The 56,859-nt window shown below is 66.5% G+C and carries 54 protein-coding genes, 1 tRNA gene and 1 pseudogene (2 of these 56 running past the window's edge); 28 read left to right on the top strand and 28 right to left on the bottom strand.

All coding sequences use genetic code 11. The annotated features are described in order from the left end of the window. The 3 genes from MOM01_RS02980 to MOM01_RS02970 form a co-directional block, all read left to right on the top strand. Positions 1-151: the 3' portion of a VOC family protein gene (locus tag MOM01_RS02980; protein ID WP_241383888.1), read on the top strand. The gene continues 236 nt to the left of window position 1, outside the view; the window shows 151 of its 387 coding nt (coding positions 237-387); its start codon lies beyond the left edge, outside the window; it ends in the stop codon at positions 149-151. Between the two features lie 775 nt (positions 152-926). Next, on the top strand, positions 927-1,844 hold the full coding sequence (locus MOM01_RS02975; protein ID WP_241383887.1) for an RNA polymerase sigma-70 factor: 918 nt from the start codon (positions 927-929) through the stop codon (positions 1,842-1,844). A 101-nt stretch (positions 1,845-1,945) separates the two neighbouring features. Beyond that, positions 1,946-3,127 (top strand): NAD(P)/FAD-dependent oxidoreductase, encoded by a 1,182-nt coding sequence (locus MOM01_RS02970; RefSeq protein ID WP_241383886.1) that lies wholly within the window; start codon positions 1,946-1,948, stop codon positions 3,125-3,127. A gap of 1 nt (position 3,128) precedes the next feature. Here MOM01_RS02970 and MOM01_RS02965 read toward each other — a convergent pair whose 3' ends face one another. The 13 genes from MOM01_RS02965 to MOM01_RS02905 all read right to left on the bottom strand — a co-directional run bounded on the left by MOM01_RS02965 (position 3,129) and on the right by MOM01_RS02905 (position 18,230). Next, entirely contained in the window at positions 3,129-3,917 is a 789-nt protein-coding gene (locus tag MOM01_RS02965; RefSeq protein WP_241383885.1) for a hypothetical protein, read from the bottom strand. Between the two features lie 150 nt (positions 3,918-4,067). Then, on the bottom strand, positions 4,068-4,934 hold the full coding sequence (locus MOM01_RS02960; RefSeq protein WP_241383884.1) for an alpha/beta hydrolase: 867 nt from the start codon (positions 4,932-4,934) through the stop codon (positions 4,068-4,070). A gap of 34 nt (positions 4,935-4,968) precedes the next feature. Further along, a complete protein-coding gene (locus tag MOM01_RS02955; RefSeq protein WP_241384042.1) occupies positions 4,969-5,901 on the bottom strand; it encodes an NAD-dependent epimerase/dehydratase family protein in 933 nt (310 codons plus the stop codon). A gap of 5 nt (positions 5,902-5,906) precedes the next feature. Beyond that, positions 5,907-6,701, bottom strand: a complete 795-nt coding sequence (locus tag MOM01_RS02950) for a hypothetical protein (RefSeq protein WP_241383883.1) — start codon at positions 6,699-6,701, stop codon at positions 5,907-5,909. 95 nt (positions 6,702-6,796) lie between these two features. Next, positions 6,797-8,641: a flavin-containing monooxygenase gene (locus MOM01_RS02945; protein WP_241383882.1), complete on the bottom strand. Its 1,845-nt coding sequence runs from the start codon at positions 8,639-8,641 to the stop codon at positions 6,797-6,799. A 114-nt stretch (positions 8,642-8,755) separates the two neighbouring features. Continuing rightward, complete coding sequence (locus MOM01_RS02940) at positions 8,756-9,223, bottom strand: VOC family protein (protein ID WP_241383881.1); 468 nt, start codon at positions 9,221-9,223, stop codon at positions 8,756-8,758. 28 nt (positions 9,224-9,251) lie between these two features. Further along, a complete protein-coding gene (locus MOM01_RS02935; protein WP_241383880.1) occupies positions 9,252-10,145 on the bottom strand; it encodes a cyclase family protein in 894 nt (297 codons plus the stop codon). A gap of 488 nt (positions 10,146-10,633) precedes the next feature. Next, complete coding sequence (locus tag MOM01_RS02930; RefSeq protein WP_241383879.1) at positions 10,634-12,532, bottom strand: flavin-containing monooxygenase; 1,899 nt, start codon at positions 12,530-12,532, stop codon at positions 10,634-10,636. 37 nt (positions 12,533-12,569) lie between these two features. Beyond that, positions 12,570-14,144 carry a class I adenylate-forming enzyme family protein gene (locus MOM01_RS02925; RefSeq protein ID WP_241383878.1) on the bottom strand — a complete coding sequence of 525 codons (1,575 nt, stop codon included), beginning with the start codon at positions 14,142-14,144 and terminating at the stop codon, positions 12,570-12,572. Next, entirely contained in the window at positions 14,141-14,950 is an 810-nt protein-coding gene (locus tag MOM01_RS02920; RefSeq protein WP_241383877.1) for an enoyl-CoA hydratase, read from the bottom strand. Before MOM01_RS02920 ends, MOM01_RS02925 begins: the two co-directional genes overlap by 4 nt. Next, positions 14,947-16,029, bottom strand: a complete 1,083-nt coding sequence (locus MOM01_RS02915; protein ID WP_241383876.1) for an acyl-CoA dehydrogenase family protein — start codon at positions 16,027-16,029, stop codon at positions 14,947-14,949. Before MOM01_RS02915 ends, MOM01_RS02920 begins: the two co-directional genes overlap by 4 nt. Positions 16,030-16,038: 9 nt before the next feature. Continuing rightward, the gene (locus MOM01_RS02910) at positions 16,039-17,196 is read right to left on the bottom strand and encodes an acyl-CoA dehydrogenase family protein (RefSeq protein ID WP_241383875.1); all 1,158 of its coding nucleotides are present in this window, start codon (positions 17,194-17,196) and stop codon (positions 16,039-16,041) included. Beyond that, entirely contained in the window at positions 17,193-18,230 is a 1,038-nt protein-coding gene (locus MOM01_RS02905) for a Rieske 2Fe-2S domain-containing protein (RefSeq protein WP_241383874.1), read from the bottom strand. Before MOM01_RS02905 ends, MOM01_RS02910 begins: the two co-directional genes overlap by 4 nt. Before the next feature lie 433 nt (positions 18,231-18,663). Here MOM01_RS02905 and MOM01_RS02900 point away from each other — a divergent pair, with 433 nt between their 5' ends. Then, positions 18,664-19,734, top strand: coding sequence for a Zn-dependent alcohol dehydrogenase (locus MOM01_RS02900; RefSeq protein ID WP_241383873.1), 1,071 nt, complete (start codon positions 18,664-18,666; stop codon positions 19,732-19,734). Between the two features lie 78 nt (positions 19,735-19,812). On the opposite strand, the gene MOM01_RS02895 is transcribed toward MOM01_RS02900, so the two are convergent. Next, on the bottom strand, positions 19,813-20,847 hold the full coding sequence (locus MOM01_RS02895; RefSeq protein WP_241383872.1) for a TetR/AcrR family transcriptional regulator: 1,035 nt from the start codon (positions 20,845-20,847) through the stop codon (positions 19,813-19,815). 455 nt (positions 20,848-21,302) lie between these two features. Here MOM01_RS02895 and MOM01_RS02890 point away from each other — a divergent pair, with 455 nt between their 5' ends. The 11 genes from MOM01_RS02890 to MOM01_RS02840 all read left to right on the top strand — a co-directional run bounded on the left by MOM01_RS02890 (position 21,303) and on the right by MOM01_RS02840 (position 32,497). Further along, the gene (locus tag MOM01_RS02890) at positions 21,303-22,679 is read left to right on the top strand and encodes an MFS transporter (RefSeq protein WP_241383871.1); all 1,377 of its coding nucleotides are present in this window, start codon (positions 21,303-21,305) and stop codon (positions 22,677-22,679) included. 1 nt (position 22,680) lies between these two features. After that, positions 22,681-23,481 (top strand): SDR family NAD(P)-dependent oxidoreductase, encoded by an 801-nt coding sequence (locus MOM01_RS02885; RefSeq protein WP_241383870.1) that lies wholly within the window; start codon positions 22,681-22,683, stop codon positions 23,479-23,481. Positions 23,482-23,640: 159 nt separating this feature from the next. Continuing rightward, positions 23,641-24,582, top strand: a complete 942-nt coding sequence (locus MOM01_RS02880) for an alpha/beta hydrolase (protein WP_241383869.1) — start codon at positions 23,641-23,643, stop codon at positions 24,580-24,582. Positions 24,583-24,610: 28 nt separating this feature from the next. After that, entirely contained in the window at positions 24,611-25,336 is a 726-nt protein-coding gene (locus MOM01_RS02875; RefSeq protein ID WP_241383868.1) for an SDR family NAD(P)-dependent oxidoreductase, read from the top strand. A 69-nt stretch (positions 25,337-25,405) separates the two neighbouring features. Then, positions 25,406-27,055: a flavin-containing monooxygenase gene (locus MOM01_RS02870; protein ID WP_241383867.1), complete on the top strand. Its 1,650-nt coding sequence runs from the start codon at positions 25,406-25,408 to the stop codon at positions 27,053-27,055. 71 nt (positions 27,056-27,126) lie between these two features. Then, the gene (locus tag MOM01_RS02865) at positions 27,127-28,170 is read left to right on the top strand and encodes a ferredoxin--NADP reductase (protein ID WP_241383866.1); all 1,044 of its coding nucleotides are present in this window, start codon (positions 27,127-27,129) and stop codon (positions 28,168-28,170) included. Positions 28,171-28,361: 191 nt separating this feature from the next. Continuing rightward, positions 28,362-29,465 carry an alkene reductase gene (locus MOM01_RS02860; RefSeq protein ID WP_241383865.1) on the top strand — a complete coding sequence of 368 codons (1,104 nt, stop codon included), beginning with the start codon at positions 28,362-28,364 and terminating at the stop codon, positions 29,463-29,465. Between the two features lie 52 nt (positions 29,466-29,517). Next, a complete protein-coding gene (locus MOM01_RS02855) occupies positions 29,518-30,327 on the top strand; it encodes a MaoC/PaaZ C-terminal domain-containing protein (protein ID WP_241383864.1) in 810 nt (269 codons plus the stop codon). Positions 30,328-30,364: 37 nt separating this feature from the next. Further along, positions 30,365-31,180 (top strand): mycofactocin-coupled SDR family oxidoreductase, encoded by an 816-nt coding sequence (locus tag MOM01_RS02850; protein ID WP_241383863.1) that lies wholly within the window; start codon positions 30,365-30,367, stop codon positions 31,178-31,180. A 14-nt stretch (positions 31,181-31,194) separates the two neighbouring features. Next, positions 31,195-31,704 (top strand): SRPBCC domain-containing protein, encoded by a 510-nt coding sequence (locus MOM01_RS02845; protein WP_241383862.1) that lies wholly within the window; start codon positions 31,195-31,197, stop codon positions 31,702-31,704. Positions 31,705-31,747: 43 nt separating this feature from the next. Next, complete coding sequence (locus tag MOM01_RS02840) at positions 31,748-32,497, top strand: SDR family NAD(P)-dependent oxidoreductase (protein ID WP_241383861.1); 750 nt, start codon at positions 31,748-31,750, stop codon at positions 32,495-32,497. A 75-nt stretch (positions 32,498-32,572) separates the two neighbouring features. Here the strand turns inward: MOM01_RS02840 and eutC are convergent, their stop codons facing one another. From eutC to MOM01_RS02825, 3 genes are all read right to left on the bottom strand, one after another. After that, positions 32,573-33,319 carry an ethanolamine ammonia-lyase subunit EutC gene (gene eutC / locus MOM01_RS02835; protein WP_241383860.1) on the bottom strand — a complete coding sequence of 249 codons (747 nt, stop codon included), beginning with the start codon at positions 33,317-33,319 and terminating at the stop codon, positions 32,573-32,575. After that, positions 33,316-34,728: an ethanolamine ammonia-lyase subunit EutB gene (locus MOM01_RS02830; protein ID WP_241383859.1), complete on the bottom strand. Its 1,413-nt coding sequence runs from the start codon at positions 34,726-34,728 to the stop codon at positions 33,316-33,318. The genes eutC and MOM01_RS02830 overlap by 4 nt, the downstream gene beginning before the upstream one ends. Positions 34,729-34,838: 110 nt before the next feature. Beyond that, positions 34,839-35,708, bottom strand: coding sequence for an SGNH/GDSL hydrolase family protein (locus MOM01_RS02825; protein ID WP_241383858.1), 870 nt, complete (start codon positions 35,706-35,708; stop codon positions 34,839-34,841). Positions 35,709-35,863: 155 nt separating this feature from the next. On the opposite strand from MOM01_RS02825, the gene MOM01_RS02820 reads away from it, so the two are divergent. After that, entirely contained in the window at positions 35,864-37,201 is a 1,338-nt protein-coding gene (locus MOM01_RS02820) for a serine/threonine-protein kinase (RefSeq protein WP_241383857.1), read from the top strand. Between the two features lie 2 nt (positions 37,202-37,203). Here MOM01_RS02820 and MOM01_RS02815 read toward each other — a convergent pair whose 3' ends face one another. The 3 genes from MOM01_RS02815 to MOM01_RS02805 form a co-directional block, all read right to left on the bottom strand. Next, positions 37,204-37,416 carry a DUF4287 domain-containing protein gene (locus MOM01_RS02815; RefSeq protein ID WP_241383856.1) on the bottom strand — a complete coding sequence of 71 codons (213 nt, stop codon included), beginning with the start codon at positions 37,414-37,416 and terminating at the stop codon, positions 37,204-37,206. A gap of 122 nt (positions 37,417-37,538) precedes the next feature. Then, positions 37,539-38,297: a beta-ketoacyl-ACP reductase gene (locus MOM01_RS02810; protein ID WP_241383855.1), complete on the bottom strand. Its 759-nt coding sequence runs from the start codon at positions 38,295-38,297 to the stop codon at positions 37,539-37,541. Between the two features lie 30 nt (positions 38,298-38,327). Then, the gene (locus MOM01_RS02805) at positions 38,328-39,089 is read right to left on the bottom strand and encodes an SDR family NAD(P)-dependent oxidoreductase (protein ID WP_241383854.1); all 762 of its coding nucleotides are present in this window, start codon (positions 39,087-39,089) and stop codon (positions 38,328-38,330) included. Positions 39,090-39,414: 325 nt separating this feature from the next. On the opposite strand from MOM01_RS02805, the gene MOM01_RS02800 reads away from it, so the two are divergent. The 6 genes from MOM01_RS02800 to MOM01_RS02775 all read left to right on the top strand — a co-directional run bounded on the left by MOM01_RS02800 (position 39,415) and on the right by MOM01_RS02775 (position 44,030). Beyond that, complete coding sequence (locus tag MOM01_RS02800) at positions 39,415-40,713, top strand: PPE domain-containing protein (protein ID WP_241383853.1); 1,299 nt, start codon at positions 39,415-39,417, stop codon at positions 40,711-40,713. Beyond that, positions 40,710-41,459, top strand: a complete 750-nt coding sequence (locus MOM01_RS02795; protein ID WP_241383852.1) for an ESX secretion-associated protein EspG — start codon at positions 40,710-40,712, stop codon at positions 41,457-41,459. Before MOM01_RS02800 ends, MOM01_RS02795 begins: the two co-directional genes overlap by 4 nt. Positions 41,460-41,508: 49 nt before the next feature. Next, a complete protein-coding gene (locus MOM01_RS02790) occupies positions 41,509-41,982 on the top strand; it encodes a DUF309 domain-containing protein (protein ID WP_241383851.1) in 474 nt (157 codons plus the stop codon). Continuing rightward, on the top strand, positions 41,982-42,602 hold the full coding sequence (locus MOM01_RS02785) for an LON peptidase substrate-binding domain-containing protein (RefSeq protein ID WP_241383850.1): 621 nt from the start codon (positions 41,982-41,984) through the stop codon (positions 42,600-42,602). The genes MOM01_RS02790 and MOM01_RS02785 overlap by 1 nt, the downstream gene beginning before the upstream one ends. Positions 42,603-42,717: 115 nt before the next feature. After that, on the top strand, positions 42,718-43,200 hold the full coding sequence (locus MOM01_RS02780; protein ID WP_241383849.1) for a nuclear transport factor 2 family protein: 483 nt from the start codon (positions 42,718-42,720) through the stop codon (positions 43,198-43,200). Next, entirely contained in the window at positions 43,200-44,030 is an 831-nt protein-coding gene (locus MOM01_RS02775) for an SDR family NAD(P)-dependent oxidoreductase (RefSeq protein ID WP_241383848.1), read from the top strand. The genes MOM01_RS02780 and MOM01_RS02775 overlap by 1 nt, the downstream gene beginning before the upstream one ends. A 30-nt stretch (positions 44,031-44,060) precedes the next feature. Here the strand turns inward: MOM01_RS02775 and MOM01_RS02770 are convergent, their stop codons facing one another. Genes MOM01_RS02770 through MOM01_RS02760 form a run of 3 tightly spaced genes read right to left on the bottom strand, consistent with a single transcriptional unit; the run spans position 44,061 to position 46,941 of the window. Further along, positions 44,061-44,681, bottom strand: coding sequence for a LutC/YkgG family protein (locus MOM01_RS02770; protein WP_241383847.1), 621 nt, complete (start codon positions 44,679-44,681; stop codon positions 44,061-44,063). Next, entirely contained in the window at positions 44,678-46,186 is a 1,509-nt protein-coding gene (locus tag MOM01_RS02765) for a LutB/LldF family L-lactate oxidation iron-sulfur protein (RefSeq protein WP_241383846.1), read from the bottom strand. The genes MOM01_RS02770 and MOM01_RS02765 overlap by 4 nt, the downstream gene beginning before the upstream one ends. Beyond that, positions 46,183-46,941, bottom strand: coding sequence for a (Fe-S)-binding protein (locus MOM01_RS02760; RefSeq protein ID WP_241383845.1), 759 nt, complete (start codon positions 46,939-46,941; stop codon positions 46,183-46,185). The genes MOM01_RS02765 and MOM01_RS02760 overlap by 4 nt, the downstream gene beginning before the upstream one ends. Before the next feature lie 99 nt (positions 46,942-47,040). Here MOM01_RS02760 and MOM01_RS02755 point away from each other — a divergent pair. After that, positions 47,041-47,117 (top strand) — tRNA-Met (locus tag MOM01_RS02755). Positions 47,118-47,247: 130 nt separating this feature from the next. Next, entirely contained in the window at positions 47,248-48,381 is a 1,134-nt protein-coding gene (locus MOM01_RS02750; protein WP_241383844.1) for an AI-2E family transporter, read from the top strand. A gap of 69 nt (positions 48,382-48,450) precedes the next feature. Here MOM01_RS02750 and MOM01_RS02745 read toward each other — a convergent pair whose 3' ends face one another. Both MOM01_RS02745 and MOM01_RS02740 read right to left on the bottom strand, forming a co-directional pair. Beyond that, positions 48,451-49,098, bottom strand: coding sequence for a CoA transferase subunit B (locus tag MOM01_RS02745; RefSeq protein WP_241383843.1), 648 nt, complete (start codon positions 49,096-49,098; stop codon positions 48,451-48,453). After that, on the bottom strand, positions 49,095-49,841 hold the full coding sequence (locus MOM01_RS02740; RefSeq protein ID WP_241383842.1) for a CoA transferase subunit A: 747 nt from the start codon (positions 49,839-49,841) through the stop codon (positions 49,095-49,097). Before MOM01_RS02740 ends, MOM01_RS02745 begins: the two co-directional genes overlap by 4 nt. 104 nt (positions 49,842-49,945) lie before the next feature. Between MOM01_RS02740 and pcaD the strand changes: the two are divergent. The 4 genes and pseudogenes from pcaD to MOM01_RS02720 all read left to right on the top strand — a co-directional run. Continuing rightward, positions 49,946-50,704: pseudogene (gene pcaD, locus MOM01_RS02735) on the top strand (3-oxoadipate enol-lactonase); the annotation flags it as partial. A gap of 35 nt (positions 50,705-50,739) precedes the next feature. Then, positions 50,740-51,528 carry an IclR family transcriptional regulator domain-containing protein gene (locus MOM01_RS02730; protein WP_241383841.1) on the top strand — a complete coding sequence of 263 codons (789 nt, stop codon included), beginning with the start codon at positions 50,740-50,742 and terminating at the stop codon, positions 51,526-51,528. A gap of 24 nt (positions 51,529-51,552) precedes the next feature. Beyond that, positions 51,553-52,764, top strand: a complete 1,212-nt coding sequence (locus tag MOM01_RS02725) for an acetyl-CoA C-acetyltransferase (protein WP_241383840.1) — start codon at positions 51,553-51,555, stop codon at positions 52,762-52,764. A 66-nt stretch (positions 52,765-52,830) separates the two neighbouring features. Further along, positions 52,831-53,265 (top strand): DoxX family protein, encoded by a 435-nt coding sequence (locus tag MOM01_RS02720; RefSeq protein ID WP_241383839.1) that lies wholly within the window; start codon positions 52,831-52,833, stop codon positions 53,263-53,265. A gap of 34 nt (positions 53,266-53,299) precedes the next feature. Here MOM01_RS02720 and MOM01_RS02715 read toward each other — a convergent pair whose 3' ends face one another. The 3 genes from MOM01_RS02715 to MOM01_RS02705 all read right to left on the bottom strand — a co-directional run. Further along, complete coding sequence (locus MOM01_RS02715) at positions 53,300-54,334, bottom strand: NADP-dependent oxidoreductase (RefSeq protein ID WP_241383838.1); 1,035 nt, start codon at positions 54,332-54,334, stop codon at positions 53,300-53,302. A 57-nt stretch (positions 54,335-54,391) separates the two neighbouring features. Continuing rightward, on the bottom strand, positions 54,392-54,556 hold the full coding sequence (locus tag MOM01_RS02710) for a hypothetical protein (RefSeq protein ID WP_241383837.1): 165 nt from the start codon (positions 54,554-54,556) through the stop codon (positions 54,392-54,394). A gap of 171 nt (positions 54,557-54,727) precedes the next feature. Next, positions 54,728-56,859: the 3' portion of a glycosyl hydrolase 2 galactose-binding domain-containing protein gene (locus MOM01_RS02705; RefSeq protein ID WP_241383836.1), read on the bottom strand. The gene runs 367 nt beyond the window's last position; the window shows 2,132 of its 2,499 coding nt (coding positions 368-2,499); the start codon falls outside the window, past its right edge; it ends in the stop codon at positions 54,728-54,730.

The raw sequence follows: 56,859 nt of genomic DNA, 5'->3' as shown, positions 1-56,859 counted from the left end.
CGTTCCTACCGCCGATATCGACGCCGTACGAGAACTGTGGCGCCGGGAAGGCCTTCCGGTCACTCTCGAACCAGAAGACGTCGGCTGGGCGCACATCTTCTACGGTCTCGATCCCGACGGTTACGAGATCATGTTCGAGCAGTTCCACTGACGGAGCCGGCCCATCCGCAGGGAACTGCACGATGCGGTTGACGGCTTCGCACACACGTGCGACCATCCCTGCACCGACCTGAATACGGGTCGACCCCGGCAGGTGCGCCAACACCGGACCGGGGTCTGGGCACACGACAGAAGGAACCTGTCATGCACCGTAGGGTGGAGTCTATCCACACGCCTTCGAGAGGCGTATTCCAGCAACGAGCCGCGAGCGCATTCGTCCGCGCCGGCCGCCGCACACCCGCTCCCCCGGGTTCACACCCGACGTCCTGACTTTCCAGCCCTCCGATCCACCGTGATCGGAGGGCTCGAGGTGTTTCGCCTGCATCGTCGCGCACGAGGGCCGTTCCGGTAGCCGAGGCGCGTCGACGCAGCTCGTCGCTCGTCTCCCACAGTCCGACGTCAGCGCACCGACGCTGCGAGCCGGGGCCGTTCCCTGTCTCGAAACCGACTGGGCACCAGTATCCCTCGTCTCCACAGCTGGTGGTGGAGCACCCGATCGTGCGGGTCGACACGAACGGCCGGGTCCAGTGCGAGCCGCACGTCCTCCGCGACGTGGGGCTATCCGTGCTGGCCGAGACGGTCTATCGGGGTATGGCGACCGGGCAGCCTTGAGGAAGGGGACGACGACTCAGGGACCCGAAGGGTCTCCGATCGGTCGAGCGCAGTCGCCCGCAGGGCGTCCTCTTTCCGGGACCGCACTTGTCGTCGTTGCACGAACCCCACGTGGAGTGCTGTGATCGAAGCACGGGTCTACGGGAGGGGCCGACGTGACCGGCGTCGAAGAGTTCGAAAACCTGCGTCCACTGTTGTTCGCCATCGCCTACCGCATCCTCGGGAGCGTGACCGAGGCCGAGGACGCCGTGCAAGACACCTGGGTGCGATACGAAACATCCGGCGTCGAACCGAATTCGGCCCGAGCATTCCTGTCCACCGTCGTCACCCGGGTATCGATCAACATGCTCGAATCGGCGCGGGCGCGGCGCGAACGATATGTAGGCGAGTGGCTGCCGGAACCGATACTCGAAGAGCCGTACAACGACCCGGCGCGCTCGGCCGAACTGCGGGAATCGATCTCGACGGCAGCCCTCGTGCTACTCGAACGTCTCAGTCCGCTCGAACGAGCCGTCTTCGTGTTGCGCGAAGCATTCGGATTCGGCTTCTCGGAGATCGCCGAGATCGTCGACCGCTCCGACGCAGCGTGCCGACAACTCGCCGTGCGGGCACGACGGCACGTCGATCAGGGTTCGGCGCGGTTCGACACCGATCCGCAGGCACACGAACAGCTCACCGCTCGTTTCCTCACGGCGTTCCAGGACGGCGACGTCGACGCCCTGCGCGACCTGTTGGCCGCCGATGTGCAGCTCGTCGCCGACAGCGGTGGCAAGGCACCCGCCGTCCGCAAGGTCGTGGTCGGCGGCGAAAAGGTCATGCGGTTGCTGGCCTCGTTCGTCTCACCCATGGTCCAGCTCGGCATGGTGCTCGAACCCCACGAGATCAACAGGCTCCCCGGCCTCATCGTGCGGGACGCCGACAGCGCGATCGTGCAGGTCATGACGTTCGACGTGACGGACGGGAAGATCGGCGCGGTCCGGGTGCTGATCAACCCGGACAAGCTCGCCCACCTGGGACAAGTGGCCGATGTGCGCGTGCTCGCCCAGAAACTCCGCGACCTGCAACGACCCTGAATCCTCCCGATTGTTCGGCACGGCATGTCACACACGACGTGGCTGTCCGGTCCTGAATGACGAGGGCTCCCGACAGAGCCACCGAACGGATCGGAGAAGACATGTCCACAACACGCCCCCGTGTCGTCGTCATCGGCGGCGGATACGCCGGAACGGTCGCGGCCAACCGCATGAGCAGGAAGGCTGCGGTCACCGTCGTCAATCCCCGGCCGCACTTCGTCCAGCGAACCCGACTGCACCAGTTCGCACTCGGCAACCACCATGCGTCCGGCGACTACCGCACACTTCTGGCGAAAGGAGTCGACCTTCTGGTAGATACCGCGACCCGCATCGAACCCGGCACGTGCACCGTCCATCTCGCTTCCGGCGGAACAGTCGACTACGACTACCTCGTCTACGCCGTCGGAAGTACCGCCACGAGACGGTCCACCGCCCCCGGCGTCGAGGAATTCGCCTTCCCGGTGGCCGAATTCGAGCATGCCGAGCGACTGAAGTTCGCACTGGCCGGCCTCGACCACGACTCCGTGGTCACGGTGGTCGGCTCCGGGCTCACCGGGCTCGAAACGGCCGGCGAGCTGGCTGAACCGGGGCATCGAGTGCGTCTCGTGTGCAGCGGTGTCATCGGCCCGATGCTGTCCGAGAAAGCGCGTGCCGCAACCTACGAGCGGCTCGAGGACCTACAGGTCGAGGTCATCGAGAACGCGCGCGTCACTCGGGTCGGGCCCGACGGCTTCACTCTGGACGACAACACCGCCCTCGAGAGTGCGATCACCGTCTGGACCGCCGGATTCGGCGTTCCCGAACTCGCCCGGTCGAGTGGGCTCAGCACGGACGCACTCGGCCGTCTTCTCACCGACGAAACGCTGACCAGCATCGACACCGACCGTGTGATCGCCGCCGGCGATTGCGCGGCACCGTCGGGAGAGCCGGTGCGGATGGCATGCCAGTCCGCACTCCCGATGGGACTCGCGGCAGCCGACACTGTCCTCAGCCGTATCGCCGGTGAGGAACCCGCAAACCTCGATTTCGGGTTCAACGGCGTCGGTGTGAGCCTGGGGAGACGCGTGGGCGTTGTCCAGTTCCACGAGCGGGACGACACCCCGAAGGAACAGGCCTATTCCGGCCGAATCGCCTCGACGATCAAGGATCTCGGACTGAAAGCCGCGATGGCAGGCCTTCGGGTCGAGGCCCTGAGACCGGGAGCTGTCGGTTTCCCCCGAGGCGGCAGGCATCCGTCGAACACCGGGGCCCGCCCGGACAACACCGAACGGAGCGTCCGATGACCTAGCACCCGCTGAATTCGTCCTCTTTCAGCACGGACAGCACTGGGCCGCCTTCGCCGATCACCGTTCCCACCGAGGGAGTCTGGTCGACGACGACCCAGTTGCGGTCCCACACCTGGGCGCGTTCCTGACCCGTCGCGTCCACGCTTGTCGAGAAGAACACTCCCGCAGCCTGGATCGCGTCCTGCGCGGCTTGAAGATCCATGCACACGACGTTCGGCATGACAGTCGTCCGCGCACTGGCGGATACTTGCGGCGAAGGAACCGTCGTCGTTGCTGCAACGGTTTCCGGAGATGCAGTGCGCGCTGTCGCCGCCGCCGAGGTCGTGTAGGGAGCGGACGACGTCGTCGTGGCGGAACGAGATGTGGACTGCGGGGTGGTCGTCGCGTTGTCCTTCGACGGAGAGTCGAGCCCATCCGAGATGTCGCTGATGATGCCGATGAAGACGATGATCGCAGCGATGCCTGCCGCGACAACGACCCCGCGACGAATCTGGGGCGCCTTCGGCGGCTCGGGCGGTGGCGCCATCGCGGCATGCACATCGCCGATGAGGAAGGCACGGTGTCCGGCCTCCGCGCGAGCAGCGATAGCGGCCTGTTCGGCCTTCACCCGCTTGTGCCGGTCGCGTAGCGGCTTGCCTATCGCGAGGTATCCCAGGCCGGCGGTGAACGCCAACTGGACGAGCGCGTCCGCGAAGTTGCCGTTGAGCGTCTCCACGATCGCCAGCCACAGTGTGATGGCGGCGAACATCCCCGCTACGACCCGCAGATAGGGAACGACGAACTTCATGCTGCTCCTTCAACCCTTAAACCAGGCGTGCCGCGGACGACGGGCGTACCGCGCTTCTCAACCTGGGATCGGAGCGTCCGGCTTCGTCGTTACGATTTCACAGCAGTCACCGCCGCCAGTGCCTGTACGACCATCGGCAGGCTGAGCCGTTCACCGATGAGGCCGTCGAGTGCCCGATCGGACGAACCGTACGCACGATTCGATCGACGCCACGGAATCATCGTGGTCAGGACGGATCAACGGCCACGTGTGTCCCTGTTCTGCAACCACTTCCAGCGTGCAGGTAACGTTCGCCTTCGCAAGCGATTCGGCCAGCCCGAGCGCATCACCGACCAGCGCTTCGTTCCCGCCCACCTGGATCAGCGTGGGCGGGAATCCCGCGTGGTCGGCCAGCAACGGCGAGGCCAGCGGGTCACGTGCAGGGGCACCCTGCAGGTAGTCGTCCCGCGCCGACTCCGCGGTAGCCAGCGGAAAGAAGACGTCGGGCGCGGTCGCATAGAAAGGCGACGAGCAGTGCAGGTCGAGCCACGGCGACAGCAACATCAACCCGTCCGGGCCACGCACCTCGCTCCTGGATACAGCGGCGACCACCGCAGTGGCGAGACCGGCACCCGCCGAATCACCGGCGACGACGACCGGCCCCTCCGCCGTGGACGCGAGTTCCTCGTAGACCGCGACCGCGTCGCGCAGTCCGGCCGGGAACGGGTTCTCCGGCGCGAGCCGATAGCGCGGCAGCACGACAGCGGCCTCGGCGCCGGCCGCGATTTTCGCCGCGTAGGCGTTGTATGCCTCCGGGCTGCCCATCCGGTATCCACCCCCGTGCAGATAGAGGATGGTCGCCCGGTCACCGGCCCGGACGGTGCGGCACGGCACACCCGCGAATTCCGCATCACCTGCCGTGACCCCCAGCGCGGGGTCGATCTCGGTCGCGGCGAACATCGCGCGGCGTTCCAGCAGTTCCGGGCTCGCCGGCGTACCGGTCCGCTCGGCGGGCAGCGCGTCGTGCACTGTCGGCATGTCTTCTCCCATACGGTGTTCTACGAAAGGATGCTCACGAGCGGGCGGTCTCGACGAGCTTGTCCGGATGACGAGCGGCGATCGTCCGGCGGATGCCTTCACGCCAATCCACCGTGCACGGCCCGGTAATGGAGGCACGCAGCGTGGTGTCCGCGATGGATCCGCGCAGTGTTCCCTCGATGGGAGACACGTCGACGACGGACTCGACCCCCATCAACTCACCGGCGTAGGCCGCCCACTCCTGCACGCTCACCGGTTCGTCGCCACCCCAGTTGACGATGAGAGCAGGTGTGGAGGCCGCCTCGAGCAGGGCACCGACCTGAGTGTTGATGTCGTCCTCGAAGATCGGGCTGTACATACACGGATCCCAACGGGTGGTGATCGGCCGGCCGTCGGCGATAGCGTCGACATGCATGGCCGGGAGTCCCCCGTTGGGGCCGTACGACGCGTTCATCCGAGCGATCGTCACCGGCACACCGAAGGCGCGGGCAGCGAACCGCGCGGTGGCCTCCTGGCTGATCTTCGACATCGAGTAGGTCGGGGTGTGGGTGCTGTTGCACTCCCCCAGCGGCGACTGTTCGGTGAACACGTACATGGGGTCGTCCTGCGGGCGGTAGACCGAATGGGTCGACATCACGAGGGCACCCTTGGCGGATCGGCAGTGCTGCAGAAGGAGTCCCGTACCTTCCGCGTTGGCGCGGATCGCAGCGTCGTAATCCCATCCCGCAGCCAGACTCGCAGCCAGATGTACTACGTACGTGAAATCCTCCGGGACGCCGGTGAAGTCGCCCTCACCGAGATCGCACGTCACCGGGGTGATCCCCGCTTCGCTCACCCGCTGCCGGTCGTCGGCCCGGCTGTACCGAGCGAGGCCCCACACTTCGTTCTCGGCCGCCAATGTCCTCGCGATCGGGAAGGCGATCTGACCGGTCACCCCGGTCACCAGGATTTTCTCACCGCTCAACACGGATCTCACCACAATTCGTCGGTGTACTTGTCCGTACCGACCACTGTCGGGATGAACGGCGAAGCGAAGGTGACCTTGCCCGCACCCGACTTCTCGATGTCCGTTGCGTAATCGACGATGTGCTGCCAGCTCGCGGTCGGCTCGTCTTCGAGAAACAGCATCTGAAGGATGCGGTCGGCGGTTCCGCCGTCGTTGCCCATCTTCATCGGCACATTGTGGTCGGCGGGCCACGGCTTCATTCGCCAGCTGCTGATCAGATCGACGGCACCTTTGCCGACGAGGATCTTGGCCGGTCCGTTGTCGATCATGTCGAGGGCGGCGGTGCGGTCCACGCCCTCTGCTGGTTCGATCATCACGGTGACAAGGCCGCCGTAATGGTGATCGTGTGCGAGTTCGAGGGGGACGCCGTCCTCCTGCGCAGATACGGTCGAGTCCGGCAGGTACTGGCCGGTGTGGACGTGCTCACGCTCGGCGAAGCCGCGGCCGGCGGCGTACAGTTCGCCGACCTGCTTCTGCGCCCAAGCGTCTGCGATTTCCGCGTCGGGCTCGTGTACCCAGTAGATCGCGAGGTACGAACCATTCTCGGTCTTGGTCGCGACCGGTCCGGTCTCCGGGAAGCGCAGGTCCTTCAGCCTCTTCGTGGCGACCCAGCGGCTGCCGGTGAACCAGCCCGGACCGACCATGCAGCCCGAGTAACGGTGATCGCGTTCGTACCAGCGGTTGTAATCGACCTCGTGACCGCGCGCCGGATCCACGAGGGTGAACAGCGAATAACCGAGCTTGACGGGGGTCAACGCCATCTCTATCTCCTTGTTTCGAGCACGGACTCGCGGGCAGCCGCTGCCATCGGCTACCCGCGGTCCACGGAAAATTTCTGCGGACGACGTCCGGTGGCTCAGCGAGTCACGGCGATGCCGTCGAACTTGTCGTCCTCACGCCACTTGCGGAGCAGGTCGAAGTACTCGTAACCGGGCCCGTACAGACCGCCTGCGAGAGTGCTGCGCTTGTCGTCGACGCGGCCCTCGTTGTTGTAGTGGCCCGGGGTGCACGAGAGGTTCCATTCCCGTCGCATCTCCGCGTGCTCGGCGATGGTCGCGTTCCAGCCGGCCTCGGCCTCGGTGGTCGGTTCGATGGCCCGGATGTCTTCGTTCAGGCACTTACCGACCATGTAGACCATGTGCCGGGCCTGATTGTCGATGAGGTTCGAGATGTTGGAGACCTGCGTCGACTGAACGAATCCCAGGAAGAACAGATTCGGGAAGTCCTTGCTGAGGAAGCCGTGGTAGGTGCTGGCGCCTTCGGCGAACTTCTTCGACAGCCGGTTGCCGTTGCGGCCCAGCACGTCGTAACCCGCCTTGTCGGTCCAGGTGCGTCCCTGCTGGAAGCCCGTCGCGTAGATGATGAGGTCGACCTCGTACTCCCGATCGCCGACCACGATGCCGTTCTCGGTGATCCGGTCGATCGGCGTGGTGGAGGTGTCGACGATGTCGACGGAGTCCTTGTTGAATACCGGCAGGAAGTCGTCACTGAAGCCCGGCCGCTTGCACATGGTGCGGTAGTAGGTCTTCAACTTCTCGGCCTTGGCGGGGTCCTTGACGATGGTGTCGACACGGTCGCGCAGCATTTCGTTCCACTCGTAGTCCGAGCGCTCCATCGCGTCCATGTACTGCTCGAGGGTCGGCTCCGCGCCACCGGCCTCGTAAATCGCGCGCATCTGATACTTGGCGAACTTGATCCAGCCGTCGTCGACGTCGCAGTCGGTGGTGGCGCGGTCCATCGCACACTTGTCGAAGGAAGCACGACGTTCCTTCTGCCATCCCTCCGGCAAGGACTCGAACCATTCGATGTCGGTCGGAGCGTTCTCGCGGGGCGCGATCTGGCTGGGTGTGCGCTGGAAGACGACCAGCGACTTCGCGTGCTCGGCGAGGTGCGGAATGGCCTGGATACCGGTGGCACCGGTTCCGATGATGGCCACCCGCTTGTCGTGCAGCCCGGTCAGATTTCCGGTGCTGTCTCCACCCGTGTAGTCGTAGTCCCACCGGCTCGTGTGGAAGCTGTGCCCGGTGAACTTCTCGATCCCGGGGATGCCGGGCAGCTGGGGCCGGCTGAACAGACCGCTCTGGGTGGAAACGAAGCGGGCACGGAACACATCACCGGCGTCGGTACGCACCGTCCACCGCGCGGTGTCCTCGTCCCATTCCATCTCGGTGACCCGGGTCTGGAACAGGGCGTGCTCGTACAGGCCGAACTGCGTGCAGAGGGACTGCGTATAGGCGAAGATCTCGCTGCCGCGGGTGTATCGCTCGGTGGGGATGTAGCCGGTCTCTTCGAGGTACGGCAGGTAGATGTACGACTCGATGTCGCAGCGCACACCGGGGTAGCGGTTCCAGTACCAGGTTCCTCCGAAATCGGCTGCGACGTCGAGGATCTTGAAGTTTGTGACACCGATTTTCTTCAGCTCGATGCCGGTGCTGATGCCCATGAAGCCGGCGCCGATGACGAGCATGTCGAGATCGGCGGTCTCCGGGGGTGCGGTGCGGGGGCCGTCCGCGTGCGGGTCGGCGTCGAACCCGGCGAACTTGCCTTCGAAGTCGATGGCCTGGAAGGTGTCGGCACCGGTGTTCGGCAGACGTTTGTCGCGCTCTTCGGCGTACTTCTTCCGGAACCATTCGAGGTCGTCGACCTTGCGCTGGGGTTCCCAGAGGTGTGGATCGCGTGCGGGGGTCTCGGGGGCGGTCATGAAAGTCCTTTGGTCGTCACTGCGTCGGAATGCGATTCGGCAACGGCGGGGTTCGTCGTCGTGACGCATTCAGCGATGTATCGGGGGGAAGGCCGTGATCCGGCGCAGGTTCGGTCACCAGGGGGTGCCGGCAGGGATGTGCATGAGTTCGACGCGGTTGCCGTCGGGGTCGGCCACGAACACGAACTGTGGAGCGGTCGGATCGCCCGCACCAGCGCGGGTCTCAGGCACCAGCACGCCGCCGTATTCGCACAACGCCTCGGCCGCGGAGTCGATGTCGTCGGCGAAGAACGACAGGTGGGTCATGCCCACATGGTTACGGCGGGTTGGAGGAGTCCCGATCACGCCGGGTTGCCGGTAGGACAGCAGCTCGATGCGCAGGCCGTCCTTCTCCAGGAAGGTCGAGGTGAGGCTGCACGGCGCATCCACCTCGGGGATCTGCTCGTCGATGTCGTATTCCATGATCTTGACGAAACCCAGTCCGTTGCAGTAGAAGCGAAGACTCTTGGCCAGATCGGAGACGCACATCCCGACGTGGGAGGTACGGTACGTATGCACAACCGCTTCGGTGTTCTCGGTCATCCGGGATCCTTGTGGTGTGAGAGTGCGGTCAACCGACGGCGACGGGGGTGACCGGGCTCGCCGTGGCGCCGGTGATCTTCAGCGCGCCGATGGTCAGCAGGAACTCGTAGCACCTGTCGGCGGCGAGCTCTGCGAGGTTCATGTTCTCGACCAGGTAGATGCCGTGCTCGACGAGCAGGATGATGTGTCCGCCGAGGTAGACGTTCCGGTCGAAGGGGATGGGTTCGATCGCAGCGTTGTCGGAACCGACCAGCGCCACGTCCTTCTCCGCGAGGAAGGCGGCCGCTTCGAGGCCGATGCCCGGCTGCGGCATCATGTCGCCCTGCTCGGCCAGGTAGTCCTCGAGCCATCCCGTGCGGATGAGCACCAGGTCGCCCGTCTGCAGTTCGACGCCCTGGTCGTCCAGAGCTTTCTGCAGGTCGGCGACGGTGATGACGTAACCCGGCTCGAGCAGGTCGACGCCCTTCGAGGCGGCGACGTCGATGAGGACGCCGCGGCCGGCGATGCCGCCGACCTTGTCGATGCTGCACTTGGCTGCGCCCGAGTACGGGGTGACCTGGTCGGCGGGGTAGCCGTTGTAGATCTTGTTGTCGGCGTACACGTGACACAGTGCGTCCATGTGCGTGGAGGTGTGCGACGGCATGACGAGCTGATCCTCGTTGGCGCCGACGCCGGGGGCGCCGCCGTTGGCGCGGGCCATCGCCTCGTCCTGGTGATTGGTCAGAGTGAGTCGCTGTGGGATGCCTCGGTATTCGAGGTTCGGCACACCGGATCGCTGTATCGGAATGCTGAGGCTGTAGGTCTTGCCCGTCTTGGGCAGGCGGAGAGCGGCGAGGACCCGCTCCGGCGTGAGGAGATTGAGCGCACCCAGCTCATCCGCTTCACCCCAGCGGCCCCAGTTCGACTTACGCGTGCTCAACATCGACTCCTCAACGTGGTGTCCTCGATAGCGAGGTTTCGGGGGTGGTTGTCGGTCGGTTCGGGACGTGTCGGGCGACGAGCGCGAATCGAATCCGTGAACGACGACACCTACCCCGCGACTTGTGACCGGACTCACTGTAGCCACCGGCCACGTATGCGTCAACACCTCTGCCGAATTTCGGTCCCTTCCGACTCCGCCCGGAGGGGGCGATCACCCCGCAGGACGGATTCCACCAAACTTCGGTGGAGAGCGGGCATTCAAGGCCCACCGGTGTCACCGGACGGACATTTGCCGCTGACGATTCCGCATCGACGTAGGCATCCGGGAATACTCGGCGACGGCCTCCTACAGCCCGGCGTCAACCCGGGAGCGGCTCGAGGATCTCCTCCGAATCCTGCGCCGACCTCCGACACGCGTCCGTCGACCGGGGTGTCGGCATGCACGCACAGGTGCGTGATACCGACCTCCGCCAGTTCGTCGGGGATCTCCTACGGCACGTCCGTGAAGTCGTAGTGCGACTCGTCCGGACTCTCACACAACTCGTAGTACTTCTCGCCGTTCCACGGTGCGTTCATCTGCAGCCGGCCGAACTCGTTGACGTAGTAGTTCTTCTCCATCGCCGAATTCGGCATCAGGTAGATGAGCTTCTTCGCCTCGTCGTGCAACTGCTCGTTGTACTCGACGAAGGCGTCCTTGCGGATGACCATCGACGCCCGGCCCTTCTCGAGCATCCCCACGATGCACTCGGCGATGTAACCGGTCCAGACCTCGAACCACACCGGCAGGCCCGCACCGCTGGCCACCGGCTGCGAATTGGGGCCGTACAGCATGAACATGTTCGGGAATCCGGGCACGGTCATACCGAGATGCGCCTGCGCGCCCTGCGCCGACCAGACATCTTCGAGAGTCACACCACCGAGACCGTAGTACTGCGTCGGCCAGATGTACTTCTCGGTCTGAAAGCCGACCGCGGCGATGACCAGTTCCGTCTCGCGGGTCTCGCCGTCGGCCGTGACGATAGCGGTGTCGGTCATCCGCTCGATCGGAGTCGTGACGAGTTCGACGTTGTTCCTGGTCAGCGAGGCATACCAATTGTTGTCGACCACCGGACGCCGCGTCATCGGCGGGTAGTCCGGGACCAGCTTGTCGATGAGGTCCTGCCGGCCGTCGACCTGGGCCGAGATGTAGCCGACCAGCATCTCGCGCAGCATGTCGTTGCGCTTGCTGATCTGTCCGCCGTTCGCAATCCATTCCGCGTCCGGGATCAGCACGTTGCGCAGGTCGATGGTGGCCAGGCCGGCGACGTACTTGTTCCAGTTCCAATAGAACGGCATCTTCTGGATCAGCCACTGCAGCTCGTCGGAGATCGGCACGCCGTAATTGGTGCGCGGTGTGATCCACTGCGGCGTGCGCTGATACACCGTCACCGAATCGGCCTTCTCGGCGATCTTCGACAGCAGCTGCACGCCCGTCGAGCCGTTGCCGATCACGGCAACCTTCTTGCCGGCGTACTCGACGTCCTCGCTCCACCGGGCGGTGTGCACGACCTGGCCGACGAAGTCGGAGACCCCCTCCACCGAGAGTTCACGCGGTGTCGCGAAGACACCGCTGGCGGCGACCACCACGTTCGCTTCGACCGCCGTGTCGGAGCCCTCGCTGTGCACGGTCAGTGTCCAGCGCTGCGTCGCCTCGTCGAAACGGGCCTCCGTGACGTCGCACCCGAACCGGATGTGCTCGTACACACCGTACTTACGTGCCACGTGATCGATGTACGCGCGCACGTCGGATTGACGGGCGAAGTACTCGGTCCACGGGTACTTCTTCTCGAAGGCGTACTCGTAGGTGAAGCTCACCGTGTCGACTCGGACGTCGGGATAGGTGTTGATGCTCCACACCCCGCCGACCTCGGCGCGGCGCTCGTAGATCGTGAACGGAACGCCGAGGTGAGCCAGCTGTACACCCATGGCGACACCGGCGAAGCCGGCACCGACGATCGCGACGTGATAACCCTCCGGAATCACCTTCTCTCCGTGCCATTCTGCCTGATATGGCATGTCGGAGAAGGCGGGGAGCTTGTGCCGCATGATCAGATCGTCGGGCCCGAGTGTGCGGGCTTCCGCCATCTCGAGCAACTCGACGATCTCGTCCCGGGACGGGACCGGCAGCATCGACTCGTCCGGTTCGGTGAGCAGGTATTCGACGGCTTTCGCCCGGATGAGCGCAGTGTCCTCGTCGGAGAACACGATCGCGTCCGTCGTCGGACCGAAGACGCGTTCGGGGGTGATCGCCGCGATCTCCGCGTCGCGGGTCGCCTGGTACAGCGCCATCCGCAACGCATTGGTGTCGGCGCACTCGACGGCGCGCTCTATGAAGCTACGTCCTGGCATGGGAACTTCCAATTCTCGGATTCGGGGCGGGGCCGAGTCAGTCGACGGCCGCGCCGGACAGGGCCCGCTGGTCGATGACGGACTGCCGGAGATGCTGCTTGCGGATCTTCATCGTCGGAGTCTTCGGCATCTCCGAGACGATCACGACATCCTCGGGGAACTTCGCCGGCGAGATACCGGCCTCCCGGCAGTACGAGCGGACCTCGTCGACACCGAGATCGGCTGCACCGTCGTGCAGTTGGAGCACCGCACAGATGCGCTCACCCGACCGGTCGTCGGGCAGGCCGATGACCGCGACATCCGCGACCGCGGAGTGCGCCACGAGCACCTCTTCGATCTCGGTGGGGCTGATCGATTCTCCCTTGCGGATGATCAGGTCCTTCTCCCGACCGACGAGGACCAGGTGACCCTCCTCCTCGAGCTTTCCGGTGTCGCCGGTGAACATCCAGCCGTCGGCATCGAAGGGACGGATGATCTCGCCGTCGGCGCGGTACTCCTTGAACAGCATCGGGCCCCGCAGCCACACTCGACCCACCTCGCCGGTGGGCAGCACGTCGTCCTCCTCGGTACGGATCTGCACCTCGCAGCCCAGAACGGGGCGTCCGGAGGTGGTGGCCAGTTGCTCGATGCTGTCGCTCATCCGGGCCGAGGTGATCATCGGGCACTCGGTCATCCCGTAGGCGTGCAGGATCGGGATGCCCACCTCGGCGAGCACGTCCCGAAACAACTTCTCCGGCATGGGCGCTCCGCCACCGGCCAGCATGCGCAGGGTAGGAACCACCCGCGTGCCCGGATCCTTCCGCTGTTCCTCGAGCAGCAGGGCGTAGTGCGGGGTCGAACCACCGGTGATGGTCACGCCCGCACGACGCATCAGATCCACCGCGGCGCCCGGCTCGTAGACCTCCATGACGGCCAGCGTCATACCGGTGGCCAGCGACGCGATCAGCAGGTCGGGACCACCGATGTGCGCGTACGGGAAAAAGATGGTGCCGACGTCCTCCGCGGTCGCACCGATCGCGTCGGCGAGGGAGACGCCGCCGGCGATGAGCGTGCCGTCGGTATGGCAGACACCCTTCGGTGCCGATGTCGTTCCGGAAGTGGTGTAGATCCAGCGCACCTCGTCGCGACCGACCGGCGCGGCAGGAAGGGTGGCCGGATCGTCGTCGGGCAACTCGGAGGAGACGGTCAACAGGTTCAGACGGGACCCGCTCGCCGCACGCAACTCTTCGGCCATCGCGCCGTGGTCGAAACCGCGGAACTGCCCAGGAGTGATCAGCCATTCCGATTCGCACTGGGCGAGCATCGCCCCGACCTCACGTGCCCGGTAGAGCGGGATGATCGGGTTCTGGATCACGCCGAGACGCGACAGCGCCAGGCTGAGTACGACGGTTTCGATGCGGGTGGGCAACTGCCAGCTCACCGTCGAGCCGGGTTCGATCCCGCGGGCCAGGAGTCCGGCCGCGACACGCTCGGCCACGGAGACGACTTCGGCGAAGGTCATGCGGCGATCGTGCTCGTCGATGAGGGCGACGGCGTCACCTGTGGTCTCCGCCCGCAGGGCCAGCAGATCCCACAGGGAGACTGCGTCGTTCGGCGCGATGTCCGAGATCACGACTTCTCCTCCTTCGTGTTCGCTCCCGACGGAAGCGGACCGGGCGTCAAGAGCGGATATCCGGTGCGCAGCAAGGCGTTCGCGTGCCCGTGCCAGTGGATGTCGAAGGCCGACTGCAAGGCGGCCTGCTGACCCATGATGTCGAGAGTCTGGTTGACGGCACGCTTGGCGGTGGCCAGTCCCCACGGATCCATCTGCGCGATCTCATGCGCGAGGCCCATGGTCTGCGTGTCGAGCTCATCGAGCGGGACCACGCGGTTCACCATGCCCGCGGTCAACGCCTCGGGCGCGGTGAACCTGCGGGCCGTGAACAGCATCTCCTTGGCACGGCGAGCTCCGAGTTCCCAGGTGTGCGCGTGGTATTCGACACCACCGACACCGAACTTCACGACAGGGTCGCTGAAGTAGGTGTTGTCGGCCGCGACGATCAGATCGCACGGCCAGATGACGTTGAGAGCACCGGCGACGCACGCGCCCTGGACCGCTGCGATCGAGGGCTTCGGCACGTCGCGCCACTTGCGGGAGAAGCCGAGGTAGTGCTCGGTCTCCCAGCCGTAGGCACTCTCGAGGGTCGTCTTGCCCTCCTTGAAGTATCCCGGGGCCACGGTCTTCAGGTCGTGGCCCGCGGAGAAGTTGTCACCGTTGGCGCGCACCACGATCACCTTGACCGCGTCGTCGCGGGCGGCCTGCTGCCATCGGGCATCGAGGTCCTGCAACAGGGATGCGTCCTGGGCGTTGTGCTGGTCCGGACGGTTCAGGCTGATGACGGCGACGGCGTCGTCGACGCGGTAGTCGATGTAGCTCATCGGCCGGTCCCGGTGTAGATGCGGTCGAGGGCCGCGACGATGTCGACGTCGTTGCGTGCGGCCGAACCGAAGTCGAACTGCCAGCGCTTGGCGGCATCGGTGAACAGATGCACATTCGACTCGATCATGTACCCGATGCCCGCGTGGACCTCGTGCGCCGAGTGGACGATCTCCTGCGCGGCCTTCGCCGCCTGCTTGCGCATCAGACCGATGTGGGGCTGCGGATCGAGGACGGCGTCGAGGGCGGCGGCGGCCGAGCGTGCGTGCACCGAGGTGAAGTGCGCAGCGATCGCGAGGTCGGTGCACAAGTACTGAACTGCCTGGAAGCGGCCGATCGGGCCGCCGAACTGGTGCCGCTGCTGCGCGTACAGCACGGTGATGTCGAGTAGTTTCAATCCGGCACCGTAGAGCTGCGCCGCGCGCAGCACCGCTCCGCGCTGCTCCGCGACCTCGACAGCCCGGTCGGCGTCGGCGCCGCGGGCCAGCACGGCACCGTCGGCCACCGGTACCTTGTCGAAGGTCACCGCGAACATCGGGTACCCGCCCATGTTCGGCATCGCGTCGACAGCGGTTGCGGATTTCGACTCCACCACTACCACAACGCTTTCCCCGCCGGGTGCGTACACGAGGAAGCTGTCTGCGCCGTCGGCGTGGTCCACGGCCAGCGCAACGCCGTCGAGCACACCGTTCTCGTACGTCACCGCCGAGCCCCACTCGGGGGACGGGAACACCGGGATCACCACGGTCTCACCGTTGCCGATGCGCTTGGCGAGGCTCGTCGCCTCGTCGGTGCCGATCACCAGCGCAGCGTCACGGGACATCGTCAGCTCGAGCAGCGGAGTGGCGGCCAGCGCCCGTCCCGCCTCGACGAAGATGCCGGCGATCGTCGCGAGCGACGCGCTGTCGGCGTCGGCGCCGGTCGGATCACCGAGTTGCAGCCAGCCGAGTTCGGCGAACTGTGCGACCTGATCCGCGAACGGAACAGTGTTGGATCGGTCTTCCAGCGGCGAGTACCGCGCGAACACCGACTTGCTCACATCTGCGAGGGCAGCGAAGTCCTCGCCCCATGCCAATTCCATCTTCAGCTCCTATCGGGGCAGGCCGAGGCCCCGCGTCGCGAGCACCATCCGCTTGAGTTGGGACGTTCCTCCGGCGTGGTTGGCGAAGGACTGCCGGTACCACGCTTCGGGCTTTCCGTTGAGGGGTGCGTACGACGATCCCGACCGCAGTTGGCTGGTCGGGCCGAGCACCCGGTCGTAGATCTGAGCGAACAACGGCTCGTATTCCTTCGCCGCGACCTGCTGGACGCCACCGCCCCAGGGGGTCTGCCGACCGTGGGCGTTGTCGCCGATGATCTCGTAGGCGAGCAGGCGCTGGGTCTGCACGATGCCGGCGAGTTCGGCCAGATCGGCCTTCACGTGCGGGTCCTCGAGCTTGCCCGGGATCGCCTTGCAGTACTCGATCAAGTCGCGCAGCCTGGCTTCCTGCATCGCGTAGATCGGCTCGACCGTCCCCGACGCGTAGAAGGCGCGCATGATGTACTGCCAGCCCTTGCCCTCCTCACCGATGAGGGCACTCGCCGGCACTCGGACATGGTCGAGGAAGGTGCTGGACTGGACGCCGCCGCCGTAGTTGCGCATCGGGTGCAGGGTGACGCCGGGGCTGTTCAGGTCGACGACGAAGATGCTGACGCCGGCGCTCAGGCTCGCCTCGGGGTCGGTTCGGGCGGCCACGTACAGCACGTCCGACATCGGCCCCCAGGAGGTGAATGCCTTCTCGCCGGTGATGACCCATTCGTCGCCGTCCTTGACGGCCTTCGTGCGCAGGGAACCGAGGTCGGAGCCGGCTCCGGGTTCGGTCAGGCCCTCGGCCCAAAGGGTGCGCATGTTCGCGATGTCGGGCAGCAACCGCTTCTTCTGTTCCTCGGTGCCGCCCACCAGGATGGTGCCCGCGGCGAGGAAGATGCCGACGGAGTTGATCAGCGGCGCGTCGGCCGCGTACAGCTCTTCGAGCAGGATCTGGTTGGAGATCGGGGACAGTCCCTTGCCGCCGTACTCCTTCGGCCAGGTCAAGCCGATCCATCCCTTGGCGGCGATCTTCTTGCTGAATTCGACGGCGATCGCCCACTGTTCGGGTGCGTCGTCGAATTCGGGATTGAAAGCATGCTCTTTCGGCAACTCGGCGTCGAGGAACTCGCGGATCTCGGCGCGCCAGGCCTCGTGTTCTGCTGTCAGTGTCGGTCTCATGAGCCGTTGTCCACCTGGAATTCGTCGGTGCCTGCGGTCTGCTCGGCGGCGCCGTGGCCGAGGTGGCCTTCGGGGTAGAAGCGGCGAGCCCACTGGCGGATGTCGCGGAAGCCTGCGGCCTCGGCGGTCGCCAGGCCCGGCGGTTCGGTGTAGCGCTGGTGTTCCCAGATCGCGATGTCGGCCTCGAGCTGGCCGATGGCATTGCGCTGTCGCTTCGCCACTCGCGCGTCGTCCTGGCCGTCCTCCTTGCTCGCCCACGCGGAGAAGCGCACGATCGAGCGCTCGTCGTCGACGGGGGTCACCGCGGTCAACGAGCAGATGGCGCCGACGCCGTCGGCGTACGAGAAGCCCAGTCCCAGACCGAGGAGCGATGCCCTGGTCCGGCCCTCGACGAGTTCGAATGCCCCGTCCGCGCCGCGACGCTTGAAGTTCAGCGCCAGTTCGGTCTTGAAGTCGTACTCACCGAACTCGCGGTGGACGACGGTCGGGATCTCGTCGGCGCGGTGGACGTACTTGAAGTGCGCGAAGTCGACGCCGTTCTCTGCGGCGTACTGCGGGTGGATCGGCAACTCGGCCGATTCGAAGCGGCCGGCCTCCCCCGGCTCGTGGTAGTCGCTCGCCGAACCGCAGTTCGGAAAGAGGTCGAAGATGCTGGGCACGTCGTACAGGGGGTCTCGTCCCTCGACGTCGTGCCAGATGTACATGATTCCGTCGCGTTCGGCGGTGGACCAGGTACCGATCCTGCGAACCCGGTTCGTGGCCTTCTGGTACGGAATGCAGGTGTTGCGACCTTCCGGGCTCCACTGCCAGCCGTGGAAGGGACATTGGATGTCGTCGCCGGCCACCGTGCCACCGTGGCCCATGTGGGCGCCGAGGTGCTCGCAGTATGCGTTCAGAACCACCAGGCGACCGCTCTGGGTGCGGTAGGCGACGAGATCCTGACCGAAGTAACGCAGCGGCTTCACATCGCCGATCTCGAGGTCGGCGGACCAACCGATCTGGAACCACCCCGTCGGCTTCATCGATAACGCCATGGGCGACACTTCATCCTCCTGAACTGTTGCAACAGAGGCACTTTCGGCACCTGCGCAGAAGACTTTCCACGACGAGGGCTTTCACGGATCGCACTCGACAGGCATGCGCGGGCACGCCCGTTCGCCGGTCTCCGGCAGAGCATCCTCCGCTCGGTAGCCGGGGCCACTGCAACCGCATGCCGTGACTGGCATCACTGTAGCCATTGGCTACGTTTGCGTCAACATGCTGAGGACTTCGCCTTGTTTCGCCAGATGAAGGCGGCATCGACGCCACGCTTGACGGTCGGACCCGCCGGCCATAGCATCACCGACATCGATACAGGTGCCACTGCGGTGGCCCCGGGTTTCCCACCACCCCTTAGTTTCCCGCCCGCATCCCGCTGCGTGTCCTCGCACCGCCCGGGTGGGTTCACATTGACAGCGAGGTCGAGAATTGAAAGCCATCGTCTTCGACGGCACCGTCAACAAGCTGGTCGACGGTGTCACCGTCCGCGATCCCGGCCCCGGTGAAGTTCAGGTCCGCATCGTCGCGAGCGGCCTGTGCCAGAGCGACCTGAGCGTGGTCAACGGCAAGATCCCGTTCCCCACCCCCGTCATCCTCGGTCACGAGGGCGCCGGCATCGTCGAGGCCGTCGGGCCGGGCGTGAGCACACCCGCCGTCGGCGATCACGTCGTGCTGTCGACGCTGGCGACGTGCGGCCAGTGCGCCGCGTGCACTTCCGGGCGCCCCACGATGTGCCGCGAATCGTTCGGGAACAGGGACACCCCCTTCGAACTCGACGGCAGCCCGATCCACAACTACGCGGCGCTGTCGACCTTCGCCGAGCGCATCGTCGTCAAGGCCGGTCAGGCGGTGCCGATCCCGAAGGACATTCCGTTGTCGACCGCGTGCCTGATCGGTTGCGCCGTGCTGACCGGCGCAGGAGCGGTGCTGAACCGGGCCCGCGTCAACCCCGGCGAATCGGTGGTGGTCATCGGCGCCGGCGGCATCGGTCTCAACGTCATCCAGGCGGCACGCGTCGCAGGGGCGGCAACGATCGTCGCCATCGACACGAACCCGGTCAAGGAGTCGAAGACCAGCCTGTTCGGTGCCACCCACTTCATCGACGCCACTGCGGGCGACACCATCGCCGCAGTTCGCGAACTCACCGACGGCGGGGCCGACCATGTCTTCGACTGCGTCGGCGGCGAGGCGATCACCAGCCAGGCGATGGAGATGCTCGACTGGGGCGGCCAGTTGATCATGCTCGGTGTCGCCGGTCCCGAGGCCACACTGTCGGTCCCGGCCGGCTCCTTCTACATGGACCGCTCGGTGCTCGGCTGCCGCTACGGCTCGTCACGACCGGGCGCGGACATCCCGAAGTACGTGGACCTGTACCGGTCCGGCAGGCTCCTCCTCGACGAACTCGTCACCAGGACCTACGAGCTGGAGGACTTCGAGTCCCTCATGGACGACGCCCGGAACGGAAAGCTCGATCGCGGTGTGCTGCTGATGCCGTCCTGACGACAGCCCTGTTACGGAGCAGGCAGAAGATCTCTCGGCTCTTCCGCCTGCTCCGATTTCGTCGATGCTCTGAAGGCCTCACCCGTCGCGGTTGGGCCGGGCTGCGTACACGAGAAGCTTGAGCAGCTCGGTGACCTCCCGCCGGAGGTCGTCCCGGCTACGCCACCGATTGTCGGCGAGTTCGATCATGTACGGCTCGTACAGATCCCACACCGACCCGACGACACCGAGCAGTCCCGCCACCACGCTCGAATCGAACTCGGCCCGAACATCCGGCTCGACCGGGTTCTCCCAGAGTGCGTCGATCTGCGCGCGATAACCGTTCGACCGTGCTTCTCCGAGCAGCCGATCCGGCTCGATCCCTTCGAAGATCGACCACATCAACATCCGGCCGAACTGACCCGAATCGAGATCGGCGCCGATGGAGTTGTCGATCGCGGCATAGACGTCCTTCTCCTCGGACAGACGCTCACCGCCGTAACCCACCAGCAATTCCATTACCGCCACCAGCAGATTCTCCTTGGTGCGATAGAACCGGTGGATCAGCCCGTACGACACATCCGCCGCGGCGGCGACCTCCCGTAGCGTCACCTTCGCGGGGCCCTTGCGTGAGAAGAGGTCGGCAGCCGCGAGAAGGATGGCCTCCTGCGCCCCGGACGCCCCCGGGCGGGTCGGCCTCCATTCGGCGACCTTCTTCTCCGCGATGTCGGGGTCGGGTTCGGCCTGCAGTGCAGGATGTTCCTCGATCGAGCCGGTCGTGCAGGTGCCGGCCAACCGCAGTGCGTCGTCCTTGGTCTCGGGATCCAGCAGTAGCTCGGCCGGAGTCCGATCGAATCCCTCGACCTTCGTGATCGCCCACAGAGCGATGGCAGCCGGTTCGACGTCCTCGTCGAAGGCCGCGAGGAGCTCGGGGACCTCCGGGTGGATTCTGCGATTGTCGGTGTCGAACTGCCATACCGGGAAGAGCGTCACCCCGTCGCCCGCATAACCGAGCATCTTCCGGCTCCGGACACGCTTGTTGATCGCCTGGCGACTGATATCCAGGAAGCTCGCCACCTGCGGCGTGGTCCAGACGTCGTCGGCATAGGCGGCGGTCTCACTGAGGTGCTCCATATGGCGCAGACCCTATCATGATCGGCGACAGCGGGATTCGCGTGGCGAATCCGCTTGCCGGTGCAGACGGCGATCGATCGGTGTTCCGATGTCGCACCCCATCTTCGCGAATCTCCTCCGTCCTGTCATCCCACTCGACGGAACAATGCCCCGCAACGTATTGACGACAGTGTAGCCAATGGCTACTGTGACCGCAGTCACTGGTCGGTGGCGACTCGGCCCGGCCGCGTCACCACCACATTCATGCCCGGATCCCGGACGCTGCTCGGCTACGTGCCCGGTAGCGGCCCGGACAAGACCGGGCCACATCGAATGTGAGTCGGAGATACACACGCCTCCGCCCGTCGCGGAGGCCTCGACATCTGCGAGGTCCGCTCACGAGACCCGCCCGCACCGAGTCGGAACCGAACTTCCCCCGGTGAACACACCGGAGGACGCAACCGAACAGGATCGATATGAACTCACCCGAGATCGCGGCGTCACCCAGCCTGGCCCGCAGGGCATCGCTCGCGGGCTTCTTCGGAACTGCCGTCGAGGCCTACGACTTCATGGTCTTCACCTTCCTCATCGCCTACCTGTCGCCTCTGTTCTTTCCCAGCGACAACCCCGCGGCCGGAGTACTGAGCTCGCTCGCGGTTCTCGGTACCGGCTTCCTTGCACGCCCCATCGGCGGCATCGTCTTCGGCCGGATCGGTGACCGATACGGTCGTCGCTTCGCTCTGATCGTCACGATCTCCGGCATGGGCGGGGCCACTGTTCTCATGGGCCTGTTGCCGACGCACGCCACCGTCGGAATCATGGCCCCGGTCCTACTCGTCTTCACTCGCATGCTGCAGGGATTCTTCGCCGGCGGCGAGCAGATGGGTTCGGCTACCTTCGTCACCGAGCACGCCTCCGCCAAGAACTACGGCATCCTGAGCGCGATGACACCGGTGGGCTTCGCCTTCGGTGCCGCCCTCGCTCCCCTGGCCGTCGCCCTCACCACCTCCCTGACCTCCGAAGAGACGATGGCGAACTGGGCCTGGCGGATTCCGCTCCTCATGTCGTTGCCCTTGATGCTGTACGTGCTGTACCTGCGCAAGCGCCTGGAGGAATCACCCGATTTCCAGCAGCTCGCCGGTGCGCACAAGGTTCAGTCCTCCCCCGTGCGTTCGGTCCTCACCCGGTACCCCGCGACCCTGCTCCGAGTGATCGCACTCAGCACCTCTGTACTCGCGATCGGGTACGTGGTTCCGGCATACATGCCGTTGTTCCTGCAGCAGGAGGTCGGTATGTCCCCGGGCGTCACAGCCTGGATCGCCACCGCCGGATCCACCTTCGCCATCGTCATCGGATTCGGGGCCGGCTTCCTGATCGACAGGAGCGGTCGCAGGAACACCATGATCATGGGGCTGGGCACGATACTGATCACGATGTTCCCGATCATGTACTTCATCAAGGCCACCGATGGAAACCTGATCGTCACCGCTGCCGGTCACATGCTCCTCGTCGGCCTTGCCGGGGCATCCGCCGTCCCTGTCTACGCGACGCTCACGTCGGCATTCCCTGCCGCTGTCCGCTATACCGGCGCTGCCATCGGATTCGGTTTGGGATCGGCGATCGGTGGAGGACTCGGCCCTTATCTCGCAGGGAAATTCACCGCGGTCACAGAGAATTCCTACGCCGCGTCGGGCGTCGTCGGCGCTGCAGCCCTCCTGGGCATCGTGGTGATCGCCACCATGCCGAACAGTAAGAGCAGCGCTGCACCGGAAGCCTCGCTCATCACCGGTGACACCGAATCCGCCGGCACGGATCCGGCCGAGGTGTCCTCACCGATCCCGAAAGTGGTCTGACATGCAGAACGACCGTACCGGAAGCGATCGGATAGTCGACTACCGCAGCCGATTCGACCTCACACAACGCCGTTACCTCGTACTCGGTGGCGGGCAGGGAATGGGACGGCAGGCCTCTCATGCCCTCGCCCAGCTCGGCGCCGAGGTGATCGTCGTCGACGTGGATCGGGACCGCGCCGACGCAGTGTGCGCAGAGATCGGCTCACCGGCCACACCTGAGCAGGTCGATGCCACCGACGACTCCGACATGACGGCACTGGCCGGCCGGGTCGGTGAGATCGACGGCGTCGTCGATGTCATCGGCATGGCGCGCTACGGACCCCTCCTCGACATCAGCGACGACGACTGGCGTTGGGAAGAAGGCATCGTCCTGCGTCACGCGGTGCTCGCACTCCGGCATTTCGGCCCTCGGCTACGCGACCGCGGTGAAGGATCCATCACCTTCGTCTCGTCGGTCTCCGGAATCAGCAGCTCCCCGGTACATGCTGCCTACGGCGTGTACAAAGCTGCGCTCGGCTCACTGGTCCGGTCCGCGGCAATCGAGCTGGGCCCTTCCGGAATTCGCGTCAACGCGGTGGCTCCGGGGTTCGTCGTCACGCCCCGGATCTCGGCGCTCCTCGACTCCGAGGCGCTGGAGAACACCCGCGCCCAGATACCGCTTCAGCGGTTGACCCTGCCGGCCGACGTCGCGAGCGCTCTGGCCTTTCTCGTGAGTGACCTCGCCCGGACGATCACCGGCCAGGTGATGGTCGTCGACGGTGGATCCACGAACAAGTATCCGTACGACATGTCGGGCTTCTGACCCGGTCCGACACCTCTCACGCCGACATCCCGACCGAAGGTTGACGAGTCGGTAGCCAGTGGCTACAGTTTCCCCAGCCGCAGTGATCGTGGTCACCTCCCGACGTTCCGGTCGCGGTATACCGGGCGCTTCGTTCCTACTGCACAAGGAGAGGAATCGATGTCCTACGCCGTCGATCCCGCATACCGGCCGATGATGGGAGTCCTTCCCGAACTCGACGTCTCCGATGCCGAAAAGGCGCGTGCGGTAATTGCTTCCATGAGGACGGAAGATCCGATGTCGGCCGTTCCCGCGGCCGTCGAGGTGACCCGCCGGACAGCGCCGGCGACCGACGGATCCGGCATCGACCTCGTCGTGTTCCGGCCGGAAGACCGTGCCGGCCGGCCGCTTCCCGGAATCGTCTATTTCCACGGCGGCGGATTCGTCTTCGGCGACGCCGCCACCGATGTCCGGGTTCCGTCGGCACTCGCCGCGAATCTCGGCGCGGTGGTGGTCTCCGTCAACTACCGCCTCGCGCCGGAACATCCCTTCCCCACACCGTTCCACGACGCCCACGACGCTCTGACCTGGGTTGCCGGCGACAACGACCTCGGAATCGACCCGAGCCGGATCGTCCTCGCCGGGATCAGCGCCGGCGCCGGTCTCGCCGCGGCAGTCGCACTGAAGGCCCGCGACACCGATGGTCCCGCGGTGATCTTCCAGGCACTCGACTCCCCCGTCCTCGACGACCGGCTGCTCACGACTTCTGCCACCGAGTACATCGATTCCCCGTTGTGGAACCGGCAGAACGGGATCGACAGTTGGCGTCACTATCTCGGGGCCGACGCCGACCGGAATACGACATCGGAGTACGCCGCCCCCGCCAGAGCGGTCGACCTACGCGGATTGCCCCCGGCCTACATCGCGGTCACCTCCTTCGATCCGCTCCGCGACGAGGGGATCGACTACGCCCAGCGGTTGACGCAGGCGGGCGTGCCCACCGAACTGCATCTCTACCCCGGGACCTTCCACGGATCGTCCGGAGTGTTCCCCCAGGCTGCGATCTCCCAGCGGATCGACGCCGACTACACCGCCGCCATCCGGCGAGCACTGACCAGCTGAACCACGAGCATCCCGGAATCGGAGAATCATGCCGCACCGCTTTGAAGGAAAGGTCGCGATCGTCACCGGTGGCGCACGCGGACAGGGCGAACGGATCGTCCGGACACTCGCGCGCGAAGGTTGCTCGGTCGTGATCGGTGACGTCCTCGACGACCTGGCGAAGACCGTCGCCGATGACCTCGGAGACTCCGTCGTCCACACTCACCTCGACGTGACCTCCCCGGAGGACTGGGCCGCCACTGTCGCCCTCGCGACCTCGGCCTTCGGCGGCCTCGACGTCCTCGTCAACAACGCGGCAATCTACCGCAAGCAGCTCCTCCAGGAGGAGACCGTCGCCGACCTCGACAAGGTCCTCGCCGTCAACCTGCGCGGACCGTTCCTCGGCATCCAGGCCGTCGCCCCCGCGATGCGCGCCCGCGGTGGCGGTTCGATCGTGAACGTTTCGTCGCTCGCCGGAACGACGTCCTATGCCGGGCACGGCTCGTACAGCATGTCGAAGTGGGCCCTGCGCGGGCTGACGCGGACCGCGGCGATCGAGCTCGAACCGTCGAGTATCCGGGTGAATGCGGTGCTGCCCGGCAATATTCGCACCGGCATGTCGCCGACCACCGCCTCCACCGAGGCCCCGACCGGCCTCAAGCGCCAGGCCGACCCGCAGGAGACCGCCAACGTCGTGGTCTTCCTCGCTTCGGACGACGCGTCCTTCGTCAACGGCACCGACGTCGTCGCGGACGGCGGCTCCCTGCTCGGGTAGCAATCTCCACCCCGAATTCCTCAGCAGGCCGCCTCGCGCCGCCGAAGCAGATCCGATCCTTGGAGGAACATGTCCACCTCGACCCCGGAAGCCGGCCGTACCGCCGAACGTTTCGACGTCGTCGTCATCGGCGCGGGATTCAGCGGAATGTACGCACTTCACCGTCTCCGTCGGCAGGGCCGACGGGTCGTCTGCCTGGAGGCAGGCGACGGCGTGGGCGGCACCTGGTACTGGAACCGCTATCCAGGCGCCCGCGTGGACATCGAGTCCATGCAGTACTCGTACTCCTTCGACGACGATCTCCAGCAGGAATGGTCGTGGTCGGAGCACTTCTCGCCGCAACCGGACCTCGAGGCATACGCGAACCATGTCGCCGATCGCTTCGGCCTGCGTGAGGACATCCGCTTCGAGACCCGCGTCGACGAACTGACCTTCGACGAGTCCGCGGACGAATGGCATGTCGGTACCGCTTCGGGCGACCGCTTTATCGCCCGGCACGTGATCGCGGCGACCGGCAGCCTCGACGTCTCGAACGTCCCGGACTGGCCCGGACTGGATCGTTTCCGCGGCGAGGCGTACCACACCTCGCGGTGGCCCAAGGAGGGCGTCGACCTCGCCGGCAAGCGCGTCGGTCTGATCGGTACCGGTTCCACAGGCATCCAGATCACCCCCGAGGTCGCTGCGGTCGCCGAGCACCTCACGGTCTTCCAGCGGACCCCGAACTTCAGCCTTCCCTCGCGCAACCGGAAACTGGATGCGGAATACCAGCAGGAGTGGAAGGCCAACTATCCCGAGCGGCGCAAGCAGATCCTCGGCACCCACGGCGCGGTGCTCATGAGCAATGTCGCCGAGCAGCGTTCGATCTTCGACTACACCGAAGAAGAGCGCGAAGAGGTCATGGAGCGGGCGTGGAACGCCCGGAACGGACTCGAGTTCATCCGGACGTTCACCGATACCTCCAGCGATCCGAAGGCGAACGAGATCCTCGCCGAGTTCGTACGCAACAAGATTCGGTCCATGGTCCACGACCCCGAGACCGCAGAGCTCCTGTGCCCGAAGACCTATCCGATCGGCGGCAAGCGGATCTGTATCGACTCCGGCTACTACGAGACCTTCAACCGAGGCAACGTCCAGCTGGTCGACGTACGGACCCACCCCATCGAGGAGATCACCGAATCGGGCCTGCGCACCAGCGAGTCCGAATACGACCTCGACGTGATCATCTTTGCCACCGGCTTCGACGCGATGACCGGTTCGATGCTGAGGATGAACGTGACCGGCGTCGACGGAGCGCGACTCGCCGATCACTGGTCCGACGGACCGAGGACCGTCTTCGGTCTGATGACAGCCGGTTTCCCGAACCTGTTCATGGTGCACGGCCCCGGCAGCCCGTCCGTCCTGGCGCAGATGATCACCACCGGTGAGTGGCAGGTCGATTGGATCCTGCGGACCATCGATCATCTCGAGGAGAACGAGATCTCCCGCTTCGGCGCCACTCCGGCGCAGGAGAGCGAGTGGGCGGCCGAAGTCGACACCGCCGCCTCGCGCACGATGCACTCCCGCACCGACTCCTGGTACACGGGTGCGAACATCCCCGGCAAGCCGCGGGCCCTGCTGATGTACGTCGGTGGTTTCCAACGCTATTCCGACTGGTGCACCCGCGCCGCGGATGAGGGGTACACCGGATTCGAGAAGAAGCAGCGCACATCCCTGTCCTGAATCCGAATTTCGGATCACACAGGCGAATTCACGAGAACGACGTAGTCAACGGAGAGCGCAGGCAACCGAGAGTGAACACCGTGCACACCGTCGGTGTCGGATACGAACTGACCGTCATCGACGTCATCGAAGAGACCCCCGATTCGAAGTCGATCGTCCTGCGCACGCCGGAGAACTCTCGTGAACTGTTCGCGTACCGGCCCGGCCAGTTCCTGACCGTCCGGATACCGAGCGACCGCACCGGGCATGTCGCCAGGTCGTATTCGCTGTCGAGCGCTCCCGGCATCGACGACGAGTTGAAGGTCACCGTCAAACGCACCGCCGGCGGTTACGGTTCGAACTGGTTGTGCGACAACGTCGAACCAGGTAGTTCCCTCACCGTCCTGCCGCCCTCGGGCCGCTTCACGCCGGCGGATTTCACGAGCGATTTCCTGCTGTTCGCGGCAGGCAGCGGCATCACGCCGATCATCTCGATCCTGAAGACGGCCCTGCTCCGGTCCGACCGGTCGGTCGTTCTCTTCTACGCCAATCGCGACCGCAACTCGGTGATCTTCCACCGCGAACTCGAGGGTTACGCCGCGAAGTTCGACGACCGTCTGACGATCCACTACTGGTTCGACGACGTGCACGGCATCCCTCCACGTGAGAGGTTCGCGGCACTGGCGGCAGAGCACACCTCACGTGAGGTGTTCGTCTGTGGCCCCGCGCCGTTCATGGACGGCGTCGCCGAAGGGGTGCGAGCGGCAGATGTTCCCGCTGAGCGTTTCCATCAGGAAGTGTTCGTGTCGCTTTCGGGCGACCCTTTCGAAACACCTCGGCCCCTCGTCGACGACGATCCCGCTTCTGCGGTCGACACGGTCGTGCACCTGGACGGTCGGTCACATCGGTTCGAGTGGCCGAGCGGCAGTACGCTCGTCGACGTGTTGCTGGATCGCGGTGTCGACGTACCGTTCTCCTGCCGATCGGGTGAATGTGGATCCTGCGCATGCACAGTGAGGTTGGGCACGGTCGTGATGGAGAAGTCGGACATCCTCGATCCGTCCGATATCGCCGAGGGGTACATCCTCGGATGCCAGGCACGTCCCGACTCGGGTCCGATCGAGATCGAGTTCTGACCCCGGGCAGGATGTGTTGACGCTGTCGCAGCCAAAGGCTACAGTGATCCCCATCACGGCCCGTTCGAGTGAGATCTGTTCTATAACAATACTTTCCGTCGCGTATCGATCTCCGGACACCACGGTCCGGTCGAGTTCCGCGCCGCGGCCGTGAACAAGAGTCGTAGACCTCCTCCAGAAAAGAGACAGCGTTGACTCGGTTGTTCGACCCCCACCGGCTCGGTGAACTCGCCCTCGACAATCGTCTCGTGATGGCGCCCATGACACGGGCACGGTGCATCGACACCATCCCCACCGCGGAGACGGCGGAGTACTACCGCCAGCGGTCGACCGCCGGACTCATCATCACCGAAGGCACCCCGATCTCTCCGGAAGCACAAGGCTACGTGTACGTCCCGGGCATCTGGTCGCCGACACAGGTCGCCGGTTGGCGCACCGTCACCGACGCCGTCCACGGCGAGGGCGGACGGATCTTCGCTCAGCTCTGGCACGTCGGCCGGTTGTCGCACGCCTCCCTCCAGCCGGAAGGTGGACAACCCGTCAGCGCAGGCGCCGTACCTGCTCCGGAGAGCAAGATCTTCGCGTCGGACGATAACGGGCATGTCGGATTCGTCGACGTCAGCGATCCCCGTCCACTGAGCACCGAGGAAGTCGGTCGCGTGGTCGACGACTTCGCCCGTGCGGCAGCCAATGCCGAAGTGTCCGGCTTCGACGGAGTCGAGTTGCACGGAGCCAACGGCTACCTGTTCGAACAGTTTCTCAACCCCGCGACCAACACCCGCTCCGACCGGTACGGCGGCTCCTTCGGCGATCGCGCCCGGTTCCTGCTCGAGACGGTCGACGCCGTGATCGACGTGCTCGGCGCCGACCGGGTCGGGATCCGTCTCTCCCCGTTCAGCGAATTGTTCGACATGCCTGCCTATCCCGAGGCAGCAGAGACCTATCTGTACCTGGCCTCGGAGTTGTCGCGTCGCGACCTCACCTACGTCCACCTCATCGACCAGCGGCCCTCCGACAGTCGGCTCCTCGGCACCGACTTCCTCACGGCCTTCCGTGCCCGGTTCCGGGGAACGATCATCCTCGCCGGCGGAATGACCCAGGAATACGCCGACGAACTGATCGAGCGGGACCTGATCGACCTCGCCGCCTTCGGACAACCGTTCATCGCGAACCCCGACCTCGTCGCACGCCTGCAGCACGGGTGGCCGCTGACGGCACCGGACCCGAACACCTATTACGGCGGCGGCGCCGAGGGCTACCTCGACTACCCGCGATTCACCCCGGCGACCGTGTGACCCGACAGATCGATCACAAACACGCCGACAACAACCGAACGGAACTCCATCGATGAACGACACGACGTCGACCCCCACCCGGTGGCGTGGCCTCGACCTGGGCACCCGAGTGGTCGGCTACGACGAGCGCGACGCCGTCCTGTACGCGCTGGCGGTCGGTGCCCACGCCACCGACCTCGACCTGGTCTTCGAGGACCGGCTCCGCGTTCTGCCCACCTTCGCCCTGACCCTGGCACAGTGGGCTCCCGATGCACTCGGCGCTCTCGGGGCGTTCGACACGAAGACCGCTCTCCACGGTTCACAGAGTCTCGACGTGCTCGCTCCCCTCCCCCGGTCCGGCGAGATCACGTTGTCGGCACGGGTCGGTGAGTTCTGGGACAAGGGCCGTGCCGCGATCTTCGATGTGGTCGTCGAGAGCGACTACTTCGTGGCCACCTGGTCGCTGTTCGCACCCGGCGCCGGCGGATTCGGTGGCGACCGCGGCCCCTCGGCACCGTCCACGCCCGAGGCGGATCCCACGGTGGTGGGCACGCTGACGACCGATCCGGATCAGGCCGCGCTCTACCGGCTCACCGGCGACCGGCACCACATCCACATCGATCCCGACGCCGCAGCACGCATCGGGCAACCGCGCCCGATCCTGCACGGGATGTGCACCCTCGCGGCGACCACTTTGCCTCTCGCAGACATGCTCGGCGCCCACCCGGCCGACCTGAAGGCCCTGTCCGGCCGTTTCGCGGCACCCGTCTTCCCAGGCGACACCGCACAGGTCCGCGCGTGGGGCGACGCGACCGACGCGCGCTTCGACGTCACGACCGACGGCGGTGCCGTCCTGACCGGTGGCCACGCATCCTTCACCTGATCCCGACCACAATCACTCCTGTTCAGAACGGAGCATCATGACGAGCACACGCCGCTTCGATGGCAGGATCGCGTTCATCACCGGAGCCGCCCGCGGACAGGGCCGCGCCGAAGCCGTCCGGCTGGCGAGCGAAGGCGCCGACATCATCGCCGTCGACATCTGCAAGCCCCTCGAATACCCCGCCTATCCCGGCGCCGGCCCGGACGATCTGGCCGTGACCGTCAAGGAGGTCGAAGCACTCGGCCGGCGCATCATCGCCCGCGAGGTCGACGTCCGTGACTTCGACGCACTCGACCGGGCACTCTCCGAGGGAGTCGCCGAACTCGGCGGCCTCGACGTCGTCGTCGCCAACGCCGGTGTCTGCACCGCCGCCACGACCTGGGAGCACGCGCTCGAGCAGTGGCAGGAGACCATCGACATCAACCTGACCGGGGTCTTCCACACCGTCAAGGCAGCCGTGCCGATCCTGCTCGAGCAGGGCCGCGGTGGTGCCATCGTCATGACGAGTTCGGTGGCAGGTCTGCGCGGATTGCCGTTCGTCGCCGCCTACTCGGCCAGTAAGCACGGAGTCGTCGGGCTGTGCAAAACCCTGGCCAACGAACTCGGGCAGCACCGCATCCGCGTCAACACCGTTCACCCCGCCGGGGTGACCACCGACATGCAGCCCGTCGAGATGCAGCAGCTGATCGCCGACCACGCCGACACCCTCGGCCCGATCTTCATGAACGCCCTGCCGGACGCGGCGACCGACGCGGAGGACATCGCCGGCACCGTCGCCTGGTTGCTGTCCGACGAAGCTCGTCACATCACCGGAGCTCAGATTCCGGTCGACCTGGGAACCCTCATCCGCTGACCACAGGAGGTCCGATGACCGAACTATCCATCCCCCACTACGATTCCGCTACCACCGTTCGCTCGATCGAAGTCGAGATCGACGCACCCCCGAGTGTCGTCTGGGAGGTCCTCACCGACCTCGACAACTATCCTCACTGGAATCCGTTCTGCATCAACGTGAAATCGACACTGGAAATCGGCGCGCCCGTGGAGATGACGCTGACCGACTATTCGGGCGCGACAGAGACCTTCCCGTACACCGAGTACGTCTGCGCGGTGGTGCCGGAACGCCTGCTGTCGTGGGAACTTCGGCCCACCGAGGTCTCCGCGCAGGCCGCCCGACGCGATCAGGTCATCGAACCGATCGACGAGACCCGGTGCCGCTACTACTCCACCGACGCCTTCCTCGGCGAGGAAGCACACCAGATCATGGCAGACAGCGGTGCGTGGGTGAAGCGCGCCTTCGACGACACCGCTGTCGCACTGAAGGCACGCAGCGAGGCGCTCTACACCGAGCGCGGCCTTCGTTCGCCCACACCATGACACGCACCGACCGTTCCCCGGCACGACCACCAGAAAGGCCGACATGTCACACCGCATGCAGGACAAGATCGTCATCATCACCGGCGCCTCCTCCGGCCTCGGCCGCGCGACCGCCGAATTGATGGTCGCCGAAGGCGCTCGTGTGGTCATGGCCGACATCAACCAAGAGGTCGGCGCGGCCGCAGCGCAGACGATCGGCGCCGACTTCATGCGTACCGATGTCGGCAACCCGGCCGAGGTCGAGGCCCTGGTCACCGAGACCGTCGCCCGGTACGGACGGCTCGACGTGATGTGCAACAACGCCGGCGTCCACGCCGCCACAACGCTTCTCGAAACGACGAACGACGACTTCGAACGCATGGTGGCCGTGAACTTCGGCGGCATCTTCTACGGCACGCGAGCGGCAGGCCGGGTCATGGCGGAGCAAGGATCCGGCGTCATCGTCAACACGGCCTCGAACGGCGGGTACCTGCCCACCGAAGGGATGGCGGTCTACTGCGGCACGAAGGCGGCAGTGGTCGCGATGTCCAAGGCCTGCGCACTCGAACTCGCTCCCCGAGGCGTGCGAGTGAATACGATCTCACCCGGGACGATGCTGAGCGGCATGGTTCCGGACGTGGAAGGCATCGTCGAGATCCTCGACAAACTCCAGCCCATCGGATACGCCGCGAATCCGTCCCGGATGGCCACGGGAATCCTGTATCTCGCCTCGGACGACGCCGACTATGTCACCGGGCACGACCTGATCGTCGACGGAGGTGCCACTGCAGGCCGGGTCGCTGTCGGAATCTGATTTCGACCGAAAGCAGCTCCGCGGGAAAGGAAGCGGGCCGACGTTTCCGGATCGGGCATAACGTACGAACCCGCTCTACAGCATCGTCCGATCCGGATCGGTCAGCGCGGGGTCCCGCGAGGTGTCCTTCAAGGCCACCCCCGAGGCTCCCAGCTGTCGCGCACCGTTCACCAGTGCCGCGACGACACGCGCGGCGTGTTCGTAGCTCATCCCGTCCGGTGGGTGGATGTTCGACACGCAGTTGCGTTCGGCATCGCTGCGCCCCGGCTGTGGGTGGTGGGTCAGATATACACCGACGCTGTCGGCCACCGAGAGACCGGGGCGTTCGCCGATGATCACGAGCATCGTCGAGACGCCGAGCTGTTCGCCGATGTGGTCGCCGAGCGCGACACGGGCCTGCGTGGCGATCACCGGTGGCGCAACCGTCAGTCCGGGTAGCGCGCCGGTGATCGCCGCGAGCAGATCTGCGCCGTGGGCCTCCAGGGCCGTGGACGACAACCCGTCGCACAGCGCGACACCGAGATCGGTGTCCGTGCGTGGGAGCACCGTTCCCTCGGCGAGTTGCCGGCCGAGATCGGGTCGCCGCAGATACGTACTGCGATCGCCCGCTGCGCTTTCCACGATGGACGGCTCCCCGAGCCCGAGTCTGCGCAGTCGGTCGGCCAGAGCGGGCGCGTCGAGCGGCACGTGCACGGCGTCGCGGGCTTCCGCATGTGCTGCCACGAACTCCAGATGCCGGCGGGTCGGGATGCCGTTCCCTGTGCGTCCGAGTCCGATTCGAGCCTGGGTGTGCCGGCGCAGTTGGTCCCACAGGTCGCTCACAGGGCACCTCCGAGCGCCCGGAGAGGAGATGTCCCGACGTCCACCGGCACGATGCGACCGGCGTCGTCCGCCATGCCTTGCCTGCGCAGCCAGTCCTCGAACTCCGGTGCCGGTCGTAGATCCGCCACCTCCCGCACGTACAGCGCGTCGTGGAAGGACAGCGACTGATAGCCGAGCATGACGTCATCTGCCCCCGGCACGGTGATGACGAATGCTGTTCCGGCGACGGCCAACAGGGTGAGCAGAGTGTCCATGTCGTCCTGGTCCGCTTCGGCATGGTTGGTGTAGCAGACGTCCACCCCCATCGGCAGCCCGAGAAGCGTGCCACAGAACTGGTCCTCGAGTCCTGCTCGGATGATCTGCTTTCCGTCGTAGAGATATTCGGGACCGATGAACCCGACGACCGTGTTGACGAGCAGCGGATCGAATCGACGCGCGATACCGTAGGCGCGTGCTTCGAGAGTCTGCTGGTCGACGGGTCTGCCGCCGGTTCCGATGTGGGTTCCGGACGACAACGCCGAGCCCTGCCCGGTCTCGAAGTACATGACGTTGTCGCCCACGGTTCCCCGCTGCAACGACCTGCCCGCCTCGTTGCCCTCCCGCAGCAACTCGAGGTTCACACCGAAACTGCGGTTGGCGCCTTCGGTGCCGGCGACGGACTGGAACACCAGGTCGACAGGTGCTCCCTGCCCGATCAGGTCGATGATGGTGGTGACATGGGTGAGCACACACGACTGGGTGGGGATGTCGAAGCGTTGCCGGATCTCGTCGAGCAGGTATAACAGGTCGGCGACAGCGTGCGGCGAGTCGCTCGCCGGGTTGATGCCGACCACCGCGTCGCCGCATCCCATCAGCAGACCGTCGAGGACGGACGCGGCCACCCCGCGTGGATCGTCGACGGGATGGTTCGGTTGCAGACGTGTCGCGAGCCGACCGGGCAACCCGATGGTGGTGCGGAACGCGCTGGTCACCCTCGACGCGCGGGACACCGCGATCAGATCCTGGTTCCGCATGATCTTGCTGACGGCAGCCACCATCTCCGGCGTGAGCCCCGGGGCGAGCGCCGCGAGTGTCCCGGCCGGATCCGGCCGGGACGCCACCTCGAGGAGGTGGTCGCGCATCTCGCCGACGGTCATGTGCGACACCGGGGCGAATGCCGTCGAGTCGTGGGTGTCGATGATCAGCCGCGTCACTTCGTCGGTCTCGTACGGGACGACCGTCTCGGTGAGGAAGGTGGTCAGCGGAAGGTCCGCGAGCACGAGTTGCGCGGCAGCGCGTTCGGCGTCGGAGGTGGCGGCGCATCCGGCAAGTTCGTCACCGGAGCGTCGTGGGGAGGCTTTGCCGAGCAGGTCGACGAGTCCGTCGAACTCGTAGTTCGCCCCGCGGAGGCACTGTCGGTATGTCGTCATCGGAGTCTCCCGCGCAGGACCGGTTCGACGGATGTGGGCACGCAGTGGAGTGCAGCATTGCACTTTTTCGCCGCCGTGTCCGCCGAGTGTCGCGGAGGAAACGTGAGCGACTATCCGGCTGTCCGGTGCACGACCTCGACCACCCGCTGCGCCATGTGCCGCATGCCCGCGGCGGTGGGATGCAGCGCCCTCGCCAGTGAGAGCGAATGCCGCCCCTCGTACCAGCGTTGCTCGGAGGGCGCGCACGCATCGTGTCCCCGAGCGCCGACCGTGACATCGACGAACTCGGCACCCGCCGCGGCTGCGGAGTTCGCCAGCACCCCGTTCATGCGCGAGAAGAAGTTCGTGACGAACACCGCGTCGGCATCGCTGGTGGGGATGTTGGGCCAGCAACCGCGATTGTCGAACACCCCGCCGTGCCCGACAAGCAGGACGCGTGCGCGCGGAGCACGCTGCTGAACGGCAGCGAGAGTCGCAGTGACCTTCGGTCCGAGCGACCGGAGCGCGGCATCCATGCGCGAGACCGTGCCCGGATCGGTGCGGCACTGCGCGTCCCCGCCGGGGAGTTCGGTGTAACACGAGGAGACGAGATCCGACCACCGGACGTCGTTCCCACCGATGCTCAGTGTGACCAGATTCGTGTCCGCGGTGACGGAATCGATCTGGGGAGGGACGGGGCCCACCGAAGTCGGTTGGGGAACCGACGTCACGTTCTCGGTCCGCGCACCGGTGCACGCCACATTCGTGAACGCCACCGCCTGCAGTGAACCCGCCACGAGGTTCGGATATCCCGCGTCCGCGCGGGCACAGCCCCCGATCATGGCTGCTGCGTCGAGGTAGGGTCCGGCCGCACGCGAGTCGCCGAGGGCGACGTAGCGCATGCCTTGGTCAGCACCCGGGTCGCTCATCGCGGTTACCGGCCACACCATCGATGCAGCTGCCACGCCGGCGACGATCCCGGCCCGCACTGTTGCCTTCATTCCGACCTCCGCCAGCTTTGTTCTCACAGCGTGAGATCGGCGCGGATCACAACCACGTTACGAGTGCGGGGTGCACCTCGGGGGCGAAACTCGAAACAATGCCTCTTCACCAGGGCACATAGCCCGATATTGCCTCGAACCGCTACCGTCGAGCTGTGACCGTCCACAAGGTTCTCGGCAGCCGTTACGAGCTGAGCGGCTTACTCGGCGTGGGCGGCACCGGAGAGATCTACGACGCGTGGGACACCCGGCTCCAGCGACCGGTCGCGGTCAAACTGCTCCGGCCCGAGGCAGGCGGCAAACCGGACGTGCGACGCCGTTTCGAGGTCGAGGCACGGGCCGCCGCCGCGCTGAGCCATCGCTGCATCGTCGCCGTGTACGACACCGGCGAGCACGACGGACGCCCCTACCTCGTCATGGAGAGACTCCGGGGACGCACCCTCGCCGACGACATCGCGCGCGGACCACTCCCCGCCGGCCGGGTACATACAGTTCTCGCCGATATCCTCGGAGCCCTCGTCGTTGCCCACGCCGCGGGGATACTCCACCGCGACATCAAACCGGCGAACGTGCTGATCGAGGAGAACGGTGACGTGAAGGTCGCCGACTTCGGTATCGCGAAGAGCGTCGGAGACGACCTGACACGTACCGGCGAGCTCGTGGGGACCGTTGCGTATCTGAGCCCGGACCGGATCACGGGCCACCCGGCGTCGGTGGTGGACGATCTCTACGCCGTCGGCATCGTCGGCTACGAAGCACTGTGCGGCCGAAGACCGTTCGCCGGTGACAACATTCTGGCTCTGGCGCGGGAGATCACCCACGGAGAGCCGCAACCACTCGCCGACGTTCGCCCGGACGCACCTCCGGGACTCGTCGCGGTGATCGAGCGGGCGCTGTCGCGGGATCCTTCCGACCGTTTCGGCAGCGCGCACGAGATGCTGGCGATGCTGCAGGGCCCCGGCGACCACCGGGGCGCGGTGACGACTCGCCTCCGTGCGAGTGATGCCGTCGACGCCGAACCGCTCGCGACGAATAGCCCCGTGCACGAGGGCCGGCCCCGCGGAGTCCGCCTCGCAGTGGGCCTGACCCTCATCGGCGCGATGGCCGTGGGTGGCATCGCAGTCGGTTTCGGGCGCGACACGGGCACCCCGCTCGAGGCGACGCCCGGGACACGCATCCCTGGCACCTCCGCTTCGGCGCCTCAACGCGTCCCGATCACTCCCGATCCTTCGGCGCCCACCGCGTCAGTGGGCGTTCCGGTGAGCACTGTCATCGAGACACCGGAGGTTCCGCCGGTCGTACCCGGCCCCGCGAACACTCCTGCCACACCGCCGACGAATACCGGACCCGGCTTGTCCGACAACGGTTCTCGCCCGGGCAACCGAAACGGCAATTCCGAAGGAAACAACGGAAACAACGGCAACGGCAACGGCAACGCCGGGAACCGAGGGAACAACGGCAACGGCAACAACGGGAACGGGAACGGGGGCTGACGTCAGTCGGCCGTCTTCTCCTTCAGGGTGTGCGCCACAAGAGCGTTGGCGTGCCCATGGCCCATACCGTGTTCCTGTTTGAGCCAGTTCACCAGTTCCATGTGTTTGCCGAGATCCGACGCGCGGATCATCGTCTTCCATTCCTCGATCGGACGGCCGTACTTCTGCTCGATCGACGGAAAATACGACTCGGGCCCCTTGACCTTCTCGCTCATGCCGGAAGCGTATCCGCGGCGACCGACAGGCAGAGCGATTCCGCTCGATATCGATCGAAAAGTACTGCGGCGCCGCTCTCCCGGATCAGGAGAAGGCGGCGCCGCAGCAGTACGGAAGAAGGTCAGTCCTTCGGGCCACCGGCCACGTAGATGACCTGGCCGGAGACGAAGCCCGCACCCTCGGAAGCGAGGAACGATGCGGTATGCGCGATGTCCTCGGGCTCACCGACGCGCGCGACGGGGATCTGCGAGGCGGCGGCCTTCTTGTAGTCCTCGAACGACGCGCCGACGCGTTCGGCGGTGGCGGCGGTCATCTCGGTGGCGATGAAGCCCGGGGCGATGGCGTTCGCGGTGACACCGAACTTGCCGAGTTCGATCGCGAGGGTCTTGGTGAAGCCCTGCATGCCGGCCTTCGCCGCGGAGTAGTTGACCTGGCCGCGATTGCCGAGCGCCGACGTGCTCGACAGGTTGACGATACGACCGAACTTCGCGTCGACCATGTAGCGCTGGACGGCCCGCGTCATGAGGAAGGCACCACGCAGGTGCACGTTCATGACGGCATCCCAGTCGTCGACGGTCATCTTGAACAGCAGGTTGTCGCGGGTGATGCCGGCATTGTTGATCAGTACCGTAGGCTCGCCGAGTTCGGCGACGACCTTCTCGACCGCAGCCGTGACGGATTGTTCGTCGGAGACATCGGCGCCCACGGACAGCGCCTTGCCACCGGCGGCCTCGATCGCGGAAACGGTGTCCTTGCATGCAGATTCGTCGAGATCGAGAACGGCGACCCGATATCCGTCATCGGCGAGGCGCTTGGCGACTGCCGCACCGATACCGCGTGCGGCTCCGGTGACGATGGCAGTGCGGTCCTGTGTGCTCATTGCGTTCCTCCGTAAGGGTGGGTGGTGACGTCAGGTGATGGTGAGTCCGCCGTCGACGGCGATGGTCTGGCCGGTGACGTAGGCGGACGCATCGGACGCCAGCCATACCGCGGTGGCTGCGATCTCCTCGGGGTCTCCAGTGCGACCGAGAATGATCCGCGGCTTCATGGCATCGAGATAACCGGGCTGGTACTCGTCCGTCATCTCGGTGTGGAAGAAGCCGGGGGCGATGGCGTTGACGCGGATCCCCTTCCGTGCGCCCCACTGCTGCGCCAGGTCCCGGGTGAGGCCGATGACACCGGCCTTGCTGGCCGAGTAGGCGGCCTGGGGCAGACCCGCGGTGGTGAGGCCGAGAATCGACGAGATGTTGACGATCGCGCTGCCCGGCTGCATCACCCGGCCCGCAGCCTGTGCTGCCCAGTAGGACCCGTTGAGGTTGATGTCGATGACCTGCCGGAACTGGTCGGGTGTCTCCCTGGTGGCCGGCACGGCCGTGCCGATCCCCGCGTTGTTGATGAGGATGTCCACCCGGCCCAGCTCCTCGACTGCCCGGTCGACCATGCGCTGCGCCTGTTCGGGATCGGCGATGTCGGTCTCGACCGTGACGGCCTGCCTCCCCGCCTCCCGGACCAGCTCGGCCGTCTTCTGCAGGCGGTCCACCCGGCGCGCGGCGAGCACGACGTCGGCTCCCGCCTCTGCCAGCCCTCGGGCGAAGGCGACACCGAGGCCCGACGAGGCACCGGTGACGATGGCGACGCGGCCGTCGAGACGGAAGCGGTCGAGCACGGACATAGGTCATCTCCTTGCTGTGGCGGGCCTACAGAGACTGTATAGCCGACCGCCACCTCGTCCACAAACAAGCCGCAGCCGAAATTATTGGACAACAGCATCTTTCAGAGCCATGACCTAACTCTGCCTTCGGCATTTCCTATGCCCGCGACGAGTGTCGGCCCGCTTCTAAGCGCTTGCTTATCGTGCGATGCGGTAGCGGGCTTGTCAATACCGATCAGTGCGTTAGCATCGTCGCCACCATCGGATCGGGGGGTCTACGTGGGCAGGGGGATATCGCGCCGTCGGCTTCCCGAGACACGAGCACAGCGAGGGGGAGCTGTCTGCCATGTCCACCAACGACAACATCGCCGACCGGTTACTGATGTCTCTCGGAGTCGACGCCCCGATACCCGACTCGGTGTCTCGACGGCAGGCGAACTACGACAGGCTGGCCGCCCGTGTCGAAGCCGGTGTGGATGCCGAGTACATCGCGGCCTTCGAGAACTTCCACGGCATGGAACATGCCGACATCTACCGGCTGGCGCAGAGCATCAACCCCGTCGCCATGACGACGCTCGCCACCGAATGGGCCGAATTGGGAAAGGGATTCAGCTTCACCGTCGCGTGGGGCACGCTCATGATCCGCTCGTTGATCGCACAGCACTGGGAGGGCGCGGCAGGTGAAGCCGCAGCCGCCGCGACCCTGCGCTTCGGGGAATCCGCCCAGCAGTTGTCCGATGCCGCACGCGCGACCGCGGAGAAGCTCCGCGTCGCCGCCGATGTCGGGGAGCGAGTGCGCTCGTCCGTTCCCCCTCCGTCGGCGAACACCTCCCTGCTCCTGCAGGCACTCGATCCCGTCGCCGCCGCCGAAGCCGCGCGCCACGAGGAAGCTGTCCGAACGCAGGCCGTTCGGGTGATGGAGGCGCTGTACAAGCCGTACTACCGCGACTCCGGCACAGCCGTTCCGGTACTGCCTTCGCCGTTCGCCACCACCACCGATCGCGCCGGCGACACCTTGACACCCTCCGGATACGGAGCTTCGGAGATCGAGGGTTCCCGCGCGTCCGGAACACCCACGAGGTTCGCCGGAGAGGCCGGAGAGCCCCTCCGCACCCATGGACCCGGCGCACCGGGAATGCCCGGCGAAGCCGAAAACCGTACGGCCGACCCGCAGCCGGGCGAGACCGTCGGCGGCACAGCTGACGACACCGTAAAGGCGGGCAGAAGCAGCCCTCACGAGCCTGCCCCCACCACACCCGCATCCACCGCATCGCCTGCGGACCACGCCCCCGGCCGATCGACCGGTCAACCGTACGGTTCGCCTTCCTCTACGGTCGGGGGAAATGGGGGCGGCGGCCTGCCGGGCTCGGGTGGATCGGGAGGAGCGCTCTCCCCCGCGAGCCCCTCGCCGCTCGTCGCAGGAGCGCCACCCGCCGGTGGCGGCTCAGCGGGGCAACCCGCGACGCGCGGCGGTGGGGCCCGACCGTTCGGCATGATGCCCGGCATGATCCCGCCCGCCTCGTCCCGCAACGACGAGCAGGACAAACGCGTGGCGAGTTATCTCGTCACCGACGACCACGGACACGAACTGATCGGGGCACTGCCCGACACCGCCCCGCCCGTCCTGGGAGCCGATCCGCTGTGAACCGTCGTCTCACCCTCGACAGATTCCTGGTGGCGTGGACGACCGCGGGCGGGGACGACCTGCCCTTCCCACTGCACTACCGCACCACCGCGATGTGGGAGGACGAGCACGTCGCACACCTGCGGGCGGCCCGAGCGTGGCACCGCGAGTCGCCCGATCCGGCCCTCGAACACGCCGTACGGACTCTGCTGACCGGCGAGGTCGCCGTGGAGATCTACGGCCGTTCGGCCGATCCCGCGAACGACGTCTTCGCCCGGGCCGCCATGGCCGGCGACCGGGCGGTTCTCGTCCGCCAGGACCCCCTCGCTCGCGACATCCACCTCACCACGACCACCACCGCCCTGATCGCAGAGGCCATGCTCGACCTGCTGCCCGCCGTCGCGGCAGGGCGGGAACCGGCCCGGGTTGCGGCCGGCCGCGAGGTGCTCGAACCGTCCGCGACCGGCAGCGTGCGCCGCTCCGCCGGTGACACCGGTGCCGAGTCGATACGCCGACTGCTGCACCGCGAACGCTCGGCCACCGGCAGCATCCGGATCCTGACGTACTCGGATCCGGGACACGCTCCCGTCACCGACATCGGCTGGTTCGACGTCGTGGACGACGGACGGTATCTGTTCCTTCCCGGCCCCGACATATCTGTCGTCCCGGGCACCACCGAGGCGTTCCGCCGGGAACTGTCGACGCAGGTGCATCGGCTTCGCGGGGTGCCACGCACGCAGCGGCGCGGGGTGATGCGGCCGCACTGACGATCGTTCGCGTCGTGTCCCGAGGGTGCCGGTCGACTAGGCTGGCGACATGACGGACCGGGACCGCACGCCCGACGGCAGGCCGCAGAATGCGCGTCCGCGCGACGCCCTGGGCCGCCCCCTGCCCCCGGGCGAGGACGGCGTCGAGCGCGTCCCCGACGATCTCGATCTCGACGTGGACGGGACCATCGCCGAAGGCCAGCGTCTCCTCGATCAGGACCGGCCGTTCCACGCGCACGAGGTCTTCGAAGCGATGTGGAAGAAGGCCCCGCCCGAGGAACGGCCCCTCTGGCAGGGCCTCGCGCAGCTCGCCGTCGGCCTGACCCATCTGCTCCGCGGCAACCCGGTCGGCGCGGCATCGCTGCTGAAGCAGGGGCAGGCACGGGTGCGGCACTACGAGGACGAGCCGCCCTACGGTCTGGACATCGACGGCCTCGCCGGTTGGGCCGACCATCTGCTGACCGAGATCGCTCGCGACGAACCCGTCCCCACTCCCCCGACTCCGCGCTTGAGGATGCCCTGATGCCGATCCTGCCCATGTTCCCGCTCGGCACTGCGCTGCTTCCCGGCTCCGACCTCCCGTTGCGCATCTTCGAGCCCCGATATCAGCAACTCGTCCAGGACTGCAGCGCCTCCCCCGATGGGCCGCGTTTCGGCGTCGTGCTCATCGCCCGCGGCCACGAGGTGGGCGGAGGTGAGGAGCGGCACGATGTCGGCACCGTCGCCCGGATCATGGTCGACACCGATCTCGGCGCGGGTCGGCGTTCACTGGAATGCCTTGCCGAAGAGCGTATTCGAGTTCTCAGGTGGCTCCCGGACGATCCCTACCCCCGCGCCGAGGTGGAGCCCTGGCCGGACACCGATTCCGGCCCGGTGGATTTCGCCGAGATCACCGGTCCCATGGGCAGGCTCTACGGCGTACTCGATCGCCTCACCGGTGGCCGGGCACCGCTTCCTCCCGCCACGACCGAACTGCCGGAGGATCCCGGGGCGCGCCTGTTCGCCCTGGCCCGCTACGTGCCTATGGGAGAAGCCGATCGCTACGCCGTCCTCGCCGCGCCCGGACCGGCCGAACGCATGGCCATTCTGCTCGAAGCGATCTCTACCGCAATCGATCTCGCAGAATGGAAGCTGAAAGACTGAACCGACCTGCACGAAGTCCGGTTCGCACCCGGTGAACGGGATCTCCTCTGCCCGGTCGGCGCGACCGCGGGTTAGGGTCCGGGCACACCGCTGTCCCCCGACCGGAAGGCGCCGAATGGATACCGTCGAAGAACGGCTGGCCCGGCTCGAAGCACTCGAAGAGATCAGGATGCTCAAGCACCGATACTTCCGGGCGTGCGATGCCAAGGACCCGAAGGCCATGCGCGGGTGTTTCGTCGCCGGGAACGCCGATATCCACTACGGACCGGCGCTCGGCAGCTTCGACGACGCCGATGCTCTCGTCGACATCTACTCGCGAATCGCACTCGAGCGTCTCGACGACCGATACGTCGTGCTCGACATGCATCACGGCATGCATCCGAGCATCACGATCACCGGTCCGGACACTGCCACCGGCGCCTGGACATTACGGTTCCGCCAGGTCGATCTGCGTGCCCGGACCGAACGGGTCACCGCCCTCGATTACGACGACGACTACGTGATCGAGAACGGCGAATGGAAGATCTCCCGGTGCCACGTGAACGTGCTGTGGTCGATCCAGCGGACATTGACCGACGACGTGGACGTGGTGCAGTGATGGCAGAAACGAAGGTTGCGCTCGTCACCGGGGCGAGTCGCAGCGTCGGCAAGGGCATCGCGTGCGCTCTCGGTTCCGATGGCTGGACGGTCTACGTCACCGCCCGCGGCCCCGTCGGAATCGACGGCCCACTCGACCGCACCGCCGCGGAAGTCACCGAACGCGGTGGGCACGGCATCGCAGTGCAGTGCGACCACCGCGACGATGCGCAGATACACGATCTGTTCCGCCGGATCGCCGACGAACAGGACTCCCGGATCGATCTGCTCGTCAACAACGTGTGGGCATCACCGCCGGGCTTCGCCGGGTTCTCCGAGCCGTTCTGGAAACGCCCGATCAGCGATTGGGACAGCCTGATCGGCGTCGGGCTGCGAGCCCACTACGTCGCGTCCGTCGAAGCCGCGCAGTTGATGGTGCCCCGCGGTAGCGGCATGATCGTCAACATCTCGTCCTTCGGTACCCGCGGATATCTCCACTCGGTGCTGTACGGGATGTCGAAGGCCGGCCTGGACAAGATGGCTGCCGACATGGCCGTGGAGCTACGCGGCACCGGGGTGACGGCTCTGTCGCTGTGGCCGGGCCTGGTGAAGAACGAGGCCATGATCTCCCGCGGCATCGACAACTTCGAGGGTTTCTCGCTGGCCAACGCCGAAACACCGGAGTTCATCGGCCGGGTGATCGTCGCTCTCGCCGCCGACACCGACGTGAACGCGCGCAGCGGCCACACCCTCATCACCGCCGAGACCGCGCTCGACTACGGCGTCGTGGATGTCGAGGGGAACCAACCGGATTCACATCGCGCGGTCTTCGGCGGTGGGCCCTTGTTCTGACCTCCGGCACACCCTGTATCCCGGACACCGTCACACGATCACAACGTCCAGGGTCCGAGGACCGTGCACACCCTCCACGCGTTCGAGTTCGATGTCGCTCGTGGCGGACGGGCCGCTGATCAACGTCGTCGGCCGTTCCGGCGCCAGCCGGGCCAATGCTTCCGGCACGCCCACCTCGACGTCGTCGAGCGACACGACGCACACGTGCAGGTCGGGAACGAGTGTCAGCGCCCGCCTGCCCTGATCGGGACTGCCGTCGAGGAAGATCGTCCCGGTCTCGGCGCAGGCCACAGCAGAGGCGGTGACCACACCGTCGAGGGATTCGAGGTCCGGTGCCGGGACATCGAGCGCGTCGACGACGGTCTCGCCGTCGAACAGCGACATCCACGACGGATCGAGACCTGCAGGAACTCCGACGCGACGGGCCCCGCGCTGCAGGAGAACTCGCGCGATCGTGGTCGGCAACCGGCCGGGCGTACTGCGGTGGACGTTCGCCTTGTAGTCGAGCAATCGATCGGCGAACAGTTCGAAGCGATCGTCCTCGGACATGGTGCGTCCGGTCCGGTAGCGGCGGGGCACATCCACCCGCGCGGGCGGCGACAACGCGAGTGCGTCACGGATGCGTCCGAGCACGATCTCCCTCGAAGTCATTCTCGCTCTCCGTCTTCCCTCGCCCGCTCGAGTGCGACGCGGCGTTCGTCCGAGTCCCACCACTGCCGGAACGTGCGCTTCGGCGGTGCGGGGATGTCGCGCGAGTGGGTCCACCCGCTCATCGGGCCCGGCAACGCACTGATGTGCCCCTTCTTTCCTGCGACGAGCCGTGCCACTGCGGCGGCCTTCTGTGCCGTCGTCCATCGCGCCGCCGACGACATCGCCACCGATGCAGCCTTCATCGCTGCGGCCTCGAGGCCGGGCCCGGCGTGCTCGACCTTCTGGTGTCGCAATTCGACGAGCAGCGAGGGGATGTCGATCCGTACCGGGCACGCATCGAAGCACGCGCCGCACAGACTCGACGCGAACGGCAGTGTCGCGTTGGGGTCGTGCGGGTGGCCCATTCCCGCCAGCTGTGGTGTCAGGACCGCTCCGATCGGGCCGGGATAGGTCGATCCGTAGGCGTGCCCACCGGTGCGCTCGTAGACGGGGCACACGTTCAGGCACGCCGAACAACGAATGCATCGCAGGGCTTCCCGACCCACTCCGTCCGCGAGGGTGGCGGTACGGCCGTTGTCGAGCAGGATCAGGTGGAAATTCTGCGGACCGTCCCCCGGGGTCACTCCGGTCCACATCGAGGTGTACGGATTCATGCGCTCGCCGGTGGACGACCGCGGCAGCAACTGCAGGAACACTTCGAGATCGCGGTAGGTGGGCAGCAGTTTCTCGATCCCCATGACGGTGATGAGGGTCTGCGGCAGTGTCAGGCACATCCGTCCGTTGCCCTCCGACTCGACCACCGCGAGCGTGCCGGTCTCGGCGATACCGAAATTGGCGCCCGACACCGCGACCGGCACGGTCATGAACTTGTGCCGCAGGTATTTTCGTGAGGCTTCGGCGAGATGCTCCGGCACGTCGTCGAGATCGGGGTTCACGCCGCTCATCTCGCTGAGGAAGATGTCCCGGATCTCGGACCGGTTGCGGTGGATGGCCGGTACGAGGATGTGCGAGGGGGTGTCGTGCCCGAGTTGGACGATGAGTTCGGCGAGGTCGGTTTCGTGTGCGGTGATGCCCTGTGATTCGAGATATTCGTTGAGGCCGATCTCCTGGGTGGCCATGGACTTGACCTTGATGACCTCGCCGGAACCGGTTTCACGCACCAGCCGCGCCACGATGCCGTTGGCCTCGTTCGCGTCGGCAGCCCAGTGCACCACGCCACCGCGGGCGGTCACGGCGGTCTCGAATTGCTCGAGCAGCTCCGGGAGACGTGCGAGCACGTCGTCCTTGATCGCCGCGCCCGCCACCCGCAGCTCCTCCCAATCGGGCACCTCGGCGGTGACCCGCAACCGCTTGGCCCGGATGGTGTGCGTGGCCTTGCCGATGTTGCGACGCAGTTGAGCGTTGTCGAGTTCGTGACTCGCCGCTTCGGGGAAGGTTTCGGTTCCGCGCAGATTCCCCGAGCCACGCGGCGGCAGCGACGGCATCCCGAGTGCGGTGGCGGTCATCTCGTCACCGCCCGGGCCGGCTCGCGAACGGACGCGAGGATCTGGGCCAGGTGGATGGTGCGTGTGCCCATCCGCAGCCGGGACATGCCCCCTCCGATGTGCATCAGACACGACGAGTCGCCTGCCGTGCAGTACTCGGCGTCCGTCTCGGCGACATTGCGGATCTTGTCGCCGAGCATCGCAGTGGACGTCTCGGCGTTCTTCAACGCGAACGTCCCGCCGAAGCCGCAGCACGACTCGGCGTCGGGCAGTGCGACGAGGTCGAGATCGCGAACGGCGCGCAGCAACCGCAGCGGCTTGTCGCCGACGCGGATCATCCGCAGCGAATGACAGGTCGGGTGGTAGGTGACTCGATGGGGGAACCAGGCGCCCACGTCGACGACACCGAGTACGTCGACGAGCAACTCCGACAACTCGTAGGTCTTGCCGGAGACGAGGTCGACGCGTTCGCGCAGTGCCGGTCGTCCGTAGCGCGATGCGACGATCTCGTGCTGATGCCGGATGGAGCCGACGCACGATCCCGAGGGTGCGACGACCGCGTCGATCGACGAGTCACCGAACTCGCCGGCGAAATTCTCGACGAGAGGCAGCGCATCGCGCTGGTAACCGGTGTTGACGTGCATCTGGCCGCAGCAGGTCTGGCCCGGCGGGAACACGACGTCGTGCCCGAGCCTGGCGAGGAGGACGGCCGTGGCCTGGACCGCCTCGGGGAACAGAGTGTCGCCGAGGCAGGTCGCGAACAGCGCGATTCGCATGAATTCTCCGCATCGTCTGTGGTGGTAACCACACTAGTGCCGCCCCAGCGACAGCTTGGTAAAAGTGCCCGCGGGAGTGGTGTATGGTTGGACATGCAACGCGGGGTGGAGCAGCTCGGTAGCTCGCTGGGCTCATAACCCAGAGGTCGCAGGTTCGAATCCTGTCCCCGCTACCACCGACCGGCCCGGACTCGTACGAGTCCGGGCCGGTCTTTTTCGTACCCACCCTCTCGACATCGGTACCGCTCCCCGGGCAGAACTGAGCGAGTAGATTTCGCGACAGGGCCGTTCCGAGTGGAGGGTGCGATGGTCAAACGCGCAATCGTCGTCGATCGTCCACGAGCTCCGCGCTGGCTACGGCCCACGATCATCGGCGTGCTGCTGGCGGTCGCCTTCTATCAGATGTCCGGCTGGCTCTTTCACAATCTGAAGGGCTTTCTCGGACTGTTGTTCCTGGCATGGCTGTTCAGCATCACCATCGAACCCATCGTCGATCGACTCGAACGGTTCGGCATGCGCCGCGGCGCCGGCACGGGGCTCGTGATGTTCTCCCTGTTCGTGCTCACGATCGGATTCTTCGCACTGTTCGGCACTCTGCTCGCCGAACAGATCGGGCAGTTGCTCACCAGCCTTCCGGATGCGCTCACGCGCGTGACCGACTGGGCGAATCGAACATTCGATACGAACTTCAAGTCCGGTGACGAACTGATCAAGATTACTCCGGATACGCTGCGCGATCTCGCACAGCGCTTCACACCCGGTGTGCTCGGTGTCCTCAGTACTCTCGTCGGTGCGATCTTCCAGATCCTGACGATGCTGCTGTTCGTGTTCTACATGTCTGCGGAGGGGCCGCAGATGCGGCGCACGATCGCGAGCTGGTTTCCGGCCCGGCAGCAACAGCTGATCGCGAGCGTGTGGGAGACCTCGGTGGACAAGGCCGGCGGTTACGTCGTCTCCCGGCTCATCCTGGCCGCAGCGAGCTCGATCTTCACCGGCATATTCCTGCTCGTCATCGGCGTTCCGTACTGGTTACCACTTGCGATCTGGACGGGCGTTGTCTCCCAGTTCATCCCGACCCTGGGCACATATCTCGCCATCGGCCTGCCCGCGCTCATCGCCGCAGTGCAGCATCCGCTCGACGGGGTGTGGGTGATCGCCTTCGGAACGGTCTACCAGCAGATCGAGAACTACGTGCTGCATCCGCGCATCACGGCGCGCACGGTGGCGATCCATCCTGCGGTGGCGTTCGGTTCCGTGATCGTCGGCGCGACGCTGTTCGGACCGGTGGGGGCACTCGTGTCGGTACCGGTCGTCGCGATCCTCCAAGCACTCGTCGAATCGTTCGGGCACCGCTACGAGCTGATCCCGGAGGTCGGCGGAGAACCGCTGCCGGACGACGAGGGCCGCCCGCTGACGGCCGACAACGACAGCTACGACTGACTCGCCGAAGCGGAACGGGGTTGTGCGAGAGGCCGGAAGACCTCGAGCACAACCCCGCTCCGATGGCGTTCAGACGATGAGTTTCGCTGCCGTCGCGGCGACGACCTCCTCGGTGCTCACACCGGGGGCCGTCTCGACGAGCTTCAGCCCCTCATCGGTGACGTCGATGACCGCGAGGTCGGTGATGATGCGGTGCACACACCGCTTACCGGTCAGCGGCAGGACGCACTGCTCGAGGATCTTCGGCTCACCCCTCTTGGTGACGTGGTCCATCATCACGATGACGCGCTCGGCGCCGTGGACGAGGTCCATCGCGCCGCCCATGCCCTTGACCATGGCACCGGGCACCATCCAGTTGGCGATGTCGCCGTCGGCGGAGACCTGCATCGCGCCGAGCACGGCGACGTCGATCCGGCCGCCGCGGATCATGCCGAACGACTCCGCCGAGTCGAAGAAGGATGCGCCGGGAATGGCGGTGATCGTCTCCTTGCCGGCGTTGATGAGCTCGGGGTCGAGTTCGTCCTCGGTCGGATACGGTCCGACACCGAGCACGCCGTTCTCCGAGTGGAGGATGACCTCGACGCCGGGCTCGAGATAGTTCGGCACGAGGGTGGGCATGCCGATGCCGAGGTTGACGTACTGCCCGTCCTCGAGTTCCCGCGCGACGCGTGCTGCCATCTCCTCGCGGGTCAGTCCCTTTTTCGCCACCTGGGTCATGAGCGCACCGTCCGGTTCTCGATGCCGACCTCGACGGGGCCGACGTGTACGACACGTTGCACGTGGATGCCGGGCGTGTGGATTTCGTTCGGGTCGAGTTCGCCGGGCTCGACGAGGTGCTCGACCTGCGCGATCGTGATGCGCCCCGAGGCGGCGGCCGGCGGGTTGAAGTTGCGGGCGCTGGCCCGGTAGACGAGGTTGCCGTGGCGGTCGCCCTTCCAGGCGTGCACGAGCGCGTAGTCGGCGGCGATGCCGCGTTCGAGCACGTAGGTCTTCCCGTCGAATTCGCGGGTCTCCTTGGGTTTCGACGCGAGCGCGATGCCGCCCTTGCCGTCGTAGCGCAGCGGGAGTCCGCCTTCCTCGACTGCCGTGCCCACACCGGCGGGCGTGAAGAACGCGGGGATGCCTGCTCCACCTGCGCGAAGACGCTCGGCGAGCGTGCCCTGCGGGGTCAGTTCGACTTCGAGTTCACCTGCGAGGTACTGCCGTGCGAATTCCTTGTTGGAACCGACGTACGACGAGATGGTCCGGCGGATGCGCCCCTGTTCGAGGAGCAGCCCGAGCCCGAATCCATCGGTTCCGCAGTTGTTGCTCACGGTCTCGAGGTCGGTGGCGCCCTGTTCGAGCAAGGCGTCGATGAGGATCTCGGGGATGCCGACGAGCCCGAACCCTCCGACGGCGATCGTGGCGCCGTCGGGGATGTCGGCTACTGCCTCGGCGGCGGAGGCGACGACTTTGTCCATGCTCGCCACGATACCCTCATGTGCGTATTATGAACTAGTGTCCGCGATGCGAACACGGCGCAGACGCTGGAGCCACACAGACCCCGACGTACAGGAGCCACACGATGACCGTCGCACTCGGTTACGAACAGCACGGAGACCCGGCAGCACCGACCGTCCTGTTCCTCGGGTCGCTCGGCTCGGATCGGTCGATGTGGACGCCGCAGATCCGTGCCCTGTCTCCGGACCTGCACGTCCTCGCAGTCGATCACCGCGGCCACGGCGGGTCACCGGCTCCGGCCGGCCCCTACACCGTCGCCGAACTCGCCGGAGACGTCGTTGCCCTCCTCGACACACTCGGGCTCGCCGAGGTGCACTTCGTCGGCCTGTCGCTCGGCGGCGCCGTGGGCCAGTGGCTCGCCGCCCATCACCCGGAACGCATCAGCACACTGACGCTGCTGTGCACGTCGGCGGCCTTCCGGCCCGCACAGGCCTGGTACAACCGCGCCACCTCCGTCCGCGACGACGGCCTCGCCTCGATCGCCGACTCGATCGTCTCCCGCTGGTTCTCCCCCCGACTGGCCGAGGACGCCCCGGAGCTCGTCGCCCGTCACGTCGAGATGGTGAAGAGCACGACCGACGAGGGTTACGCCGCGTGCTGCGAGGCACTCGCGACCTGGGACGGCCGGCCCGACCTGGGACGGATCGTCGCACCCACACTCGTCGTCGCAGGCGAACAGGACCCCGCCACTCCGCCGTCGGCGATGCGGGAACTGGCCGACGGCATCACCGATTCGGCCTTCCAGGTCGTCTCCCCCGGCGCTCATCTGGCCAGCGTGGAACAGGCCGCACGGATCACTGCCCTCATCCGCGAACACATCGCGCAGGCACCGGCCCACACCGAGGAAGGCAGCGGATCGTGACCACTCCCGACAACACCGCGTCACCGGATTACGTCCAGTCGCTGGCTCGTGGACTGTCCGTCATCACGGCATTCGGTGCACACGCGCCGAAACAGTCCCTCTCGGACGTCGCCCGAACGACGGGACTGACCCGCGCCACCGCACGCCGATTCCTGTTGACCCTGGTCGAACTCGGTTACGTCCGTACGGACGGCTCCCAGTTCTGGCTCACCCCGAAAGTTCTCGAACTCGGCTACAGCTATCTGTCCGCACTGACCCTGCCGGAGGTCGCCCGGCCGCATCTCGAAGCACTCGCCCGGAAGGTTCAGGAATCGACATCGGTGTCCGTGCTCGACGGTGACGACGTCGTCTACGTCGCGCGTGTGCCCGTCCGTCGCATCATGACCGTCACCATCACCCTCGGCACCCGTTTTCCTGCCTACGCGACCTCCATGGGCCGGGTCCTGCTCGCGGGGTTGCCCGACGACGAATTCGAGGCCTATCTCGCCCGGGCCGATCTCGCACCCATCACCGGGAACACCGTCACCACCGCCGAGGCGCTGCGCGCCGAGATCGCCGCGGTGCGCAGCGATGGCTACTGCGTGGTCGACGAAGAGCTCGAAGAGGGTCTGCGCTCGCTCGCAGCACCTATCCGCGATTCGTCGGGAACCTTTGTGGCGTCCGTGAACCTGTCCACCCACGCCGCCCGGTACCGGCCGGAGACGGTGCACGAGGAACTGGTCCCCGCCCTGCTCGCCACCGCGGACGCCATCTCCGCGGATCTCACCCGCACCCAGACCCACTAGTACAACCATCGATCGAGGACAATGATGACCGACGTAGTGATCTGCGAGCCCCTGCGCACCCCGGTGGGCCGTTTCGGCGGTGTACTGAAGAACGTCGCCCCGGAAAACCTCGCCGCCACCGTCATTCGCGAACTCGTCGCCCGAACCGGTATCGCACCGGCGGACATCGACGACGTGTTTCTCGGCCAGGCCTCCCCCAACGGCGAGGCGCCCGCGCTCGGTCGCGTCGCAGCCCTCAACGCCGGTCTCGGCGTGGACGTTCCGGGTCTGCAGGTGGACCGCCGCTGCGGTTCGGGTCTGCAGGCGGTACTGCAGGCCGTGATGCAGGTGCAGACCGGTGGCAGCGACCTGATCCTCGCCGGCGGCGCCGAGTCGATGAGCCAGGCCGAGTTCTACGCGACCGGAATGCGCTGGGGTGTCAAGGGCGAGGCGGTCGCGCTGTCCGACCGGCTCGCACGTGCCCGCGTCACCGCGGGCGGCCGCGACTTCCCCGTGCCCGGCGGCATGATCGAGACCGCCGAGAACCTGCGCGCCGAATTCTCCATCAGCCGTGAGGACCAGGACGCCCTCGCCGTGCAGTCGCACCACCGGGCGGTCGCCGCCCAGAAGGACGGTGTGTTCGCGCAGGAGATCGTGCCAGTCGCGGTGCCGCGGCGTAAGGGTGATCCGCTCGTGGTCGACACCGACGAGCACCCCCGTGCCGACACCTCGATGGAGACCCTCGCAAAGCTGCGGCCCATCCGCGGCAAGATCGACCCCGAGTCCACCGTCACCGCGGGCAACGCGAGCGGACAGAACGACGGTGCTGCCATCGCGATCGTCACCACCGCCGAGAAGGCCGCCGCCCTGGGCCTGCGCCCGCTCGCTCGGCTCGCGAGCTGGGCGGTGGCCGGTGTCCCGCCCCGCACCATGGGCATCGGACCGGTTCCCGCGACCGAGAAGGCGCTCGGCCGAATCGGATTGACGATCGCGGACATGGACGTCATCGAACTGAACGAGGCGTTCGCCGCACAGACGCTCGCGGTCACGCGCTCGTGGGGTATCGAGGCCGACGATCCGCGCCTGAATCCCAACGGATCCGGTATCTCCCTCGGACACCCGGTGGGAGCGACCGGTGGGCGCATCCTCGCCACCCTGCTCCGCGAACTGGACCGTCGTGAGGGACGCTACGGCCTCGAGACGATGTGCATCGGGGGCGGACAGGGACTCGCCGCGGTCTTCGAACGCGTCGTCTGAGACCGGCCCGGTGCTCGCGGCGCGATCCGCCGTCGCGAGCACCGTCCTGTCCGTACGCTCGTGATCATGAACGAGGTACAGATCACCCCACCCACCGAAGCTCCTGCTCCGCCGACGACGCGAGCCCGCACCTTCGCGCGTTATCTGCTGGCCGCCTCGCTGATCTTCGCCGGTCTCGCCCACCTGTTCTGGGCGCGCAAGGACTTCCAGGCCCAGGTCCCCGATTGGGTACCGATGGACAAGGACGGCGTGGTGATGGCCTCGGGCGGTGTCGAGATCATGCTCGGTGCCGGACTGGCCGTCGCGAATCGCGACCGCGTGCGTGTCGGACGCCTCGCCGCACTGTTCTTCGCCGCAGTCTTCCCCGGCAACATCGCGCAGTATCTGGGCAAGCGCAGCGCATTCGGCCTCGATACCGACCGTAAGCGCCTGATCCGCTTGTTCTTCCAGCCGGTGCTCATCCTGTGGGCGCTGTGGTCGACGGGCATTCCCCGGCGCTGACACGTCCCGCGCCGGAGCAGCGGACCGGTGTCCGTTACTCCGGCGCGACCCGCACGAGCATCTTGCCGAAGTTCTTCCCTTCGAGCATTCCGATGAACGCCTCCGGCGCGTTCTCGAGCCCGTCGACGATGTCCTCGCGGTACTTGATCCGGCCGTCGCGCACCCATGCCGAGACCTCGCGCAGGAAGTCTCCGTACATCTCCTTCACGAATTCGGTCTGGATGAATCCCCGGATCGTGAGGCTCTTCGTGAGAATCGAACCGAACAGCCCCGGAAGCCGGTCCTTGCGGTCGAGATCGACGCCGTTGTACTGAGCCACGAGTCCGCACACCGGAATGCGTGCGTAGGTGTTGAGCAGCGGCCACACCGCTTCCTGCACGGCACCACCGACATTCTCGAAGTACACGTCGATGCCATCCGGCACCGCCTCGGCCAGGGCGTCGGCGAACTGCGGGTCGCGGTGGTCGAGCGCCACGTCGAAGCCGAACTCGTCGAGCAGGGCACGGCACTTCTCCGGCCCGCCGGCGATGCCGACCGCGCGAGCGCCCCTCACCTTCGCGATCTGCCCGACCGCCGAACCCACCGGTCCGGTCGCAGCGGCGACAACGACGGTCTCGCCTTCCTTCGGCTTCCCGATCTTCAACAGACCCGAATAGGCTGTGAAGCCGGGCATTCCGAGAACACCCAGGGCGGTGGAGAGTGGCGCGGCCTGCGGATCGAGTGCGCGCACCACGGAGCCGTCGACCACGGCGTGCGACTGCCAACCGGCACCCGCGAGGACGTAGTCGCCCGGTTCGAGGCCCTGACAGCGGGACTCGACCACCTGGCCGACCGTTCCACCGACCATCACGTCCCCGAGTTCGACGTGTGCAGCGTAGGACTTCGCGGTGCTCATCCGGCCGCGCATGTACGGATCGAGGGAGAGATAGACGACGCGCAGGAGGATCTGTCCGTCGCCGACCTCGGGGAGCGCCGCCGTCTCGACACGGAAGTTGTCGGCGGTGGGCGCGCCCTCCGGCCGCGACGCGAGAACGATGCGGGTGCTCTGACTCGTCGTGGACTCACTCATGCCGACAGTGTGCCGCAGGCAGCCCCGCGGCAAACATCACCGCACGTTCGTTGCAGGTCAGGCGCTGCGCTTCACCTCACCACGGGGCACCTGATAGTTGGAGAACAGCTGGGAGTGGATCACCTCGGTGAAGGACGGACCCTCCGGTTCGATGCGGGCAGGCCGGCGAACGGACTGAGCGGTACGCACGGCACTCAACTGCGACGTGGAGCGGATCGCCATGTCGATCTCCTCTCGGAAGACGGGAGAGGCGGCCACCGGCACGTGCAGACGGTGCGTGCGGGCGAGTGACCCCTCGGGAGATACGTATACCCCGTCGATGCCCGATATGCACCTGTTCGTTTCGACGCGTCGCGCGACGAAGCGCCGGGCGTCGCGGTTTCCGGACGCCGGCTAACCGCCGTCGGTGCCGGCGCCGGTGCTGCTGCCGGATGCCGCGGCGAGATGGATCGGAGCACTCGTCGCCGAGTTCAGCGCGCTCACCCGACCCCTCGGCACCGGCATGGAATCGGACGGCCTCACGGCGACGGTGCGCGAGCCCCCGGGAGGCAGATGAAACCACGAATCCTGCAGGTCGGCGCCGTCGATGTCGAGCTGCACGTACTGCGCCGCCGCATCGGTTTCCACGTGCACGCGCCACTCGCGCCCGACCGGCCGAGCGGTGGCTCTCAACCCGATCGCGCGTTCGACGGCCCGCGCCGGACCACCCACGAGGTGCACCGACTCCGAGATCGTGGCGCCTCTGGAATCCAGCAACCGGGCGGTCGCGGTCTCGAAGGTGCGCGGGCCGAAACGATACGCAAAGTTGACGTCGGTGAAACCGCCCGTCACCGTCGCCCACGAGAACACCGCCCGCTCGTGCGGACCGAGGTGCAACGGAAGCGAGACATCGACCGGCAGGGCACCCGACGGCGTGTGTGCCTGCAGTTGCAGGGTGACGTCGAGGACGTCGGCGGTGTCGTTGATCGCGTCGATGCGCAGGCCGTCGAGACCGTCCTCGGTGAGGAGGACCGTGACGGGGGCGAAGATGCGGGCCAGCACCCACCACGGCGCCTTCGGGTTCCCGTCCGCGTCGAGCACACCCCACCCGGCACCCGGTTGCAGGTCGTGCGCGGAGAGGATCAGGGCTCCCGCGCATCCCGATCCGGAACGTCGCCAGTACTGCAACACCTCCGTGAAGGCCTCGCAGACCGCGGCACGCCCGAGGGCCAGACAGCGCGCCGGGTCGGCCCAGCGCACCTCGGAGGGATCGACACCGAATATCGTGCGCACATAGTGATCTCGCACGTCCTCGAAATCCCAGGACGCCCCGTTGTCGCGGGGCACAGCCGCCTTCCATCGCGGATGGTGACCGGCCACATTCACGCTGCCGAAGGCGACCTCGATCGCAGTATCGGAGGGCGGAGTCGCAAATGCCAGGCATTCGGTGGCGAACCGGACCCCGGCGGCCCGCACATCCCCGAGCGGGCGCCGGTAGCCCCCGACACCGAAATAGTGCGCCACACCCGTGCCCAGACCCATCGGAAGCGCATCACCGCCGGGAGCGGCGGACGGCGAGGACGACACCCACACCACCCCCGGCAACTCACGGCTGACGATCACGGGCAGCCACGACTCGAGGGCTTCGATGGATGTCTCGCGCGAGCCGAGCATGGCCGGCTGCTGTTCGGTTTCGCTTCCCCCGCACATCACGACCACAGCGGGGTTGCCCCCCAGCCGTCGTGCCAACGACCGGAGTTCGTCCTCGAGCAGCGTGCGGAAGTGCGGGTCGTCCGGGGGGTCGGTGGTCGCGAGCATGACGTCCTGCCACACAGTGATTCCCAGTTCTGCGCAGAGGGAATAGAATTCGTCATCCTCGTAGACCATCGTGCCGGGGATGCGGATCATGTCGACACCGGCGGTCACACAGCGTTCGAGTGTCCGGCGGGTGCCGGCCCTGTCGTTCAGCGCGATCGGATCGGTCGGTGTCCACACCAGCCCTCGGGAGAAGACCTCGACGTCGTTGATCCGCAATCCGAAACCGTCGCCGGGCAGCTTCCCCACCGTCCGGAAACCGATACTCCCCAGAGCCACCCGATGTCCGTCCAGAACGAGATGCGCCGCATACAGATGCGGAACTCCGTAGGTGTGCGGCCACCATCGACGGACCTCGGAGATCGTCGCCTGCATCCGAAGTCGCGCCGTTCCGTCGGGCTCGTATTCGGGCCGCGCTCGTGTCGTCGCCCCATCGATCTCCAGGACGGCCTCGGAGACCTGCAACCCCGCCAGCACGACCTCGACGGTGGCGATACCCTCCGATCCTTGCATGCTCATCCGTATCGACCGTTCGAGCACGACGGGTTCGCCGGAGTCGACGAGCCGCACCGGTCGCCACGGACCCACCGGCGCCGGCACTGCACCGAAGACCGGGGCGCGCCCGAGCACCGTGGTCCGGAACCATCTCAGGCCCTGAGCGGAGATCAGCGACGAACGCCACCGTCCGCGCGGACGACGTTGCCGTAGCGCGGAATCCAGCGAGGCACACC

Origin of the sequence: Rhodococcus sp. CH91 (assembly GCF_022554085.1) — a bacterium.
Lineage (GTDB): Bacteria > Actinomycetota > Actinomycetes > Mycobacteriales > Mycobacteriaceae > Rhodococcus.
This window is presented reverse-complemented; position numbering and strand designations above follow the sequence as displayed.

What these genes read in the sequence shown, in the direction of transcription:
- MOM01_RS02920 (WP_241383877.1), bottom strand. Translation starts at nt 14,950, where the DNA reads ATGAGCTACATCGACTACCGCGTCGACGACGCCGTCGCCGTCATCAGC.
- MOM01_RS02830 (WP_241383859.1), bottom strand. Translation starts at nt 34,728, where the DNA reads ATGACGACATACCGACAGTGCCTCCGCGGGGCGAACTACGAGTTCGAC.
- MOM01_RS02750 (WP_241383844.1), top strand. Translation starts at nt 47,248, where the DNA reads ATGGTCAAACGCGCAATCGTCGTCGATCGTCCACGAGCTCCGCGCTGG.
- MOM01_RS02890 (WP_241383871.1), top strand. Translation starts at nt 21,303, where the DNA reads ATGAACTCACCCGAGATCGCGGCGTCACCCAGCCTGGCCCGCAGGGCA.
- MOM01_RS02785 (WP_241383850.1), top strand. Translation starts at nt 41,982, where the DNA reads ATGCCGATCCTGCCCATGTTCCCGCTCGGCACTGCGCTGCTTCCCGGC.
- MOM01_RS02915 (WP_241383876.1), bottom strand. Translation starts at nt 16,029, where the DNA reads ATGGAATTGGCATGGGGCGAGGACTTCGCTGCCCTCGCAGATGTGAGC.
- MOM01_RS02935 (WP_241383880.1), bottom strand. Translation starts at nt 10,145, where the DNA reads ATGTTGAGCACGCGTAAGTCGAACTGGGGCCGCTGGGGTGAAGCGGAT.
- MOM01_RS02765 (WP_241383846.1), bottom strand. Translation starts at nt 46,186, where the DNA reads ATGACCGCCACCGCACTCGGGATGCCGTCGCTGCCGCCGCGTGGCTCG.
- MOM01_RS02855 (WP_241383864.1), top strand. Translation starts at nt 29,518, where the DNA reads ATGAACGACACGACGTCGACCCCCACCCGGTGGCGTGGCCTCGACCTG.
- MOM01_RS02815 (WP_241383856.1), bottom strand. Translation starts at nt 37,416, where the DNA reads ATGAGCGAGAAGGTCAAGGGGCCCGAGTCGTATTTTCCGTCGATCGAG.
- MOM01_RS02845 (WP_241383862.1), top strand. Translation starts at nt 31,195, where the DNA reads ATGACCGAACTATCCATCCCCCACTACGATTCCGCTACCACCGTTCGC.
- MOM01_RS02875 (WP_241383868.1), top strand. Translation starts at nt 24,611, where the DNA reads ATGCCGCACCGCTTTGAAGGAAAGGTCGCGATCGTCACCGGTGGCGCA.
- MOM01_RS02710 (WP_241383837.1), bottom strand. Translation starts at nt 54,556, where the DNA reads ATGGCGATCCGCTCCACGTCGCAGTTGAGTGCCGTGCGTACCGCTCAG.
- MOM01_RS02805 (WP_241383854.1), bottom strand. Translation starts at nt 39,089, where the DNA reads ATGTCCGTGCTCGACCGCTTCCGTCTCGACGGCCGCGTCGCCATCGTC.
- MOM01_RS02825 (WP_241383858.1), bottom strand. Translation starts at nt 35,708, where the DNA reads ATGAAGGCAACAGTGCGGGCCGGGATCGTCGCCGGCGTGGCAGCTGCA.
- MOM01_RS02780 (WP_241383849.1), top strand. Translation starts at nt 42,718, where the DNA reads ATGGATACCGTCGAAGAACGGCTGGCCCGGCTCGAAGCACTCGAAGAG.
- MOM01_RS02810 (WP_241383855.1), bottom strand. Translation starts at nt 38,297, where the DNA reads ATGAGCACACAGGACCGCACTGCCATCGTCACCGGAGCCGCACGCGGT.
- MOM01_RS02715 (WP_241383838.1), bottom strand. Translation starts at nt 54,334, where the DNA reads ATGAGTGAGTCCACGACGAGTCAGAGCACCCGCATCGTTCTCGCGTCG.
- MOM01_RS02945 (WP_241383882.1), bottom strand. Translation starts at nt 8,641, where the DNA reads ATGACCGCCCCCGAGACCCCCGCACGCGATCCACACCTCTGGGAACCC.
- MOM01_RS02760 (WP_241383845.1), bottom strand. Translation starts at nt 46,941, where the DNA reads ATGCGAATCGCGCTGTTCGCGACCTGCCTCGGCGACACTCTGTTCCCC.
- MOM01_RS02720 (WP_241383839.1), top strand. Translation starts at nt 52,831, where the DNA reads ATGAACGAGGTACAGATCACCCCACCCACCGAAGCTCCTGCTCCGCCG.
- MOM01_RS02840 (WP_241383861.1), top strand. Translation starts at nt 31,748, where the DNA reads ATGTCACACCGCATGCAGGACAAGATCGTCATCATCACCGGCGCCTCC.
- MOM01_RS02800 (WP_241383853.1), top strand. Translation starts at nt 39,415, where the DNA reads ATGTCCACCAACGACAACATCGCCGACCGGTTACTGATGTCTCTCGGA.
- MOM01_RS02965 (WP_241383885.1), bottom strand. Translation starts at nt 3,917, where the DNA reads ATGAAGTTCGTCGTTCCCTATCTGCGGGTCGTAGCGGGGATGTTCGCC.
- MOM01_RS02870 (WP_241383867.1), top strand. Translation starts at nt 25,406, where the DNA reads ATGTCCACCTCGACCCCGGAAGCCGGCCGTACCGCCGAACGTTTCGAC.
- MOM01_RS02880 (WP_241383869.1), top strand. Translation starts at nt 23,641, where the DNA reads ATGTCCTACGCCGTCGATCCCGCATACCGGCCGATGATGGGAGTCCTT.
- MOM01_RS02940 (WP_241383881.1), bottom strand. Translation starts at nt 9,223, where the DNA reads ATGACCGAGAACACCGAAGCGGTTGTGCATACGTACCGTACCTCCCAC.
- MOM01_RS02905 (WP_241383874.1), bottom strand. Translation starts at nt 18,230, where the DNA reads ATGGCGTTATCGATGAAGCCGACGGGGTGGTTCCAGATCGGTTGGTCC.
- MOM01_RS02745 (WP_241383843.1), bottom strand. Translation starts at nt 49,098, where the DNA reads ATGACCCAGGTGGCGAAAAAGGGACTGACCCGCGAGGAGATGGCAGCA.
- MOM01_RS02770 (WP_241383847.1), bottom strand. Translation starts at nt 44,681, where the DNA reads ATGACTTCGAGGGAGATCGTGCTCGGACGCATCCGTGACGCACTCGCG.
- MOM01_RS02885 (WP_241383870.1), top strand. Translation starts at nt 22,681, where the DNA reads ATGCAGAACGACCGTACCGGAAGCGATCGGATAGTCGACTACCGCAGC.
- MOM01_RS02960 (WP_241383884.1), bottom strand. Translation starts at nt 4,934, where the DNA reads ATGCCGACAGTGCACGACGCGCTGCCCGCCGAGCGGACCGGTACGCCG.
- MOM01_RS02725 (WP_241383840.1), top strand. Translation starts at nt 51,553, where the DNA reads ATGACCGACGTAGTGATCTGCGAGCCCCTGCGCACCCCGGTGGGCCGT.
- MOM01_RS02930 (WP_241383879.1), bottom strand. Translation starts at nt 12,532, where the DNA reads ATGCCAGGACGTAGCTTCATAGAGCGCGCCGTCGAGTGCGCCGACACC.
- MOM01_RS02790 (WP_241383851.1), top strand. Translation starts at nt 41,509, where the DNA reads ATGACGGACCGGGACCGCACGCCCGACGGCAGGCCGCAGAATGCGCGT.
- MOM01_RS02850 (WP_241383863.1), top strand. Translation starts at nt 30,365, where the DNA reads ATGACGAGCACACGCCGCTTCGATGGCAGGATCGCGTTCATCACCGGA.
- MOM01_RS02895 (WP_241383872.1), bottom strand. Translation starts at nt 20,847, where the DNA reads ATGGAGCACCTCAGTGAGACCGCCGCCTATGCCGACGACGTCTGGACC.
- MOM01_RS02970 (WP_241383886.1), top strand. Translation starts at nt 1,946, where the DNA reads ATGTCCACAACACGCCCCCGTGTCGTCGTCATCGGCGGCGGATACGCC.
- MOM01_RS02910 (WP_241383875.1), bottom strand. Translation starts at nt 17,196, where the DNA reads ATGAGACCGACACTGACAGCAGAACACGAGGCCTGGCGCGCCGAGATC.
- MOM01_RS02950 (WP_241383883.1), bottom strand. Translation starts at nt 6,701, where the DNA reads ATGGCGTTGACCCCCGTCAAGCTCGGTTATTCGCTGTTCACCCTCGTG.
- MOM01_RS02775 (WP_241383848.1), top strand. Translation starts at nt 43,200, where the DNA reads ATGGCAGAAACGAAGGTTGCGCTCGTCACCGGGGCGAGTCGCAGCGTC.
- MOM01_RS02740 (WP_241383842.1), bottom strand. Translation starts at nt 49,841, where the DNA reads ATGGACAAAGTCGTCGCCTCCGCCGCCGAGGCAGTAGCCGACATCCCC.